The sequence below is a fragment of the Sphaerisporangium sp. NPDC004334 genome, assembly GCF_053602655.1.
Genome location: NZ_JBSGDZ010000001.1, coordinates 1 through 57,089, shown reverse-complemented (window position 1 = coordinate 57,089; position 57,089 = coordinate 1). Strand labels below are relative to the sequence as shown.

49 protein-coding genes and 3 tRNA genes (1 of these 52 running past the window's edge) are annotated in these 57,089 nt (G+C 72.2%); 12 read left to right on the top strand and 40 right to left on the bottom strand.

From position 1 onward, the window contains the following. Positions 1-337, top strand: partial view of a GlxA family transcriptional regulator gene (locus ACWEN6_RS00260; RefSeq protein WP_452568215.1) — the end only. It extends 647 nt beyond the left edge of the window; the window shows 337 of its 984 coding nt (coding positions 648-984); its start codon lies off the left edge, out of view; the stop codon is at positions 335-337. A gap of 109 nt (positions 338-446) precedes the next feature. Then, a complete protein-coding gene (locus ACWEN6_RS00255; protein WP_452568214.1) occupies positions 447-2,327 on the top strand; it encodes a propionyl-CoA synthetase in 1,881 nt (626 codons plus the stop codon). Between the two features lie 228 nt (positions 2,328-2,555). On the opposite strand, the gene ACWEN6_RS00250 is transcribed toward ACWEN6_RS00255, so the two are convergent. Continuing rightward, positions 2,556-2,628: transfer RNA gene (locus ACWEN6_RS00250), tRNA-Ala, on the bottom strand. 401 nt (positions 2,629-3,029) lie between these two features. Here ACWEN6_RS00250 and ACWEN6_RS00245 point away from each other — a divergent pair. Then, positions 3,030-3,578, top strand: a complete 549-nt coding sequence (locus ACWEN6_RS00245; protein WP_354849717.1) for an EF-hand domain-containing protein — start codon at positions 3,030-3,032, stop codon at positions 3,576-3,578. A gap of 108 nt (positions 3,579-3,686) precedes the next feature. Here ACWEN6_RS00245 and ACWEN6_RS00240 read toward each other — a convergent pair whose 3' ends face one another. Next, positions 3,687-5,231, bottom strand: a complete 1,545-nt coding sequence (locus tag ACWEN6_RS00240) for a YfbK domain-containing protein (protein WP_452568213.1) — start codon at positions 5,229-5,231, stop codon at positions 3,687-3,689. A 187-nt stretch (positions 5,232-5,418) separates the two neighbouring features. Then, positions 5,419-6,072, bottom strand: a complete 654-nt coding sequence (locus ACWEN6_RS00235; RefSeq protein WP_354849711.1) for a class I SAM-dependent DNA methyltransferase — start codon at positions 6,070-6,072, stop codon at positions 5,419-5,421. Between the two features lie 408 nt (positions 6,073-6,480). Here ACWEN6_RS00235 and ACWEN6_RS00230 point away from each other — a divergent pair, with 408 nt between their 5' ends. Next, positions 6,481-7,902 carry a cellulose binding domain-containing protein gene (locus ACWEN6_RS00230; protein WP_452568212.1) on the top strand — a complete coding sequence of 474 codons (1,422 nt, stop codon included), beginning with the start codon at positions 6,481-6,483 and terminating at the stop codon, positions 7,900-7,902. Positions 7,903-8,010: 108 nt separating this feature from the next. On the opposite strand, the gene ACWEN6_RS00225 is transcribed toward ACWEN6_RS00230, so the two are convergent. From ACWEN6_RS00225 to ACWEN6_RS00195, 7 genes are all read right to left on the bottom strand, one after another. Then, complete coding sequence (locus ACWEN6_RS00225) at positions 8,011-8,832, bottom strand: GNAT family N-acetyltransferase (RefSeq protein WP_452568211.1); 822 nt, start codon at positions 8,830-8,832, stop codon at positions 8,011-8,013. Between the two features lie 51 nt (positions 8,833-8,883). Next, positions 8,884-9,549: a GntR family transcriptional regulator gene (locus tag ACWEN6_RS00220; protein WP_452568210.1), complete on the bottom strand. Its 666-nt coding sequence runs from the start codon at positions 9,547-9,549 to the stop codon at positions 8,884-8,886. A 106-nt stretch (positions 9,550-9,655) separates the two neighbouring features. Continuing rightward, a tRNA-Ala gene (locus tag ACWEN6_RS00215) sits at positions 9,656-9,728 on the bottom strand. A 191-nt stretch (positions 9,729-9,919) separates the two neighbouring features. Beyond that, positions 9,920-11,146, bottom strand: a complete 1,227-nt coding sequence (locus ACWEN6_RS00210) for a CynX/NimT family MFS transporter (protein WP_452568209.1) — start codon at positions 11,144-11,146, stop codon at positions 9,920-9,922. A gap of 200 nt (positions 11,147-11,346) precedes the next feature. Next, positions 11,347-12,117, bottom strand: coding sequence for an SRPBCC family protein (locus ACWEN6_RS00205; RefSeq protein WP_452568208.1), 771 nt, complete (start codon positions 12,115-12,117; stop codon positions 11,347-11,349). Positions 12,118-12,297: 180 nt separating this feature from the next. Continuing rightward, positions 12,298-13,164, bottom strand: coding sequence for a hypothetical protein (locus ACWEN6_RS00200; RefSeq protein ID WP_452568207.1), 867 nt, complete (start codon positions 13,162-13,164; stop codon positions 12,298-12,300). A gap of 366 nt (positions 13,165-13,530) precedes the next feature. Beyond that, on the bottom strand, positions 13,531-14,817 hold the full coding sequence (locus ACWEN6_RS00195) for an MFS transporter (protein WP_452568206.1): 1,287 nt from the start codon (positions 14,815-14,817) through the stop codon (positions 13,531-13,533). A 99-nt stretch (positions 14,818-14,916) separates the two neighbouring features. On the opposite strand from ACWEN6_RS00195, the gene ACWEN6_RS00190 reads away from it, so the two are divergent. Beyond that, positions 14,917-16,002, top strand: coding sequence for a DUF5937 family protein (locus tag ACWEN6_RS00190; RefSeq protein WP_452568205.1), 1,086 nt, complete (start codon positions 14,917-14,919; stop codon positions 16,000-16,002). A gap of 54 nt (positions 16,003-16,056) precedes the next feature. Here the strand turns inward: ACWEN6_RS00190 and ACWEN6_RS00185 are convergent, their stop codons facing one another. Beyond that, positions 16,057-16,983, bottom strand: a complete 927-nt coding sequence (locus tag ACWEN6_RS00185) for an alpha/beta hydrolase (protein ID WP_452568204.1) — start codon at positions 16,981-16,983, stop codon at positions 16,057-16,059. A 152-nt stretch (positions 16,984-17,135) separates the two neighbouring features. On the opposite strand from ACWEN6_RS00185, the gene ACWEN6_RS00180 reads away from it, so the two are divergent. Beyond that, positions 17,136-18,011, top strand: coding sequence for a helix-turn-helix domain-containing protein (locus ACWEN6_RS00180; protein WP_452568203.1), 876 nt, complete (start codon positions 17,136-17,138; stop codon positions 18,009-18,011). A gap of 71 nt (positions 18,012-18,082) precedes the next feature. Here ACWEN6_RS00180 and ACWEN6_RS00175 read toward each other — a convergent pair whose 3' ends face one another. After that, a complete protein-coding gene (locus tag ACWEN6_RS00175) occupies positions 18,083-18,469 on the bottom strand; it encodes an NADAR domain-containing protein (RefSeq protein ID WP_452568202.1) in 387 nt (128 codons plus the stop codon). Positions 18,470-18,496: 27 nt separating this feature from the next. Here ACWEN6_RS00175 and ACWEN6_RS00170 point away from each other — a divergent pair, with 27 nt between their 5' ends. Then, entirely contained in the window at positions 18,497-18,757 is a 261-nt protein-coding gene (locus ACWEN6_RS00170) for an FCD domain-containing protein (protein ID WP_452568201.1), read from the top strand. A gap of 234 nt (positions 18,758-18,991) precedes the next feature. Here the strand turns inward: ACWEN6_RS00170 and ACWEN6_RS00165 are convergent, their stop codons facing one another. The 4 genes from ACWEN6_RS00165 to ACWEN6_RS00150 all read right to left on the bottom strand — a co-directional run bounded on the left by ACWEN6_RS00165 (position 18,992) and on the right by ACWEN6_RS00150 (position 23,029). Then, positions 18,992-19,804: a hypothetical protein gene (locus tag ACWEN6_RS00165; RefSeq protein ID WP_452568200.1), complete on the bottom strand. Its 813-nt coding sequence runs from the start codon at positions 19,802-19,804 to the stop codon at positions 18,992-18,994. 162 nt (positions 19,805-19,966) lie between these two features. Next, positions 19,967-21,238: an FAD-binding protein gene (locus tag ACWEN6_RS00160; protein ID WP_452568199.1), complete on the bottom strand. Its 1,272-nt coding sequence runs from the start codon at positions 21,236-21,238 to the stop codon at positions 19,967-19,969. Between the two features lie 195 nt (positions 21,239-21,433). Beyond that, positions 21,434-21,991 (bottom strand): GNAT family N-acetyltransferase, encoded by a 558-nt coding sequence (locus tag ACWEN6_RS00155; RefSeq protein WP_354849677.1) that lies wholly within the window; start codon positions 21,989-21,991, stop codon positions 21,434-21,436. A 120-nt stretch (positions 21,992-22,111) separates the two neighbouring features. Further along, the gene (locus ACWEN6_RS00150) at positions 22,112-23,029 is read right to left on the bottom strand and encodes a LysR substrate-binding domain-containing protein (protein ID WP_354917391.1); all 918 of its coding nucleotides are present in this window, start codon (positions 23,027-23,029) and stop codon (positions 22,112-22,114) included. A 100-nt stretch (positions 23,030-23,129) separates the two neighbouring features. Between ACWEN6_RS00150 and ACWEN6_RS00145 the strand changes: the two genes are divergently transcribed. Together ACWEN6_RS00145 and ACWEN6_RS00140 are read left to right on the top strand one after the other, a co-directional pair. Next, a complete protein-coding gene (locus tag ACWEN6_RS00145) occupies positions 23,130-23,495 on the top strand; it encodes a YybH family protein (protein ID WP_452568198.1) in 366 nt (121 codons plus the stop codon). Between the two features lie 35 nt (positions 23,496-23,530). Then, a complete protein-coding gene (locus ACWEN6_RS00140; RefSeq protein WP_452568197.1) occupies positions 23,531-25,060 on the top strand; it encodes an MFS transporter in 1,530 nt (509 codons plus the stop codon). Positions 25,061-25,144: 84 nt separating this feature from the next. Here the strand turns inward: ACWEN6_RS00140 and ACWEN6_RS00135 are convergent. The 4 genes from ACWEN6_RS00135 to nadD all read right to left on the bottom strand — a co-directional run bounded on the left by ACWEN6_RS00135 (position 25,145) and on the right by nadD (position 27,054). Then, positions 25,145-25,217, bottom strand: a tRNA-Ala gene (locus tag ACWEN6_RS00135). A gap of 124 nt (positions 25,218-25,341) precedes the next feature. Further along, positions 25,342-25,998: a histidine phosphatase family protein gene (locus ACWEN6_RS00130; protein WP_452568196.1), complete on the bottom strand. Its 657-nt coding sequence runs from the start codon at positions 25,996-25,998 to the stop codon at positions 25,342-25,344. After that, entirely contained in the window at positions 25,991-26,398 is a 408-nt protein-coding gene (gene rsfS / locus ACWEN6_RS00125) for a ribosome silencing factor (RefSeq protein ID WP_452568195.1), read from the bottom strand. The genes ACWEN6_RS00130 and rsfS overlap by 8 nt, the downstream gene beginning before the upstream one ends. A 50-nt stretch (positions 26,399-26,448) precedes the next feature. Next, entirely contained in the window at positions 26,449-27,054 is a 606-nt protein-coding gene (nadD, locus tag ACWEN6_RS00120) for a nicotinate-nucleotide adenylyltransferase (RefSeq protein ID WP_354849659.1), read from the bottom strand. A 141-nt stretch (positions 27,055-27,195) separates the two neighbouring features. Here nadD and ACWEN6_RS00115 point away from each other — a divergent pair, with 141 nt between their 5' ends. Then, positions 27,196-28,212: a M48 family metallopeptidase gene (locus tag ACWEN6_RS00115; protein WP_452568194.1), complete on the top strand. Its 1,017-nt coding sequence runs from the start codon at positions 27,196-27,198 to the stop codon at positions 28,210-28,212. A 182-nt stretch (positions 28,213-28,394) separates the two neighbouring features. Here the strand turns inward: ACWEN6_RS00115 and ACWEN6_RS00110 are convergent, their stop codons facing one another. The 19 genes from ACWEN6_RS00110 to ACWEN6_RS00020 all read right to left on the bottom strand — a co-directional run bounded on the left by ACWEN6_RS00110 (position 28,395) and on the right by ACWEN6_RS00020 (position 53,163). Next, on the bottom strand, positions 28,395-30,353 hold the full coding sequence (locus ACWEN6_RS00110; protein WP_452568193.1) for a protein kinase domain-containing protein: 1,959 nt from the start codon (positions 30,351-30,353) through the stop codon (positions 28,395-28,397). A 130-nt stretch (positions 30,354-30,483) separates the two neighbouring features. Further along, on the bottom strand, positions 30,484-30,663 hold the full coding sequence (locus ACWEN6_RS00105; protein ID WP_354849650.1) for a hypothetical protein: 180 nt from the start codon (positions 30,661-30,663) through the stop codon (positions 30,484-30,486). Between the two features lie 109 nt (positions 30,664-30,772). Then, on the bottom strand, positions 30,773-32,056 hold the full coding sequence (locus ACWEN6_RS00100) for a glutamate-5-semialdehyde dehydrogenase (protein WP_380832365.1): 1,284 nt from the start codon (positions 32,054-32,056) through the stop codon (positions 30,773-30,775). Then, complete coding sequence (gene proB / locus ACWEN6_RS00095) at positions 32,049-33,200, bottom strand: glutamate 5-kinase (protein ID WP_452568512.1); 1,152 nt, start codon at positions 33,198-33,200, stop codon at positions 32,049-32,051. The genes ACWEN6_RS00100 and proB overlap by 8 nt, the downstream gene beginning before the upstream one ends. A 98-nt stretch (positions 33,201-33,298) precedes the next feature. Further along, positions 33,299-34,687 (bottom strand): GTPase ObgE, encoded by a 1,389-nt coding sequence (obgE, locus tag ACWEN6_RS00090; protein WP_452568192.1) that lies wholly within the window; start codon positions 34,685-34,687, stop codon positions 33,299-33,301. Between the two features lie 184 nt (positions 34,688-34,871). Then, positions 34,872-35,129: a 50S ribosomal protein L27 gene (gene rpmA / locus ACWEN6_RS00085; protein WP_184979518.1), complete on the bottom strand. Its 258-nt coding sequence runs from the start codon at positions 35,127-35,129 to the stop codon at positions 34,872-34,874. 12 nt (positions 35,130-35,141) lie between these two features. Further along, on the bottom strand, positions 35,142-35,456 hold the full coding sequence (rplU, locus tag ACWEN6_RS00080) for a 50S ribosomal protein L21 (RefSeq protein WP_354853706.1): 315 nt from the start codon (positions 35,454-35,456) through the stop codon (positions 35,142-35,144). 188 nt (positions 35,457-35,644) lie between these two features. Continuing rightward, positions 35,645-38,617, bottom strand: coding sequence for an Rne/Rng family ribonuclease (locus tag ACWEN6_RS00075; protein WP_452568191.1), 2,973 nt, complete (start codon positions 38,615-38,617; stop codon positions 35,645-35,647). Between the two features lie 103 nt (positions 38,618-38,720). Next, on the bottom strand, positions 38,721-39,494 hold the full coding sequence (locus ACWEN6_RS00070; protein WP_452568190.1) for a TIGR03936 family radical SAM-associated protein: 774 nt from the start codon (positions 39,492-39,494) through the stop codon (positions 38,721-38,723). A gap of 152 nt (positions 39,495-39,646) precedes the next feature. Next, entirely contained in the window at positions 39,647-41,569 is a 1,923-nt protein-coding gene (locus tag ACWEN6_RS00065) for a TIGR03960 family B12-binding radical SAM protein (protein WP_452568189.1), read from the bottom strand. Positions 41,570-41,662: 93 nt separating this feature from the next. Then, a complete protein-coding gene (rodA, locus tag ACWEN6_RS00060) occupies positions 41,663-42,826 on the bottom strand; it encodes a rod shape-determining protein RodA (RefSeq protein ID WP_354853689.1) in 1,164 nt (387 codons plus the stop codon). Beyond that, positions 42,823-44,871 carry a penicillin-binding protein 2 gene (mrdA, locus tag ACWEN6_RS00055; RefSeq protein WP_452568188.1) on the bottom strand — a complete coding sequence of 683 codons (2,049 nt, stop codon included), beginning with the start codon at positions 44,869-44,871 and terminating at the stop codon, positions 42,823-42,825. The genes rodA and mrdA overlap by 4 nt, the downstream gene beginning before the upstream one ends. Continuing rightward, positions 44,868-45,395: a rod shape-determining protein MreD gene (gene mreD, locus ACWEN6_RS00050; RefSeq protein ID WP_452568511.1), complete on the bottom strand. Its 528-nt coding sequence runs from the start codon at positions 45,393-45,395 to the stop codon at positions 44,868-44,870. Before mreD ends, mrdA begins: the two co-directional genes overlap by 4 nt. Before the next feature lie 111 nt (positions 45,396-45,506). Then, positions 45,507-46,859 (bottom strand): rod shape-determining protein MreC, encoded by a 1,353-nt coding sequence (locus tag ACWEN6_RS00045; protein WP_452568187.1) that lies wholly within the window; start codon positions 46,857-46,859, stop codon positions 45,507-45,509. 34 nt (positions 46,860-46,893) lie between these two features. After that, the gene (locus ACWEN6_RS00040) at positions 46,894-47,925 is read right to left on the bottom strand and encodes a rod shape-determining protein (protein ID WP_354853681.1); all 1,032 of its coding nucleotides are present in this window, start codon (positions 47,923-47,925) and stop codon (positions 46,894-46,896) included. Between the two features lie 269 nt (positions 47,926-48,194). Continuing rightward, positions 48,195-48,605, bottom strand: a complete 411-nt coding sequence (gene ndk, locus ACWEN6_RS00035; protein WP_354853678.1) for a nucleoside-diphosphate kinase — start codon at positions 48,603-48,605, stop codon at positions 48,195-48,197. Positions 48,606-48,999: 394 nt separating this feature from the next. After that, positions 49,000-51,459, bottom strand: coding sequence for a hypothetical protein (locus tag ACWEN6_RS00030; protein WP_452568186.1), 2,460 nt, complete (start codon positions 51,457-51,459; stop codon positions 49,000-49,002). A gap of 17 nt (positions 51,460-51,476) precedes the next feature. Continuing rightward, on the bottom strand, positions 51,477-51,812 hold the full coding sequence (locus ACWEN6_RS00025) for a DUF4233 domain-containing protein (protein WP_354853673.1): 336 nt from the start codon (positions 51,810-51,812) through the stop codon (positions 51,477-51,479). Between the two features lie 28 nt (positions 51,813-51,840). Beyond that, entirely contained in the window at positions 51,841-53,163 is a 1,323-nt protein-coding gene (locus tag ACWEN6_RS00020) for a bifunctional folylpolyglutamate synthase/dihydrofolate synthase (protein WP_452568185.1), read from the bottom strand. A 193-nt stretch (positions 53,164-53,356) separates the two neighbouring features. Here ACWEN6_RS00020 and ACWEN6_RS00015 point away from each other — a divergent pair, with 193 nt between their 5' ends. Further along, a complete protein-coding gene (locus ACWEN6_RS00015) occupies positions 53,357-53,941 on the top strand; it encodes a cysteine hydrolase family protein (RefSeq protein WP_452568184.1) in 585 nt (194 codons plus the stop codon). Positions 53,942-54,547: 606 nt separating this feature from the next. Here ACWEN6_RS00015 and ACWEN6_RS00010 read toward each other — a convergent pair. Next, the gene (locus tag ACWEN6_RS00010; RefSeq protein ID WP_452568183.1) at positions 54,548-55,246 is read right to left on the bottom strand and encodes an SDR family NAD(P)-dependent oxidoreductase; all 699 of its coding nucleotides are present in this window, start codon (positions 55,244-55,246) and stop codon (positions 54,548-54,550) included. Between the two features lie 102 nt (positions 55,247-55,348). Between ACWEN6_RS00010 and ACWEN6_RS00005 the strand changes: the two genes are divergently transcribed. Continuing rightward, positions 55,349-56,227, top strand: a complete 879-nt coding sequence (locus ACWEN6_RS00005) for a helix-turn-helix domain-containing protein (RefSeq protein WP_452568182.1) — start codon at positions 55,349-55,351, stop codon at positions 56,225-56,227. Positions 56,228-57,089: the final 862 nt, after the last annotated feature.

Here is a 57,089-nt window from a genome sequence, read left to right as displayed (position 1 = left end):
CGCGCCCACCCGGGCGTGGATGCTGGACCGGCTCCAGGAGCCGCTGGACCTGGCCACCTTGGCCAGGCACGCCCGCATGAGCGTGCGCACCTTCACCCGCCGCTTCCGCGAGGAGACCGGGCTCAGCCCGGCACGATGGCTCATCAGGCAGCGGGTCGAGCGCGCCCGCCATCTGCTCGAGACGACCGAACTCCCGGTCGACCAGGTGGCGGTCCGGGCGGGCTTCGGCACGGCCGTCTCGCTGCGCCAGCACCTGCACGCGACGGTGGGCGTGGCCCCGCTGACCTACCGGCACACCTTCCGCGCGGAGGCCCCGGCGGCCTTCCGCTCCGCCTGACCCCACCCGGGCCACTCGCCCCGGCATGCCAACGGCCTCTGGCTCTGTCCTGAGACGGGGGGCTGAGTCATGATGGCGGTTCGAGCGATCGGTGAGGGAACGAGGAACCATGTCGTACGCGGACGCCTTCGCGATGAGCATCGACGATCCGGACGGGTTCTGGGGCCGGGCGGCCACGGCCGTGACCTGGGACCGCATCCCCGACATGACGCTGGACGCCGATGCGGCCCCGTTCTACCGGTGGTTCCCCGGCGGCGAGCTCAACACCTGCCACAACGCTCTGGACCGGCATGTGGCCGGCGGTCGCGGCGGGCAGGCGGCGCTGATCTACGACAGCCCGCTCACCGGGACCTCCCGCACCTACACCTACGCTGAACTGCTGGAGGAGGTGGCGCGGTTCGCCGGCGTGCTGCGCGGCCTCGGCGTCGGCAGAGGCGACCGGGTCGTCATCTACATGCCGATGGTGCCCGAGGCGGTCGTGGCCATGCTCGCCTGCGCCCGCCTCGGGGCCGTGCACTCGGTGGTGTTCGGCGGCTTCGCCCCGCGTGAGCTGGCCGTGCGCATCGACGACGCCCGGCCCGTGGTGGTCGTGTCCGCCTCCTGCGGCATCGAGCCGTCCCGCGTGGTGGAGTACAAGCCGATGCTCGACAGCGCGCTGGAGATGGCCTCGCACCGGCCCGCGCACTGCGTGATCCTCCAGCGCGAGCAGGCGCCCGCCACGCTGACGCCCGGCCGCGACATCGACTGGCGCGAGGCCATGGCCGCGGCCGAGCCGGCGGAGTGCGTGCCGGTGGCGGCGACCGACCCGCTCTACATCCTCTACACCAGCGGCACCACGGGGAAGCCGAAGGGCGTGGTGCGCGACAACGGCGGCCACGCGGTCGCGCTGCTGTGGAGCATGCGCAACGTGTACGCCATCGCGCCGGGCGAGGTCTTCTGGGCGGCCTCGGACGTGGGCTGGGTGGTCGGACACTCCTACATCGTGTACGCCCCGCTGCTGCTCGGCGCGACGACGGTGCTGTACGAGGGGAAGCCGGTGGGCACGCCGGACGCCGGGGCGTTCTGGCGGGTCATCTCCGACTACGGGGTGCGCGCCCTGTTCACCGCGCCGACGGCGTTCCGCGCCATCAAGAAGGTGGACCCGGAGGCGGCCTACCTGGCCAAGTACGACATCTCCTCGTTGCGGACGCTGTTCTTGGCGGGCGAGCGCCTGGACCCGGACACCTATCACTGGGCCACCGAGAAGCTCGGCGTGCCGGTGGTGGACCACTGGTGGCAGACCGAGACCGGCTGGGCCGTCGCCGCCAACCTGCGCGGCCTGGACCCGATGCCGATCAAGCCGGGGTCGCCCACGGTCGCGGTGCCCGGATACGACGTGCGCGTGCTCGACCCCGAGGGCCGGCCGTGCCCTCCGGGCGTGGACGGGGCGATCTGCGTGCGGCTGCCGCTTCCGCCGGGCACACTGCCCACGCTCTGGCGGGACGACGAGCGCTACGTCGCCTCCTACCTGTCGGCCTACCCCGGGCATTACCTGACCGGCGACGGCGGGCACGTCGACGAGGACGGCTACCTGTACGTCATGGGGCGCACCGACGACGTGATCAACGTGGCCGGGCACCGTCTGTCCACCGGTTCGATGGAGGCCGTGCTGGCCGGCCATCCCGCCGTCGCCGAGTGCGCGGTGATCGGCGTGGCCGACGAGCTGAAGGGCCAGGTGCCGCGCGGCCTGGTCGTGCTCAAGAGCGGCGTCGAGGCCGACCCCGAGCGGCTGTGCGAGGACCTGGTGCGGCTGGTGCGCGACCAGATCGGGGCCGTGGCGGCGCTGAGGCGGGTGGACATCGTCCCGGGGCTGCCCAAGACGCGGTCGGGCAAGATCCTGCGCAAGACCATGCGCGGCATCGCCGACGGCGCCGACGAGCCCGTCCCCTCCACCATCGAGGACGCCTCGGTGCTGGACACCCTGCGGCCGATCCTCCGCGCCCGCCCCTGATCGCGGGCGCCCGCCCCGGGCGCCGCACACCGGCCCTCCCCGCGCAGGAGAGGGGCGAGGGCCGTGCGTCGCACAGGACCGTCCGAAGGCCGTCCACCGCGCAGGGATCGGGCGAAGGCCGTGCGCTGGGCGGGGTCGGACAGGGGTCGCAAACGCGAGATCCCGGCTGGACGGTGTCCGGCCGGGATCTCATGGTGCTCTCGTGCCGCCCGCGAGGACGGCCCCAGGTGGAGCTATGGGGATTCGAACCCCAGACCTCCTCCATGCCATGGAGGCGCGCTACCAGCTGCGCCATAGCCCCTGGTCGCTCGGCGGACCTCCTTGCGGCGGCGCCGTGCCTCGCCAGTGTATCGGAATTCGCGACCCCGGCCGAACCGCCGGAGCGGACACCGGCGGCTCCTGAGCGGCGCGCCGCCGCACCGGCGGCCCGCCCAGCAGGCACGTAGACGGCCACACACTCTCTGGCCTGCGGTGATGCCCACGCGCAAGTGAGCGCCATCACGACTTGCGGCCAGTCGGTCACCTTATCGGAGGGGGCGGTTTCCCGGCAGGACGATCGTCATGATCGGCCACCGACGAGGGCCCCGCTCATCCCGGCACCCCGGGGCAGGGCTTCCGGCCGGCAAGCTCACTCGCCTTGACAGCGACTCTTACTTAGGGTGACCATTAGTCGCCCTGCGTAACCGTCTGCTAGGAGCCGACATGCATCGCAGCCCCCACGCGCTCAACGCCGGATCCGCCTTCGACACCAGCGATGTCGATCAGGACGGCTACATCGACAAGGAGGACATGCGCCTCATCGGCCTGCACCTGGCCGACCGGCTCGGCCTGCCCGCCGACTCCCCCGCCCGCGCCGGGCTGCTGGCCGCCTACGCCCACGTCTGGGCCAACGTCGTGGCCGCGGTCGGCACCGACGACAACGGCCGCATCAGCCGGCAGCGGTACATCGAGTACGCCGTCTCCCCCACGCTCGACCGCACGCGGTTCATCGTGGCCATCGTCTGGCCCATCACCGACGCGCTGTGGGACGCGCTGGACGCCGACGGCGACCAGAGGCTCAGCATGCACGAGTACCTCCGCCTCTGGTCGGCCTACGACGTCGAGACGGCCGAGGCGCGCGAGGCGTTCATCCTGCTGGACACCGACGGCGACGGCCACCTAGGCAAGGACGAGTTCGCCCAGGCCATGTACGACTTCTACTTCAGTGACGACCCGCGCAAGGCCGCCATCCCGATCCTCGGCCGCTCCTGACCCCGCTCACCCGCCCGAATCCCGCTCGACCCGGCCGCACCCCTCGCCCGCCGGAACCCGGCTCACCCCGGATTCCCGTCATCCCGGCCATCCCGGCCTGGCTCGTGCTCATCGCAGTGAGCCGGCCCTGCGGATCAGCCCGGCCAGCTCGGTGACCATGGGGTCCTCGGTCGCCGCCGAGAGCCGTTCGGCGTGGCCCGCCAGCGTGCCGAGGTCCTCGGTGAACATCTCGTCCTCGGCGTGCCTGAGCCGCTGGGCGAACGCCGCGACCACCGCGTCCACCTGCAGCCGCGGCGCCGCCGTCTCCCACAGGTGGTCCGACAGCCCGCCCACCTCCAGTGCGCGGCTGGTCTCGGCGGGCTCGCGAGTGTCGGGGTCCTGCCAGCGAACCGTTGCCACGGCGAGCTGCCCCGAGGTTCCCGGGCGCAGACGCACCGCGTACAGCGCGGTGACCGCGTGGCCGGGCCCGACCTCGCCGCCGTCCTTGGTGTCGTCGCGGAAGTCCTCCGCGGCCAGCGCCCGGTTGTCGTATCCGAGCAGCCGGTAGGACTCGACCGTGGCCGGGTTGAACGCCACCTGCGCCTTGGCGTCGCGGGCCCGCAGGTCGAGGTTCGCCGGCAGGCGCTCGACGAAGACCTCACGCGCCTCCTGCTGGGAGCCGACGTAGACGGCGGCGCCGTCGCCGTGGTCGGCGAGCTGCTCCATCAGCGTGTCGCCGTACTCGCGGCCGACGCCGACGCACAGCAGCGTGACGCGTCGCCCGGCGAACTCCTCGACCCGGTCGAGGATGCCCTGCCAGGTGGTGTCCCCGGTGTTGGCGAGGCCGTCGGACAGCAGGATGACCCGGTTGGTGGCGACCGGCCGGAAGGCGCGCGCCGCCTCCTCGTACCCGGTGACCAGCCCCGCCTGCAGGTCGGTCGATCCCTCGGTGGCGAGGGTGTCGATGGCGGCGTGCAGGTCGTGCCGCTCGCTCGCCGGGGTCATGGAGAGGCGCACCCTGGCCTGGTCGCTGAAGGAGACGATCGAGACCCGGTCGCCCGGGCCGAGCTGGTCCACCAGCGTGTGCAGGGCGTCGCGCACCAGGTCCAGCCGGCCGGGGTCGCCCATGGAGCCCGAGACGTCGACCACGAAGGTCAGGTTGGCGGGCCGGCGTGCGGCGGCGTCGGCGGTGCGGGTCTGCAGTCCGACCCGCAGCAGGGCGGTGCCTTCGGCGGCGCCCCTGGCCCCGTCGAGCCGGACCGCGAAGCCGTCCCCCGGCGGCTCGGGGTATCCCTGCCGGAAGGCGTTGACCCACTCCTCCGGCCGCACCTGCGCCGGGTCGGGCAGGCGTCCGGCGTTGATCGTGCCCCGCGCGTAGCCGTAGGAGGCGGTGTCGACGTCCAGCGCGAAGGTGGAGATCCTGTCCGGCGGCTCGGCCTGTCCGGTGGGCGCCGGCGGCGCGGTCGCGCCGGGCTCGTCGTTCGTGGCGGCGTTGCCCTGTCCGGACTGCCCGGACTGCCCGGACTGCCCGGACTCTCCGGCCCCTTGCCCGGAGGTGGCGCCGCCGGGGCGGGACGGTTCGCGCGCCCCGGAGGTGTCGTTGGAGGTGCCGCCGCATGCTGAGACGAGCAGCACGAGCGCGGCCAGGACGCAGATGAGGATTCGTGACTTCACAGGAGGCCCCCTCTCGGTGTCACCCCCTACGACGGTCCCGCGGACGCCCGCGCCGGAGCCGTCACCCAAGCGACGGCGAACCGTGCCCGCCGCGTGACCACCCGGCGGCGGCCGGGCACCCGCGATCCACACGGCGGACCACGAACGGACACCGAACGGACACCGAACGGACACCGCCGCCGGACGGTCAGAAGGTGTTCCTGCGGCAGTTCAGGAACAGCTGCATCTCCAGCGGCTCGTCCTCGGTCGCGGGGACGTAGGCCAGGTCCATCTGCTCGCGCACGCTGAACCCGGCCTCCTCGACGACGGCCCGCAGCGCGTAGCGGGCGTAGCCGGTCATCCGCAGCCAGGTGTCCAGGACGCGGATCGGGGCGTCGTCGATGTCCATCTCGACCATGCCGATGGCCAGCCAGCCGCCGGGGACGAGCAGGTGGTGCAGGCGCAGCAGGGTGGCCATGATCTCGTCGCGCCGCAGCATCGACAGGGAGAAGTAGGCCACGACGGCGTCGAACCGGCCGAGGCCGTCGTCGATGTCCACGACGTCCAGCCGGCGCAGGTCGGCCTCGGGCACGTTCCCGGCGGCGAGGGCCAGCATGACCGGCGAGATGTCGATGCCGGTCACCTCGCAGCCGGCGTCCACCAGTTGCCTCGCCGTGGGCAGACCGGTGCCGCAGCCGACGTCGAGCACCCGCGCGCCCGGGCGGAGCTTGCGGAGAATCCATTCGGCGGAGGCGATCTGGCCCCCCTTGTAGGGGAACGCCTCGTCGTACCGAGCGCCGATGCGGTCGAACGCGTCCGCCTGCGCGGCCCGGTGCGCCGGACGTGAGCGTCTCGCAGTCATCCATTCCACCCAACACTGAGCCGTCAACTTGTTTCTCATTAGATAGAGTGCCAACACTGTGTAAGTCAAGACCAGTCAGGACATGAGTTGATGCAGTTAATGTGACAATTACCGCTTACAGCGCATTCAATGACTGTGCGACGCCGGCGGCCGGTTTCCGGCCCGGTCGAAGCCTCAATTCGCGCACGCCCTTCCCGGCCCGCCAACGGGCGCGACGGGTACGCCCCCGGCTCGAGGGGTGGTGGAAGTTTCAGCTACGGCCGCCGGAGTCAGGGCGGGGACCTGCGAAACCCTCCGCCGCCGCCGACCGGCGTTGTCCCGCGTTTCCGCGCCGACTTAGGGTGACCCCGCCCCGCGTGGGAAGCCGGGCCGGCCGGTGTGGCCGGGCGACGGCGTGAGGAGGCGGCGATGAGGAATGTGTACCGCGCTCGACCGGCGGGAGCGGCACCCGGCGGCCGGAGGCGACCGTCCCGATCGCGCCTCGTCATCGCGGTGCTGCTGTCGGCCATGGCCGTGTTCCAGCTCTCCGCGCGGGCGCTCGCGCTCGCCGATCCGCCCGCGCCGGTGACCGGCAACGCCACCTACTTCGACGCGCTGGGCGCCCCCTACGGCGGATGCGGGCTGCCGCAGTCGGTGCTGGAGAGTCAGGACTTCGTCGCGCTCAATGTGTACAACACCCCGGGCGACTACGGCTTCTACGCCCGCCCGCTGCCGCCCTCGATGGCCGACAAGATCGGCATGTGGGACAACGGCCGCAACTGCGGGCGCTGGGTGCAGGTCTCGATCGCCGACTACTGCACCGGGGTGAACGACGGCGCGCAGAGCCAGGCGTTCTGCCGCAACGGCTCGTGGGTGAGCGACGCCTACAACGGGGCCACGCTCACCATGCTGGTGGCCGACAGCTGCGGCGACACCAACGCCTGGTGCCGTGACGACCGCTACCACCTCGACCTCGCCAAGGACTCGATCAACAGGTTCGCCAAGAACGGCGCCCCGGTCGGCGACCTGTACCCCAACCACTGGAACAACCGGCACGTCACCTGGTCGTTCGTCCCCGCACCCGGGTACACCGGTGACATCCAGATCGGGTTCATCCAGGGCGCGCAGCGCTACTGGCCGGCGATAGCGGTGTCCCGCCTGCCGAACGGGCTGCACGGGGTGGAGTACCAGGTGGGCGGCGCTTGGCAGCAGGCCCAGATGAACGGCGACATGGGGCAGTCGTACATCATCGGCCCGACCGAGACCGGCGGGACGCGGTACCGGATCAGAGCGCGCGACGCCTCGGACGCGCCGGTCAACGCGGGCCGGGTGTACGAGTTCTCGCTGCCCTCGGCGTGCTCGCCGTGCGGCGCGGCCTACACCAGGGTCACCTACACCACCGACACCTCGACGCCCACGCCCACGCCCTCGGCCACGCCGACGCCGACGCCCACCGCGACGCCGACGCGCACGCCCACCCCCACCCCCACCCCGTCGGCGACCCCGACGCCCACTCCTACGCCCACGCCCACGCCGACGTCCTGCACGGCCCGGTACGCCACGCAGAGCCAATGGCCGGGCGGGTTCACCGGCCAGATCTCGGTGACCAACGGCGGCCCGCCGCTGTCGAACTGGACGATCACCTTCACCGTGCCGGCCGGCGTCACGGTCGCCTCGGGCTGGAACGGCACCTGGACGCAGTCGGGCAGCACGGTGACCGTGAAGAACACCTCGTGGAACGGATCGGTCGGCACCGGAGGGATCATCACGCTGGGCTTCAACGGCACCACCACGGGTTCCGCCGCCCCGGGCGCGACGGCGTTCACCCTCAACGGCTCCCCCTGCGCCTGACCACGCCCGCCGTCACCCGGACGCGCCCGCCGCCACGTCGAACGGCGGGCGCGTCCGCGCGTCGCGTCCGGCGCCGCCCGCCGTCGCTCGCAGCGGCGGGCGGGCACGTCATGACCGGGCGGCCAGCGTGATGGCGGCGTAGTCGGCGACCGGCTCGTAACCGAGCGCCTGGTAGACGGAGTTCGACGTCGGATTGGCCAGGTCGGTGAACAGCAGCAGCAGGTCGGCCCCGGCCTCCTGGGCCACGCGGCTCGCGCCGTGGGTCACCACCGAGCCGTAGCCGCGCCTGCGGAACTCCGGCGGGGTGTACACCGGGCCGATACGCGACATTCCGATGATCGGTCGCGAGAAGCCCGCCATGGCGACCGGCCGGCCGGCCTCCTCGGCCAGGACGAACTCGCCCTGGCCGACGCGGTGTTTGACCTGCGCCGCCGGGTCGTCGTGGCCGATTTCGGGCTCGGCCTCGGCGAGGAACTCGCGCATCCACTGGGTGATCAGCTCGACGTCGCGCTCGCCGGCGACGCGGGCGGCGCCCTCGCGCGACGGCGGGCGCAGGGCGCCCAGCCGGTAGAGCCGCATCGACACGCGCGCGGTCTCGGCGCGGCCACAGGCGGCGGCGAACGCCTCGGTCTGGCGCAGCGGCCCGTTGACGCCGGTGGCCTCGCGCTCGCGCAGCTCGCGGGCGAGCGGGGCCACGGTGTCGAGCGGGATGTCGCCGAGCAGCAGGGGGCTCGGCGGGGTGTGGAGCATCGCCGCGCGCACCTCGCCGCCGGAGGTGAACCAGCCGAGCAGCGGATCGTCCTGCCACAGGCCGTGCCGCATGCGGCCGAGCACGGTCAGCGGGACCGTGTTGCGGACCGGATCGCGGCGCAGCCACGCCTCGGCCGCGCCCGGGAACTCGTCAAGGGACGCCGTGAACCTCCACACCATGCGGGACAGTGTGCCAACGAGCACCCCGATCGGGCGAGCCGTTTTCCCCGCTCAGAACTCGTCGGCGCCTGCGACCTGACGGACGGGGAACACATGGCGGGACGCGGCGCACACGGTCTCGAGGACGTGGACGGGAGTGCCGTCGGTGGAGTACCCGGCCCGCAGGATGCGCACGACCCACTCCCCCGGCGGCAGGAGCAGCGTCTCGCGCTCGAAGACGGTGGGCTCGCGGGCGATGAGCTCCTCCTCGGCGTGGCCGAAGCGGTGGCCGAGGGCCTCGATGCCCGCCTGCAGACTGGGCAGGACGAAGCCCGGCGCGGCGAGCGGCGTGCCGCCGAACAGGTCGAGGCGAAAGTAGCTGGTGGCGATGCGCACGGGAACCTCGTCGGCCAGCAGCAGCTTGCGCCGTGCCAGCACCTCGGCGCCGGGCCGCACGCGCAGCGCCTCGGCGACGCGCTCACCCGCGGGCTCGGGGCCGACGTGGAGCATGCGCCGGTCGGCGCGGACGCCCTGCCGCTCGGCCTCGGCCACGAACAGGGAGGCCGACCCGCGGTCGGTGGGCTCGCTCGGCAGCGCACGGCGCACGACCACCTGGGGGACGCCCGCTTCGCGGTGATCGCCGGCCATGCCCGGAGCGGCCGCCTCACGGGGGTCGCCGCTCTCGCCGGGGCCGCCGGACGCCTCGCGGCCCGCGCGCGCCGCCGCGTCGAGTTCCACGCGAATCGCCTTTCCGATGTCGGCCGTGGCCACAGGGCGCCGTCTCTGCGATCGACGGCCGCCCACCACGTCTCGGGCGGTGATGCCACGCCCGTGTAACGCCAGGTGGAGCTATGGGGATTCGAACCCCAGACCTCCTCCATGCCATGGAGGCGCGCTACCAGCTGCGCCATAGCCCCTTGCGATGCGCCGACAGTCTATCGGAACCCGGCGGGGCCCGTGTACCGATGACCGCCGCCTCCGGCCGCGCGAGAGGCGGCCGTGGAGCGCAGGTCACGACATGGGGATGCCGACGCGTCGGGTAAGACCGTTGAGATGTTCGAGCGGAGCCACCGCGTGCTTGCCGAGCGAGCCGGATTCGCCGGCTCGGTCAGGCGGGCTCGTCCTCCAGGTAGCGGTCGCCCGCGGCGTACCAGCCGGTGAGGATGTGCGCCGCGACCACGGCGAACAGCAGCGTGAAGGGCAGCGTCCACCCGCCGGTGGCCGAGTACAGCACGCCCACGGCGAGCGGCCCGGCGCCGGCGATGAGGTAACCGACGCTCTGCGCGAAGGCCGACAGCGCCTGGGTCGCCTCCGCGGTGCGGGTGCGCAGGGCGAACAGCGTAAGGGCCAGCGGGAACGAGCCCATCGCCACGCCGGTCAGCATCACGAAGACCCACAGCGCCGAGACCGGCGCCCACAGCATGCCGCTCAGGCCGACGAGGTACAGCAGGCCGAGGCCGGCGACCATGGGACGGCGGCCGGTCACCCGTGCGGCCAGGACGGGCACGGCCAGCGAGACCGGGATGCCGAGCGCGGTGAAGACCGCCATGCTGAGCCCGGCCTGACCATCGGTGTATCCGCGGTCCTGCAGGAGCTGCGGCAGCCAGCCGAACATCACGTACGCCACCAGCGACTGGGTGCCGAAGTACCCGGTCACCGCCCAGGCCAGCCGGTTGCGCACCAGCGCCCGCGTCCCGGCCCTCTCTCGCCCGCTGAACCGCTCCGGCTCACTGCGCGACAGCGCAAGCCACGGAATGGCGGCCACAGCGGCGAGTGCCGCCCACACACCGAGGGCGACGTGCCAGTCGCCGGCGGCCCGTTCGATGGGGACCGTCGCGGCGGCGGCGAGCATGGTGCCGACGGCCAGTGCCGTCGCGTACACAGTGGTCATGGTGGCGGCGCGCTGCGGGAAGTGCCGCTTGATCAGCGCCGGGATCAGCACGTTGCCGATCGCGCCCCCCGAGAGCGCCACCACGCTCGCCGCGAGGAACACGACGCTGGAACCGGTCATGACCCGCGCGAGCAACCCGGTGCCGAGGAGCAGCAGCGCCCCCAGCAGCAGGCGGTGCTCGCCGAGGCGCCGCGCCAGCCAGGGCGTCACCGAGCCGAACACGGCGAAGCAGAGCACCGGCAGGGTGGTCAGCAGGCCGGCGACGACCCCGGACATGCCGAGAGCGCCGCTGACCTGGTCCAGGACCGGCCCCAGGCTGGTGACCGCGGTGCGCAGGTTGAGCGCCGCGAGCACCAGGCCAAGACCCACCAGCCATGACAGCCGTACCCGCGGCCGGCGGTGCGACGCGGCGGTGGCGGACGGGGCGGTGGTGAGCACGCTCATGGCGGGGACTGGTCTCCGTTGGTCGATCAATACATCGAATCATGGGATGACTGGATGTCATTGATGTTAACAGACCCGCAGACTGTCCGCTTTGCCGGGGTGACACCCCCGCTATGGCCGCCCTTGGCATCAGGTCGACGTGCCCGTCCGGCGGCATGAAGAAGGGGGCGAGCCACCGCCCGCCCCCTCCTGCTCGCGCGTCAGCCCAGGCGCTCGGGACGCTCGGGCGCCAGCGGCGGCTCCTCGTCCCAGCGAGGCGTGCCCTGCGGCGAGACCGGGCCGGTGCCCGGCGCGGGAAGCGGGGTCTCCGGCGGGTAGTCACGCTGGACCGGCTGCGGCGGCATCGGCTCGCCGTACGCGGCGCCCGTCCCCGCCAGCGTGCCGGTGCCCGCCACCGGGTCGGCGCCCGTGGCCGTCCCGGCCGCCGGGGTCAGCCCGGGCCCGGCCGTGGTGCCGGTGCTCGGCATCACATCGGCGTCCGGCGCCGTGCGCGCCGCCGCCGCGGAGTCGCCGCCGATCGGCGAGGGCACCTCGCCGCGCCAGCCGCCGGTCTCGCGGCCCCGGGACTCGATGAACTGCTTGAAGCGCTCCAGGTCCCCGTGGACGCGCATGCGCACCAGCTGCAGCTTGTCTCCGACCGTCTCCACGACGCCCTCGGGCTCGAAGTCCATCCGGAGCATGACCCGGGTGCTCTCGGCGTCGAGCGGCTGGAAGGTCACCACGCCGCCCTGGCGAGGCTCCTCCATGGACCGCCAGGCGACCACCTCGTCGGGGCGCTGTTCGGTGATCTCCGCCTCGAACTCACGGTGGACGCCGGCGACCTGGACGCTCCAGGCCAGGCGCGTGTCGTCGATCTGCTTGACCGACTCCACCCCTTCCATGAACTCGGGGAAGCTCTCGAACTGGGTCCACTGGTTGTAGGCCGTCCGGACGGGCACGGCCACGTCGACCGAATGCTCGATGGTGCTCATCGGCTTCCTCCCTTTTTGTGGGTTCGGAAACCTGCTCTGCCCATCAATGAAAGCGCTATTCGGACTTCGGTCCAGCAATACCGGGCCATGGGACGATCAACCACTGCACCAGGGGTGCCGGGCCGAAATTCCCCGGTCACCTCCGCCCGGCCGGTCGCCGGGCGGAGGCGCCGCGGGGAATCAGTGGCAGTTCACCAGCACGATGGATACGACCGTGCAGCGCACCTGGGCGGTGTCGTTGGCGGCCACCGGGTCGGTGGGGCTGGAGCTCGTGCGGGCGGCCGTGAAGGTGTAGGGCACGCCGATGTTCAGCAGCCCGACCGGCACCGAGAACTTCCTGGTCTGCGTGGCGCCCGGCGCGAGCGGGCCCACCGTGCAGTTGACCGCTCCCGAGACGGCGGCGCAGTCGCCGGGCGTGGCGCTGAGCCCGGGCGGCAGCGTCGTGGTGACCGTGGCGGTCTGCACCGTTCCGGGACCGTTGCCGGTGACGCCGACGGTGAACTCGATCTTCGGGACCAGCAGGGCGAGCTTGGGCGTCGCGGTCAGGCGCACGGCGGCGTCGGCCTGGTTCACGATGGTCAGGACCGGTCCGGTGACGATCTCGGAGGCGTAGTTGGAGCCGCCGAGCTGGCCCTGGAAGGTCTGGTCGCCGGCCGGCGCGTCGTCGGCGATGTCCAGGGTGAAGGCGACGGTCGCCGAGGCCCCGCCGGACAGCGCCCCGACCGGGGCCTGCACGCCGATGGGCCCGCCGGGGCCGGGAATGGTCGAGCACGGCCCGGCCGCGCCGTCGCATCCGGTCAGCACGGCGTAGGAGGGGAGGACACCGGGGGTGGTGAACAGCCTGGCGGTGGCGTTGAGCACCGTGAAGGCGTGGATGTTGGTGACCTTGACGGTGACCGTGACCGCGTCGCCGGTGTTGACCTGGGACGCCGACAGGGCCAGTTGCACCTCCGGCTCCTCGGCGGAGGCGGGGGTGGCGAACAGCGGGGACAGGACCATCGCGATGACCGTGAACGCGAGGACCAGGGGGTGCCGGAGGGGTCTCATCGCAGCCTTTCCATCGAAGACCTGGACCATCCGACTATGGCCGTTCATAACCCCGTAGGAAGCGAATCGAGGTAATTATGTGACCACATATGGTGACCAATTGTGGACGCCTGCCACGGCCAACGCACCGCCGGTCCCAAGCGTCCAACACATTCGCCCTGAAGCGGCCGAGTCACGGCAGTGGCCCGTCCACCCATGCGGCAGTGGTGAGCCCGAAGGCGCGGACACGCCGCAGGAGACCTTGACGAGGCTCACCGCGTTCATCGCCGACGACAAGGGCGAGGCGGGTAGCCGACGCCATCACTAGGTCGATCGCCCAAGCGCCCCGACGTGAGGTGCGCAAGAGGGAGCCGTCTGGGCCACCGATCAGCTGAGACCTTCCTCGGGCCATGCTTCACCTTCTTCCACGTCGCCGCCTACACCGGAGCGCGGGACGGGGAGCCGAACTGTGGCTGGGGACCGATCGTTCTCGGTGGCGACGGCGGAAGCGGACAGGAGCGTCGCGGCGGCGAGGCCGCCCCAGAGTGCGGCCTCGCCGTGGGAGGCGAGAGCGGTGATGACCGCCGGGGAGACGGCGAGGCCGAACCCCGTGGAGAGCTGGAAGCGCGCGAGGGCACGTCCCAGGACAGGGGCCGGAGCAAGGGCGGTGACGAGCGCGGTGGCGCTACCGGCGTAGATGATCTCACCGATGGTGCAGACCACGGCCACCATGGCGACGGCCGGGGCGCCCCAGCCGCGTCCCAGCGAGGTGGCCGCGAGGAAGCCGAGGTAGGAAGCGGTGAGTACCACGCCTGCGAGGGCCAGCACGGTCCGCCGGGAGAAGCGGGACATCAGGACGGTGACCGGAACCTGCAGGGTGACCACCAGCACCGTGTTGGCCACGAAGACGGCTGACGACCACACGGGTGATGCGTGCAACCGGGTCACCAGGACCAGGGGGACCGCGACTTCGAAGATGTTGAGGCAGAAGACATAGACCACGTTGGCGGCCAGCAGCGCGCGCATGCGAGGAGCGGGCCCGTCGTCCCTGCCCCTGGGCGGGGTGGCAGCCGGATGAGCGTGCACGTGGACCGACCACGCCAAGGCCGCCGCAACGAGATAGGCGAGCCCGGTGACGGCTGCCAGCGCCTGCAACGCGGTGGTGCCGCCGGTCAGGCAGGCGGTGGCAAGGAGCGCCCCCGCCCCCAGGCCGGCGTTGCGCAGGGCACGGCCTCCCGCGAGAGCGGCGTCCCGCTCGCGGCCGTGGGCGACCGTGGCCACGAGGGCTGCGTGGGCGGCCGGCCATGCCTGGTTGCCGATGCCGAGGAAGAGCGCCGCCGCCGCGAACAGCCAGACGTGGCCCGCCGGGGCGGCCAGCAGCAGCGCCACACCCAGGACCCGCACCAACATCGACGCCGCCACGACCGTGCTGCGTGCGCCCCGGTCCAGCCATCGGCCGACCGCGGGCATGCACACCAGACCCATGACGGCGCCGACCGTCATGGCGATGCCGGTGGCCGATGCGGACAACCTCAGCACCGTCACCCCGTACAGCAGCAGAAAGGGCCGCAGCATGCCGGTGCCGAGCGCGTCCACGGCCAGGGCGACGGCATAGCGGGGGCCGCCGGAGGCACGGACGAGAGCGCGCGGCTGGATCTTGGTGGTGGTCGCCATGGCGCCAACGGTGCGTTCGGGCGCCGCGCTGGGCACGCCGGTTGACGGACACCGTCAATCGACGCGGCCGTCGGCCATCCGACCAGCGATGATGAGGGGATGACGTTGAGGATCGACATCAGCGGCCTGCCGTCCGGGCGACTGCGGTTCGCCGCCTCCCCGCTGGCCGAGCTGACCGCGATGCTCCACGTACTGGCCGAACCCGGGCATCACCCGCGGCTGGCCGCCTGGGCCGCGGACGTCTGGGCCGGGCTGCGGCCGGAGCTGGCCGAGCGGCTCAGGGAGGCGGAGTTCCTCTGGCGTTCCTCACGAGCCGACTTCCTGGTCCCCGCCCGGCCCCGGCCGAGCCTCGCCGAGGAGTTGGACGATGTGGACCGGATCGACGATGAGACCTACGTGACCGCCGCGCTCGTCACCACCTGCGGCAGCAACCGGGTCCGCTTCGGCGCGCCGTCGCCGCTCGCCGACGCGACGGCGCGCGAGCGGGCCCTGGACCTCGCCCAGGCCCGCGGCGCGCTCCAAGAGGCCTTCGCGGAACGGCTGCTCGCGGACCCGGCCGCCGTCCGGGCACGGGTGCGTCACACCCTCGAACAGTGCGCCGAGGCCTTCTTCGACGCCGCCTGGGCAGGCGTCGCCGTGCGACTGGCCACCGACCTGCGCCTGAAGCACGACCTGCTGAAGCGCCAGGGCATCGGGGCGGCACTCGCGTCGGTCTCCGGCGCGGTCACCCTGGCGCCGGACGGCGACCGCATCGTCGTGGACAAGTTGCAGGACAACGCGATCCCCGCCCACGGCACCGGGGTCACCTTCCTTCCCAGTGTCTTCGGCCATCCGCACCTGGTGGTGATCCACGCGCCCGGATGGCAGCCGGTGGTGCAGTACCCCGTGGCCGAGCCGATTCCATCGGAGCCGGTACCGCTGGAAACGGTCACGCTACGGCTGGAGGCACTCGCGCATCCGATACGGCTGCGGCTGCTGCGCACCCTGGCCCGCGGCCCGCACACCACCGGTGAGCTGGCCCACGCCTGGGAACTCACACCCCCGGAGGTCTCCCGCCACCTCGCCGTCCTGCGCCGCGCGGGCCTGCTCACGGCCCGGCGGCACGGTCGTTACGTCCGCTACACCGTTAATCTGCCCGACCTGACGGCGTTGGGCGCCGACCTGCTGGCGGCCGTACTGCGCTGAGCAGCCCGCCACATCACGCGCCTCCACCACAGCCAGGCGGACGGTGCTGATGCGCTACGCCACCTGTACCAGGTGCTCACCGAAGAACCCGGCGATCCTCTCGACGGCGAGGTCCACGTACTGCTTGTTGTCATAGAGGTCAACGTGACTGGCGCCGTCCATCCAGTGGATCTCCTTGGGGCCGGTGGCCCGCTGGAAGGCTTCGACGCTCATCCACGACGTGACGGCACGGGAGCCGACGATCATGAGCAGCGGGCGGCGCCCGATCAGTGGGATCGGCGCGAAGGCGTCGAACGCCGCCATCTTGTCGATGCTGTCCCAGGTGAGAAAGCCCGCCGAACGGGGATGCCGGGCACGCTCGGTGCGGTAGTACTCGAAGCCCTCGGCACCGTGCTCTCCACCCAGCGCATACGCCTGTTCGGCGGTGTCGGGAAAAAGGGTCAGCACCGGCGGCTTCCCGCCCCGGGCCTCGACGGTGCGGGCGTGGGCCGCGGCGTCCAGCATGCCGAGGAACACCGCCGGGTCCTGGGAACCGTCGGCCCCCAAGCGGAACTGGCGCGCCACGTCCACGGCGCTGACGGTGGCGAGGGCCTTGACCCGGCGGTCACCCGCGGTGGCCGAGAGGGCGTACCCGCCGGAGGCGCAGATGCCGAGCAGGCCGATGCGGTCCGGATCGACGTCGCCCCGGCCGGTGAGGAAGGAGACGGCGGCCTTGAGGTCCTCGACGCGCTGCGCGGGGTCCTCCAGGCCGCGAGGTTCGCCGCCGCTCTCGCCTTGGTAGGCCGCGTCGTAGGCGAGCGCGGTGAACCCCCTTTCGGCCAGGAGCCGGGCGTAGAGGCCGGCAGCCTGCTCCTTCACACCGGTGCCGGGGTGGCCGACGACGATCGCCAGACGCGGCCCCTCGGGAGGGGTGTCGGGCATGTAGAGATGACCGGCGAGCGGGATGCCGGCGCTGTGGAAGGTGACGTCGATCTTCGCCATGGAACTCTCCGTTGAACGGTCAGCCGGCCCGGCACGGTGCCGGGCTCGTGTCCACGGTCGTCACAGTCCCGAGCAGGCGTAAGCGGCGAGTTCTTGCCTGGGAAAAACCCTGCCCCCTCACCCACACCGCTACAGGCTCGACAATGGAGGACATGAGCACCGTGTCCGGACCCGGCGAGCTGGGCGCCTTCCTCAAGGCTCGCCGGGCGCAGCTGGCCCCGCAGGACCTCGGCCTGCCCGAACAGGACTCCCGCCGCAAGGTCGCGGGGCTCCGCCGCGAGGAGGTCGCCCAACTCGCCGCGATCAGCGTCGACTACTACACGCGGCTGGAGCAGGGGCGGGTCAGAGCCTCCGCGTCGGTGCTCGCCACGCTGGCTCGGGCACTGCGCCTCGACGACGACCAGCAGCGATACCTGTATCAACTGGCCGGCAAATCCGACACGCGGCCCAGGAGGCGCCGGCCCCCGCAGCGCGTACGCCCCGCCATGCGACGCCTGCTCGATCAGCTCACCAGAACCCCCGCCGTCGTCCTGGGCAAACGGCTGGACATCCTGGAATGGAACGCGGGCGCCGCAGCCCTGTACACGGACTTCTCACAGATCCCCGCGGGCCGGCGCAACTATCTGTACCTGCTGTTCACCGACCCGATCATGCGAGGCATGCACCTGGAGTGGGAGCACGATGCGCGCGACGCCGTCGCCGCTCTGCGCATGGAGTCCGCGGCCGATCCCGACGACCCCCAGCTCGCCCTGCTCGTCGGCGAGCTGTCCGTGCGGGACGCCGACTTCCGTACCTGGTGGGCGGAGCATCGCGTCAACAATGCCACGTATGGCACCAAGCGTTACCGGCATCCGCTGGTCGGTGATCTCACCCTCGACTGCGACACCTGGAGCAGCCCCGACGGCTCAGGACAGCGCCTGATGGTCCTCACCGCCGAGCCTGGTTCCCCATCCCATGACGCGCTGCTCATCCTCACCGCATGGGCGTCGAGGCAGCCGAGCGAGAACCTTCCTTCCACGCCACGATGATGTCCCGCCCAGCGGCGACGCCGCCGATCGGGCGCGAACAGGCCGAGCCGCGCCGCCGGGTCCGTAACACTTCATGTTGGCTCCGGGGATCTTCTCGGTTGGCCTGTCGGGTTAGAGTCCCAGGTTGAGGAGTTGAGCGCAGAGGTCGTCCGCTTGCTGCTGTGATTCGGCATAGAGGGCGGTGAGCTTTTCCGGTCGGGAACAGATTGCCTCACCGTTGTGGACGGCAAGGAGTGTGCCGTCACCTTGCCACCAGTTGTCCGCGAGTCCTTCGACTCCCGCTCACCTGTGCTCAGCAGGAACTCCCGCAAGTCGGCGTGCTGCCCGAACTTGGCGAGATTGCCGCGCACCACCAGATCGAAGCGGGCCGCCGCCCACCTTTCCTCATCGAACCAGCTCCTGGCCGTCCGGACGCTCCTCGAAGCCGAGGCCGCGCGGCTCGCGGCCCGCGACCACACCGACGAGGGCCTGGCCGGCTGCGCGCGTTGTGCGCGCGCGGCCAGGCCGCCGTCGAGGCCGGCGACATCGACGGCGCCATGGCGGCCAACTCCGAGCTGCACGCGACCATCACGGAGATGTCGGGCAACGCCGTCCTCGGTGACCTGGCCGGCCAGGTGTCCCGCAGGGTCCGCTGGCACCACACTCCGGTGGCCCGCCGGCGTGGCCGGGCCTCCTGGCAGGAGCCCGCCCAGCCCCCGCCGAGCCGGCGCCGCAGGCGGCGGGCGCCCGCGTCGTTCGGAAGTTGACACAGATGTCACCCGCGGCTCGCTAAGAGGAAACATCCCCCGAGGAGATTGATCACGAGGGCGAAGTCGCTTGTCTCCACGGGAAAGCCGTGTGGCGGCGCGTCCGCCTCCGAGGCCGGGGACGCCTCGGGAGGGCGGCCGCGTCGCCACACGCCGATACCTCGCACAGTTGGTCTCCCAGGATTCAGCCGCCTGGCCCTCCCCGCCCCCGGGCCGGTGAAGGACCCTCGCGGGCTAGCGCGCCAGTGACAGCAGCAGCGCGCCGCCGATGGCGAACCCGTAGCCGGCGGCGGCCAGTGCGACGACCCGGGTGCGGCGCGGCTCGTCCCATCGGGTGCGCCCCAGCAGCCAGGCCAGCGCCGGGAGCACCAGCACTCCGTGCAGGCTCACCCCGTGCACGGGCTTGAGGAAGCCGCCGACCTGGTAGGCGAGCTCGGGCCGGCCGGCGGCGACCAGGGTCATGCCACGGGCGATCATCGCGGCGCCCGAGGCCAGCCCGACGAGCAGGGTGAGGAACCCCGCGCGCAGCGCCAGTCGCATGCTCGCCGGCAGACCGGGGTCGCCGCGCAGGGCCTGGACCGAGAAGACGACCAGGACCGCCACCAGGATGACGCCCCCGGCCGCCAGCATCGTCGACACCAGGCCGTCCACGGTGGTCTCGCGGTTGAAGTGCGAGGGGACGTGCCGCCACGCCTGCAGGGTGATGCCGCCCACCTCGGCCGCACAGTCGGCGGCGAAGACCCCGAGCAGCACGGCACGAAGGTGCGGTCGCAGGCGCACGTACGAGGTCACCCAGGCGATCGTTATCAGGGTCAGCCCGAAGGACACGCCGAACGTCGCAGGCTTGCGCCAGGACACAGGCCCCTCCCAGGGACCGCCGAGGACGGCGAACACCCCGAGATGGAACACCCCCGCCGCCACCAGCACCACGCCCACGACGTGACAGACGCGCTCGGCGGCAGGGGCGTCGTCCCAGTGGGCCGCCAGGACGGCGAGGCCCCGGCGGAGCGGCGAGGCCGGGCGGGCGCCCGCGGTGGCCGTGGTCATCACCGTTCCACCCTCCCGGCTGCCGCCGAGCCCCGCATCGTACGGCGGGCGGCGTTCGCCGTACGACCACGGGAGTACCCGGCCGACCGTCTGGGCGCACGACGCCCGCCGCGAAAGCGGGTGACGGGGACCCGCCGCCACGGCGCCCGTGGAGCGTGGCCGTCAGGAGGCGTCGAGAAGGTGGCGGGCGACGAAGTCGTTGGCGAACCTGCCGGTGGGGTCGTAGCGGCGGGCGAGCGCCTGGAAGTCGCCGAGGCGGGGGTAGCGCGACCGGAGCGTCTCAGGGTCGACGGTGAAGAGCTTGCCCCAGTGGGGACGCGGGGCGTAGGGGGCCAGGCGGTCCTCGATGAGGCCCAGGACGGGCGTGACCGCGTCGGCGTCCTTGATCCAGGTGAAGTGGAAGGCCACGCTGTCGCGCTCGTGGAAGGGGCTGAGCCACTGCCGGTCGGCGGCGATGGTGCGGATCTCGGAGATCTGCAGCACGGGGGCGATGCGGTCGCTGATCGACTCCAGGGCGTGCAGCGCGGCCACAGCGTCCCGGCGGGCGACCATGTACTCCGACTGCAGTTCCTCGCCGCTGCTCGGGGTGAAGTCGGGGCGGAAGTGCGGCAGCCGCTCGAACCACGGTCCGGGGACGCCCATCTGCTCGGTGCAGTGGACGGCCGGCATGCCGGGCACCGGGTGCCGGGGCCCGTCGGCCGGGATGGCGCCGAACAGATCGGGGACGGGCGCGGGACCGGTGGCCTGGTCCAGGCGCTCCTTGACCCACACCTGGCCGATGCGCGAGGTGCGCCAGTCGGTGAACATGCTGACGCTGTAGGCGCGCGAGACCAGGTCCTCGAAGTGGTCGTCCAGCGCCTCGACGGGCAGCCCCTCGTAGACGTACTGCCGCACCTCGAAGGCGGGGACGATGTCGAGGGTCAGGCCGACGACGGCCCCGAGGGCGCCGAGCGCCACGACGGCGCCGTCGAACTCCTCCCCGTCCCGGTCGCGGCTCAGCGTCACCAGGTCGCCGTCGGCGGTGACCATCTTCACCGCCGACACGGCCGTCGCGAGGCTGCCGTTTCCGACGCCGGACCCGTGGGTCGCCGTGGCGCAGGAGCCGGCGACCGAGATGTGCGGCAGCGACGCCATGTTGGGGACGGCGTACCCCTTGTCGTGCAGGCGCCGCCCGAGCTCGGCGTACCGCACGCCGCCGGAGACGTGCACGGCCGCCGAGGCGGTGTCGATCTCCACGACCTGCGGCAGCCCGTCCAGCGAGACCAGGGCGCCCGGCGAGTCGGCGATGCGGTTGAACGAGTGCCCGCTTCCGAGCACCCGCACCTTGGCGCTTCCCGCGATCAGGCCGCGCAGCTCGTCCAGCGACGAGGGGGCGTCGAGGCGCTTCGCCGCGAAAGTGATATTACGTGCCCAATTAGTCAGCTTCTGCGTCAACTGCGGCTTCCCTCGGCTTTCACGGCAAGTGCTCCATTTGACCGCTGAATGGCACTCTAGACGTAAGGGATCCATCCGGGGAGGCCGCCTGCCCGGCACGGCGTCGGCGCGCCCGACGCGGCGGGAGCCCGACGACCCCGGCCACGGCGGACGCGGCAGAGGCCGCCGGCCGGGCAGGAGTGCGGGAGCCGGGCGTCACGCGCCGCGGCGGGCGGCCCAGTCGGGAGCCAGGACGGACATCACGATCGCGTCGTGCCAGGCTCCGTCCCAGCGCAGCGCGTCGCGCAGCACGCCCTCCTCCACGAAGCCCGCCTTGCGGTACACGTGCCGGGCCCGCTCGTTGAAGTCGAAGACCTCGAGCGAGACCCGGTGCAGCCCCACCGTGGCGAAGACGTGCGCGAGGACCAGCTCTATCGCCTCGGAGCCGTAGCCGCGGCCGAAGACCCGCGGCCCGGCCAGGGCGATGCGCATGCCGCAGGACAGGTTGTCGGCGTCCAGGTCGTTCAACACGATCTCACCGACGTAATCGCCCTCCTTGACGTCGCAGATGGCGAGGTCGAGCCGATTGTCCTGCTCACCCCGGGTGGAGTACCACTTCTCGATCGCCGCACGGGTGGGCTTCCCGTGCGAGCCCGTCAGGCGCACGGTCTCGGGATCGTTGACGAGTTCCCACAGGCCCTCGACATGCTCGGGACCGGCCGGGCGAAGCACGACGCGCTCACCGGTCAACGTGGGCTTGCTGGCGAATGTCACCCGCCAGTGCTACCAGCCGCGCACCGGCCGGGACAACCGCTTTCGCGCCCGGCACGCCGCCCGGGCCGACTCGCGCCCGGCCCACCGCCGGGGCGGCCCCGCGGCCGGCCGCCCCCTGTCTCAGCCGGCCCCGCCCGGCTCGCGGCCGGGCGCCCGCCCCCGGCCGGTCCCGAACGCTCGGTGGGCGTGCACCAGCAGCTCACGCGCCGCGGGACCGTGGGTGTCCTTCCACACCAGGGCGAGCAGGGCCGGTGTCTCGACGTCGTCGATGGGCAGCGCGGTGAGGTCCCGGTGACCGCCCACCATCGAGTCGCACAGGACGGCGACCCCCAGCCCGCGCCCGGCGAGGTCGGCGATGGCGTCGGCGGCGCTGGCCTGCAAGGCGATCAGCGGCCGGAGGTTCCGCGCCGCGCAGGCCTGGTCGAAGACCGTGCGCAGGCCGGTGCCGGGCGGCATGCAGATGATCGGCAGGTCCACCAGGTCGCGCAGCGTGACCCGGGGCAGGGACGTCAGGGGGTGGCCGGCCTGGACCACCGCGACGAGGCGCTCGCTGATGATCGTGAGCGCGCCCAGCCCTTCGGGGGTGGCGGTCGCGGTGCCGATCAGGGCCAGGTCGACAGTGCCGGCGCGCACGCCCTCGACGAGCCGGTCGGAGTTGTCCTCCAGCAGCGAGATCTCCACGCCGGGATGCGCCCGGTGGAAGGCGGCGAGGGCGTCGAACAGGGGCGTGATGGTGCAGCCGATGACCATGCCGACCGTCAGCCGCCCCCGGATCAGGTCGGTCACCTCGCCGACCGCCTGGCCGAGCGCCCCGGCGGCGGCGAGCGCCGCCCGGGCGTGCTCCAGCGCGGCCTTCCCCGCGACCGTGAGGGTGGCCGACCGCGCGGACCGGTCGAACAGCTCGGCGCCGAGCTCCCGTTCGAGCTGCCGGATCTGGGCGCTGACGCCGGACTGGCTGATGTGCACCCGCTCGGCGGCGCGGGTGAAGTTGCGCTCCTCGGCGACGGCGACGAAGTATTCCAGCTGCCGGAGTTCCATGACTGTTGATTCTAGCTTCTAGCAGATCCATCTGTTGGACTTCTGGCCGCGGTGCCCGCAATCTGGGACACGTCAGAGCCCGATGCCAGGAGGAAGATCCATGACGGAGTACGAGAAGGCCATGCGGCCGGAGGACATCACCCGCTTGTTCGTCGAGCGCTCCAACGCCGGCGACGCGGCCGGGGTCGCCGCCCTGTACGAGCAGGAGGCGGTACTGGCGTACCCGCCCGGCGGCCGGACGGCCGGCCGGGAGGCGATCCGCGCGCTGTGGGAGCAGGTGCTGGCGGGTCGCCCCCACTTCGAACCGGAGGAGCCGCTGCCCACGCTGATCAGCGGCGACATCGCCCTCACCTCCACCGCGCCGAGGGACGGCGCCGGCGCCCGCGCCCAGGTCCTGCGCCGCCAGCCCGACGGCAGCTGGCTCCGCCTCCTCGACCAGCCCGAATTCGTTCCCCTCTCCCGCTGAACCACCCTCGACACCACGAAGGAACAGGTATCGACATGCGCAAGTGGCTGCCGCTGATCACGGTCTGCCTGGGCACGTTCATGCTCCTGATCGACGTCACGATCGTGAACGTGGCCTTGCCGGACATGGTGGGCGACCTCGGCGCGTCGTTCGGGGCGCTGCAATGGGTCGTGGACGCCTACGCCCTCGCGCTGGCCGCGCTCCTGCTCGGCGCGGGGTCGATCGCCGATCTCGCCGGGCACCGCCGCGCCTACATCGCCGGGCTCGCCCTCTTCGCGATCTCGTCGGCCGCGTGCGGCCTGTCCCCCGGCACCGGCGTGCTGATCGCCGCCCGCGCCGTGCAGGGCATCGGCGCGGCCGCCATGTTCGCCACCACGTTCGCGCTGCTCAACAGCGCCTACACCGGACGGGACCGCGGCAGCGCGTACGGCGTGTGGGGCGCGGTGGCGGGGGCCTCGGCCGCGGTGGGCCCGATACTCGGCGGCCTGCTCACCGAGGGCGTCTCCTGGCGCTGGATCTTCTTCGTCAACCTGCCGGTCTGTGCCGTCGCGATCGTGCTCTGCGTCAGAGTGCTCGCCGGCGCGAACGCGCCTGCCCGAGGCCGGGTCGACGTCCTGGGCATCGCGAGCTTCAGCGCCGCGGCGGCCTGCGGCACCTACGCGCTGATCCGCGCGAACGAGGAGGGCTGGTTCGACGCCGCGGTCTGGTGGCTCCTGGTCCTGGCGGCGGCGTTGCTGGCCGTGTTCGCCGTCTTCGAGGCGCGCTCACGCCACCCGATGTTCGACCTGAGGCTGCTGCGCGACCGCTCGTTCGCGGGCGTCCTGCTCGCCGGAGCGCTGATGACGTTCGCGGCCTTCGCCCCCTTCACCTACACCTCGATCTGGTTGCAGTCGGTGCTCGGACTGACCCCCATCGGCGCGGGGCTCACCGGACTGCCGATGTCGGTCATGTCGTTCATCGTCTCGGCGCTGCTGGGACGGGCGCTGCACGGCCGGCGGCCGGACCTGGTGATCGGCGCGGGACTGCTGTTCGTCGGCCTCGGCTGCCTGCTCGCCGCCGCGCTCGTGCACGGTGCGGCCGGCTGGACGGCGCTGCTGCCCGGCTTCGCCGTGATCGGCGTCGGGGTCGGCCTGGCGACGCCGATCCTCGGCTCGGTGTCCATGTCGCTCGTCCCGCCCGAGCGGGGCGGAATGGCCGCCGGCGCGGTCAACACCACCCGCCAGCTCGGCTTCGCCCTGGGCATCGCCGCCCTCGGCAGCGTCTTCGCCGCCCGCGCCCAGACCGGCCTCTCTGAGAACGGCCTCCCGCAGGCCGCCCGACTCGCCCGGGGCATCGCCGGCGGGCAGACGCCCGCGCTGCTGGCCGCCGTGCCGCCCGCCGCGCGCCAGGCGCTGGACGGCGCGGCGCACGCCGCGGCCGTGTCGGGAGTCCAGGCCACCTACGCCGTAGGCGGGGCCGCCGGTGTCCTCGCCGGCCTGCTGGTGGTCGTGCTCATGCGGCCGGCCCGGCCGCCCGCCGCGCGTCAGGACGACCGGCCGCCCGTCGCGGAGCCGGCCCGCCGATAGGGCCCGGACGCGAAGATCCCGCCCGATCGTTGATCGGGCGGGATCTCGTCGCTTCCCTGGGACCGTCCTGAGGACGGACCCCGGTGGAGCTATGGGGATTCGAACCCCAGACCTCCTCCATGCCATGGAGGCGCGCTACCAGCTGCGCCATAGCCCCTGGTCACCGCTCGGGGTGTTCCCCTTGCGGCGCTCGGAGAGCATATAGCGACAACCCCCCGTTGACCTAATCGACACCTTCCCGCCGCCCGGACGCCGCGCGCCGCCGCGACCGGGCCGCGCGGTCAGATGGCGGCCGCAGCCGAGTCGGGACGGTCGTCGCTGCTGATCGGCTCGGGGAGCGTGCCGGCGTTGTGCTCCAGCAGGCGCCAGCCCTTGCGGCCCTCCTGCAGGACGGACCAGGAACAGTTGCTCAGACCGCCCAGAACGGACCACAGCTCCTCCGGCAGGCCGAGCAGCCGCGCCAGCCCCAGGCGGATCGCCGCGCCGTGGGAGGCGACGACGAGCAGGCCGCCCTCCTCCAGCCGGGCCACCCAGCGCCGGGTGGCGGCGGCCACGCGGTCGGCGACGTCGGTGACGGCCTCGCCGCCCGGCGCCTCCCACTCGGCGTACTGCACCGGCCAGCCCGCCGCGATCTCGGCGCGGGTGAGCCCCTCCCACTCGCCGCCGCCGCGCTCACGCAGGTCCTTGTCCACCAGGACGTCCAGCCCGGCGACCGCCCCGAGTGCGGCGGCGGTGTCCTGAGCCCGTCGCAGGTGCGAGGAGACGATCAGCGACGGGCGCAGCGACGCGAGCAGCGAGGCCGCCCGCTCGGCCTGCGCCACACCGGTCTCGTCGAGCGGGATGTCGGTGTGCCCCTGGAAGCGCTGCTCGACGTTCCACAGCGTCTGGCCGTGGCGCCAGAACACGACGCGCCGGCCACCGCGCTTCCCCTCAGTCACCTGCCGTCCCGCGGGCCCGCTGGGCCTGCACCCGCCGCACGCTCTCGGGCAGGGCGATGGACGGGCAGTCCTTCCACAGCCGCTCCAGGGCGTAGAAGGTGCGGTCCTCCTCGTGCTGCACGTGCACGACGATGTCCAGATAGTCCAGGAGCACCCAGCGTCCCTCCCGCTCGCCCTCGCGGCGGACGGGCTTGGCGTGGGCCTCGATGCGCAGCCGCTCCTCGATCTCGTCGACGATCGCGCGGACCTGGCGGTCGTTGGAGGCGGAGCAGAGTACGAAGGCGTCGGTGATGACCAGTTGGTCGCTCACGTCATAGGCGATGATGTCGTCCGCCAGCTTCTCGGCCGCCGCCTCGGCGGCGAGCAGGACGAGCTGGCGGGATCTCTCGGATGCTGTCACGATGCGGCTTGTTCCTCCTGTGAAGGTTACGAGGTCCAGCATTCCCATTATCAGGATGCCCGGTAAAGCCCCCGCTTGTTGATGTACTGAACAATCCCGTCGGGGACCAGGTACCAGATCGGCTCCCCGGCGGCCACCCGCTGCCGGCACTCCGAGGAAGAGATCGCGAGCGCCGGGATCTCGACGAGGCTGACCTTCCCCTCCGGGAGGCCCGGGTCCTGCAGGAGATGGCCCGGACGAGTACAGCCTACGAAATGCGCCATCGTGAAGAGCTCATCGACGTCGCGCCAGCTCAGAATCTGCGCCAGCGCGTCGGCGCCGGTGATGAAGTACAGCTCGGCGCCCGGCTCGTACATGGCCGCGATGTCGCGCAGAGTGTCGATCGTGAAGGTCGGCCCCGGACGGTCGACGTCGATGCGGCTCACCGAGAAGCGAGGGTTGGACGCGGTCGCGATGACCGTCATCAGATAGCGGTCCTCCGCCGCCGACACCGTCTGCTCGGCCTTCTGCCACGGCCGGCCGGTCGGGACGAACACCACCTCGTCCAGGTTGAAGTGATGGGCGACCTCGCTGGCCGCGACGAGGTGGCCATGGTGGATCGGGTCGAACGTCCCGCCCATGATGCCAAGCCGCCTGGTAGGGGCCCCATTTCTCATGCGAGGGACCCTAACGTGCCGCTCGGCCCCGCGGGGCTCCGGCCCCCCGGCGTCGCGGCGGCACGCCCGGGCGCCCCGCCGGGGCAGGAAGCATCTTCCTGGGCCGCGCGCGGGCATCCGCCCCGACGTAGCATGCCGACCATGACCACCTCCACCCCGGATCGCAACCGTGTCCAGCTGCCCGGCATCAGTTCCCGGGCCTACGAGCATCCAGCCGACCGGTCGGCTCTCGTGGCGATGCGCTCCCTGTCGGGCTTCGACTCGGTGCTCAAGCGCATGTCCGGCCTGTTCAGCGAGCGCCGTCTGCGGCTGATGTTCCTCGGCTCCTCGGTGCGGGCCAGCGAGACCCAGTTCCGCGCCCTGTACGACATGGGCCGCGACAGCGCCTACATCCTCGACCTGCACCGCATCCCCGAGGTCTACGTCCAGCAGGACCCGCGGCCGAACGCCATGGCGATCGGCTTCGACGACCCGTTCATCGTGGTCAACACCGGCCTGCTCGACCTGATGGACGAGGAGGAGCTGCGGTTCGTCATCGGGCACGAGACCTCGCACATCCTGTCCGGCCACGCCGTCTACGGCACGATGCTGGCGATCCTGACCCGCCTGGCCACCCGCGTGGCGTGGATCCCGCTCGGGTACATCGGGTTGCGCATCATCGTCACCGCCCTGGAGGAGTGGCACCGCAAGGCCGAGCTGTCGGCCGACCGCGGCGGCATACTCTGCGGGCAGGACCCCGAGGCCGCCATGCGCGCCCTGATGAAGCTCGCCGGCGGCTCCCGCCTGCACGAGATGAACATCGAGGCCTTCCTGGACCAGGCCCGCGAGTACGACACCGCCGGGGACGTGCGTGACGGCCTGCTGAAGGTGCTCAACCTGCTGGGCTCCACCCACCCGTTCGCGGTGATGCGCGTGGCCGAGCTCGACCGGTGGCGGCGGGAAGGCGAGTACGAGGCCATCCTGTCCGGCGACTACCCCCGCCGCGAGGACGACGCCAACGCCAAGGTCTCCGAGGAGGTCAAGGCGGCCGCCCGCTCCTACCGCGAGTCGTGGGCGCAGTCCCAGGACCCGTTCATCGGCGTCCTGCGCGACGTCGCCGAGGGCGCGGTCAACGCCGGCGAGCGCATCTTCAACCGGTTCGCCCGCCGGGACAACTGACCGGCGCCCGCGGTCCACGGCCGGCGGGCGAGCCGGCCGCGACCGGTCCGCGGCATCGGCCGGCACGCCGTCGAGCTGCGCACGGGGGCGGACGCGGTGCGCGCCGCCGCAGCTCACGGCCTTTCGTCCCGCCCGGCGGCCCATCCTGACGGGCCCCGGCCCGCCGGGTGGCCCGGTGTCCCTCAGAAGGCGTGCGGCAGCACCCAGGCCAGGACGCGGACGGCGGCGGCGCACACCGCGACGAAGCCGCCGAGGACGGCGAGCGCCCGCAGCCCTTCCCTGCGCAGGTCGGGCACGCGGACGCCGGCCCGCTCGACCTCGCTGCCGACGATGCCGCCGCACACGACGCCGAAGACCACCCCGGCCACGGTCATCGGGCCCGGCTGCGTCCACCACTCGCCCTCGATGCTCCCTCCGGCGGCCACCCAGAACGCCGAGGCGGCGATCGCGGAGGCGGGCACTCCCGGCCACACCGCCGCGCTGAGGACCGACCCGGTCAGGGTCACCGGGAAGCACACCACGCGCAGCGCTCCCCGCACTCTGGCCGACCTTCGGTTCCTGACCAGCCAGTGCCCGGTCCACCAGGCGCGGGCCAGCACGCACAGGGACGCCGTGACGATGAACGTGGCCGGCGGCCAGATCACCGACACCACCACGCAGGGCACGGCCAGCATGGCCAGGACGATGAGCACGGCGCTGCCGGGCGGGGAGGAGATCGACGCGGCCGGCGCGGCGTCGGTCGCGAGCGCCGACTCCCTGACGTCCGCGGCGGCCCGCCGGACCCTGGCCATCGCCGTGGCACCACCGGCCCTGGTGCGGCGCTCGGCGGCCTCACCCCGCACCCGTCGCGCGGAAGCCTCGGCCTTCGCCCCGCGCTCCTGGCCGTCGGCCTTGGCCCGCCGACCGGCGTCGGCTTTACCCCGGCGCTCTACGGCGTCGGGCTTGGCCCGGCGGTCGGCGGCGTCCGCCGCGGAGGGGCGAATCCGGGCGCGCTCCCCCGGCGTCTCCTCCTGAGCCCGGCCTGTGGCGGCGTCCTCGGGCCTGCTCCGGCCGCCCGCGGGACCATCGGCCTTCCCTCGGCCGGCGGCGGCGTCGGGCTTCGCCCGCCCGGCGGCCGGGCCGTCGGCCTTGGCGCGCACCACCGGCGGGCCGTCCGCCTTCGCGCGGACGGTCGCGGGCCCCTCCGGCCGCGCGCGTGCGGCCGTGGCGCCCTCGGGCTTCGGCCGGGCGACCGGCGGCGCGTCGGCGGCCTTGGCCCGGGCGTTCGCCGCGCCGTCGGACCGGACGCGGCCCGCCGCAGGGTCGTCGTGCGCACCGCCCGCCGCGGGCGCCGTCGCGCGGGCCAGGCGAGCCAGCCGGTCCGACAGCAACGCGGCGGTCGGCCGCTTGGCCGGCTCGCGGTTCAGCGCGGCGCGCACCAGCGGCAGCAGGGAGCCGGGCACGCCCGCCAGGTCGGCCCGCCCGTTCAGGACGGCGTACATCTGCGCCTCGACCGTGCCGCGGCCGAACGTCGGGCGCCCGGTGGCCGCGAACGCCACCGTCGCCGCCCAGGAGTGGACGTCAGCGGGCTCGCCGACGGACTCCTCGGCGAACACCTCGGGGGCCGAGTATCCCGGCGTGCCGAGGAAGGTGCCGGTCATGGTGACCCGGGTGGCGTCCGACACCTGCGCGATGCCGAAGTCGATCAGCACCGGGCCGTCGGGGCCGAGCACCACGTTGGCCGGCTTGACATCGCGGTGGACGACCCCCGCGGCGTGGATGATCGCGATCGCCGTGGCCAGCCCTCGGGCGAGGTCGACGAGCTGCGGACCCGACAGGGGGCCGCCCCGCCGCACCGCGTCGAGGAGGGTCTCCCCCTCGATGTGCTCCATGACCAGGTAGGGCCGGTCCCCGGACAGATCGGCGTCCAGCACGCGGGCGACGTAGGGGCTCTCGACCCGGCGCAGCGCGCGCACCTCGCGGTCGAGCCTTAATCGGGAGTCGGGATCGTCTCCGATGGGGTCACGCAGGATCTTGACGGCGACCTTCGCCCCGCGTCGGCCGATGGCGAGGTAGACCTCGCCCATGCCACCACGTCCGAGGCGCTCCACCATGGTGTACGGGCCGACTCTCCCGGGCCCGCCCACTCGCCGTCCACCCATAGGGAACGCCACCATAGCGCCCAACGACCCGCGCGCGTCGGCGACGCGCCGGAAGCGGTAGTTGAAATTTGCCCGAATTCGCCGCGAGCCACAGATCACCATGGAGCCGTGGACCGCCATGAACCGGAGATCACCGGGAGGGCGAGGAGTCCTCCAGCAGGGTGTCCAGCCGGACGCGCGGCACCGTGGACAGCGCCTTCCTGCCGGTGCGCCGCCAGTTGACGTGACCGCGGCGCTCCAGCCACAGCATGATCTGGTCGGCGGCCGCCATGACCAGGGCGGCGTACCCGAGCGCGAAGACGAGACCCATGGCCACAGTCAACCGCCACCCAGGCGCTCACCCACGGCGACACGCCGAACACGCGAAGTCACCACAACATCGGGCGCCCGCTGAGACGCCCCGTGCCGTCTGCGCCGGGTCAGGAGCCGGCGATCACGGTGCCCGCGGAGGTGCGCAGGTGGCCGTCGCCGGTGTAGACCCACTTGGTGGAGGTCAGCTCGGGCAGCCCCATCGGCCCCCGGGCGTGCAGCTTCTGCGTCGAGATGCCGATCTCGGCGCCGAAGCCGAACTCGCCGCCGTCGGTGAACCGCGTGGAGGCGTTCACCGCCACCGCCGCCGAGTCGACCAGCGCCACGAACCGCCGCGCGGCCTTCTGCGAGCGGGTGACGATCGCATCGGTGTGCGCCGAGCCGTACCGCCGGATGTGCGCGACGGCGTCCTCGAGCGTGTCCACCACCGCGGCGGCGATGTCGAGCGAGAGGTACTCCTGCCCGAAGTCGTCCTCGTTGGCGGGCACGACGGCCTCGCCGTATGCGGCGACCCGCTCGTCCCCGTGCACGGTGACGCCCTCCTGCGCCAGCCGCGCCAGGGCCGCCGGGACGAAGGCGTCGGCCACGGCCGCGTGCACCAGCAGCGTCTCGGCGGCGTTGCACACCGAGGGGCGCTGCACCTTGGCGTTGACCAGGATCTCCATGGCCAGGTCGAGGTCGGCGTCGGCGTCCACGTACACGTGGCAGTTGCCGACGCCGGTCTCGATCACCGGCACCGTGGACTCCTCCACCACCGAGTTGATCAGCGAGGCGCCGCCGCGCGGGATCAGGACGTCGACCAGCCCGCGGGCCCGCATCAGGTGCTTGACCGACTCGCGGGTGGTGCCCGGCACGAGCTGCACCGCCCCCGCCGGGACCTCGGTGCCCTTCAAAGCGTCCTGCATGACGCGCACCAGGGCGGTGTTGGAGTGGTAGGCGCTGGACGAGCCGCGCAGCAGCACGGCGTTGCCGCTCTTGAGGCACAGCGCCGCCGCGTCGACGGTCACGTTGGGCCGGCCCTCGTAGATGATGCCGACGACGCCGAGCGGGACGCGGAGCTGCCGCAGCTCCAGGCCGTTCGGCAGCGTGTTGCCCCGGACCACCTCGCCCACCGGGTCGGGCAGGTCGGCCACCTCGCGCACCGCGCCGGCGATGTCCGCGACCCGCGCGGCGTTCAGCCGCAGGCGGTCGATCATGGTCTCGGTCGTGCCGCCCTCGCGCGCGGCGGCGACGTCCAGGGCGTTGGCCTCGACGATCTCACCGACCCTGTCCACCAGCGCGTCGGCGACGGCATGCAGAGCGGCGTCCTTCGCGGCACGCGGAAGGGGCGCGAGCTCGGCGGCGGCCTCTCGGGCGGCGTGGGCGACCTTCAGGAAGTCATCGGCCTCAGACATGCCTCGCGCTCCTGCTCTCGGTGGTGGGGTCCAGTATGACGATGTCGTCGCGGTGGATCAGCTCTCGCTCGTACTCGGGGCCGAGAGTCGCGGCCAGCTCGCGCGTGGAACGCCCGAGCAGCTCGGGGATCTCCGCGGCGTCGAAGTTCACCAGCCCACGCGCCACCGGCGTGCCGTGCGGGCTGTAGAGATCGACCGGGTCGCCGGCGCTGAAGTCGCCCTCGACGCGGGTTACCCCCGCGGGCAGCAGCGACTTGCGCCGGCCCACCACGGCCTCCACCGCGCCGGGGTCCAGGTACAGGCGTCCGCGCCCGGTCGTGGCGTGCGCCAGCCAGAGCAGACGGGTGCCGGGGTAGCGGCCATCGGGCTGGAAGAAGGTGCCGACGTCCGCTCCGGCCAGGGCCTGGGCGGCGTGGGCGGCGGCGGTGAGCACGACCGGCACCCCCGCCCCGGTGGCGATGCGCGCGGCCTCGACCTTGGTGATCATGCCGCCGGTGCCGACCCGGCCCGACCTGCCGAGCTCGACCCCTTCCAGGTCCGCCGCCCCTCGGACGTGCGGGATGCGGCGCGAACCCGGCTGGCGGGGGTCCCCGTCGTACAGGGCGTCCACGTCGGACAGCAGCACCAGCGCGTCGGCGTGGATGAGGTGGGCCACCAGGGCGGCGAGACGGTCGTTGTCGCCGAAGCGGATCTCGTCGGTGGCGACGGTGTCGTTCTCGTTGACCACCGGGACGATGCCGAGCTCCAGCAGCCGCAGCAGCGTGCGCTGCGCGTTGCGGTGGTGGGAGCGGCGCATCATGTCGTCGGCGGTGAGCAGCACCTGCCCGACGCGGCGGCCGTACCGGGCGAAGGAGGAGGTGTAGCGAGCGACCAGCACGCCCTGCCCGACCGAGGCGGCGGCCTGCTGGGTGGCCAGGTCGCGCGGGCGGGCGGACAGGCCGAGCGGGCCGAGGCCGGCCGCGATGGCGCCGGAGGACACCAGCACGATGTGGGCGCCGCCCGCGCCGCGCGCGGCGAGCACATCGACCAGCGCGTCCACCCGGTCGACGTCGATGGTGCCCTGCGGGGTCGTCAGCGAGGACGATCCCACCTTCACGACCAGGCGGGAGGCGTGCGCCACCCGCTCCCGGCCGGTGCTGTCCATCACGGTCGCTCCCCTTCGCTCGTGCGGGCACGGCCCGCTCCACTGGCGCCGGCCAGGCCCGCCGCCGGTCGTGCCCCTAGGGCGCCGCGGCGGCGCCGCTAGTCCTGCGAGCGGCGCTCGCTTCTGGCCGCCTCGGCGATCCCGACGCGGTCGTCGGACCCGCGCGGACCCTGGGCGGCGTCGGCGTCGAGGGTGGGCTGCCAGTCGAACAGGTAGCCGCCCTCCATCGGGCCGATGACGACCTCCGCCCCCTCCTTGGCGCCGGCCTCGCTCAGAGCCTTCTCGATGCCGAGCCGCTCGAGCCGGTCGGACAGGTAGCCGACCGCCTCGTCGTTGCTGAAGTCGGTCTGGCGGATCCACCGCTCGGGCTTCTCGCCGGTGACCTGGAAGGTGTTGGCGTCGACGCGCTTGACGGCGAACCCGGCGTCGCCGTACTGCTTGGGCCGGATGACCAGGCGCGTCGGCTCCTCGACCGGCTTGGCGGCCCGGGCGGCCGCCACCATCTCGGCCATGGCGAACGACAGCTCGCGCAGGCCCTCGTGTGAGGCCGCGGAGATCTCGAAGACCTTGAGGTCCTTGCCCTCGAGCATCGGCCGCACCATGTCGGCCAGCTCGCGCGCCTCGGGCACGTCGACCTTGTTCAGCACGGCCAGCCGCGGCCGGTCGTCCAGCTCACCGTAGGCCGCCAGCTCGGCCTCGATCACCGAGAAGTCGGTCAGCGGGTCGCGGCCGGGCTCCAGGGTGGCGCAGTCGAGCACGTGGACGATCGTCGAGCAGCGCTCCACGTGGCGCAGGAACTCGTGCCCGAGGCCGCGCCCCTCGGAGGCGCCGGGGATCAGCCCGGGGACGTCGGCGACGGTGAAGACCGTCTCGCCCGCCGTGACGACGCCGAGGTTGGGCACCAGCGTCGTGAACGGATAGTCGGCGATCTTGGGACGGGCGGCGCTGAGGGCCGCGATGAGCGAGGACTTGCCCGCGTTGGGGAACCCGACGAGCGCCACGTCGGCGACCGTCTTCAGCTCAAGGACGACCTCGCGCTCGTCGCCGTTCTCGCCGAGCAGCGCGAACCCGGGGGCCTTGCGCCTGGCCGAGGCCAGCGCGGCGTTGCCGAGCCCTCCGTGCCCGCCCTGGGCCACGACGTACCGCGTGCCGGCGCCGACCAGGTCGATCAGCGCCTCGCCGGTCTTGGCGTCCTTGACGACGGTGCCGTTGGGCACCTTGAGCACCACGTCCTCGCCGGTGGCGCCGTCGCGGTTGGCGCCCATGCCCTGCTTGCCGTTGGCGGCCTTGCGGTGCGGCCGGTGGTGGTAGTCGAGCAGGGTGGAGGTGTTGGGATCGACCTCCAGGATCACATCGCCCCCGCGGCCGCCGTTGCCGCCGTCGGGACCGCCGAGCGGCTTGAACTTCTCGCGGTGGATCGAGGCGCAGCCGTTTCCCCCGTCACCGGCCTTGATGTAGAGGACCACCTGGTCCACGAACTCCGCCACCGTCACTCCTTCTCACCGGCGCGGCCGTTCGGCCCGCGCCGTTCACCGCCGCGCCGGGCGCCGATGCAGCCCCCCTCACGACGATGAGGCGGATCGAGAAGTCGATCCGCCTCATCAACGTTCTGTCTCGGCCGCCGCCGCGCTCACGCGCGGCCCGGCGGCCCGTGTCTCGCTGCCGGCGGATCTACTCCGCGGCCGGGACGATGCTCACGGCGCGACGGCCGCGCTTGTTGCCGAACTGCACGTGGCCTGCGACCAGCGCGAACAGCGTGTCGTCGCCGCCACGGCCGACGTTGTCGCCCGGGTGGAAGTGGGTGCCGCGCTGGCGGACGATGATCTCGCCGGCGTTGACGAGCTGCCCGCCGAAACGCTTGACCCCGAGCCGCTGGGCGTTGGAGTCACGGCCGTTCCGGGTGGACGATGCGCCCTTCTTGTGTGCCATGGTTCGCTACCACTACTTCCCGGGGTTGATGCCGGTGACCTTCACCTGGGTGTACCGCTGACGGTGACCCTGGCGCTTCTTGTAACCGGTCTTGTTCTTGTACTTGAGGATGTGGATCTTGGGGCCCTTGGTCTCGCCGAGAATCTCGGCGGTCACCTCGAACTTGCCAAGCGTGGCAGCGTCGGTGGTGACATCGCCGTCGTTGACGACGAGCACCGGCGCCAGCGACACCGTGGAGCCGACCTCACCGGCGACCTTGTCTACCTCGAGGACGTCACCGACGGAGACCTTCTGCTGCCTGCCGCCGCAACGAACGATCGCGTACACCGCGGAACCCTTCTTCTGGCTAATTGCTCGCTGAACGCTGCGCCTCTGCATCCAGCTCCCGTCGAATACACACGACCGGCGAACCGGGTAGGCGCGCGAAGCTAGGCGCGCCACCGGACGCACCGATTGACTAGGATACCGGATTGCTGGTGCCCTGGTCGAACCGGACGGTACGCCGGGTTGCCGGCCTATTCGGCCGGCCCTGCCGGTCTGGTCGCCTTTCGGGAGCGTCGCCGCCCCCGGGCGGAAGGCTGTGCCGCTTGCCCGTCCTCGCCCGCGGAGCCGTCAAGGGCATCGGTCACACTATCACGACCGCCCTCACCGCTCGCGGCGACCGCGATGCCGCCCTCCTTGACCAGCTTGTCGGAGGAGGCCCTCTCGAGCTTCTCGGCGACGGCCTTCTCCACCGCCATCTTGCCCTGGGTGGCCCTGGGCTCGATGGCCTTGGACTCCACCGGCTCGGTGGAGACGATCAGCCCGCGGCCGTGGCAGCAGTCGCAGGGCGTCGAGAAGGCCTCCAGCAGGCCCTGGCCGACCCGCTTGCGGGTCATCTGCACCAGACCGAGCGAGGTGACCTCGGCCACCTGGTGCTTGGTGCGGTCGCGGGCCAGGCACTCGAGCATGCGCCGCAGCACCAGGTCGCGGTTGCTCTCGAGCACCATGTCGATGAAGTCGACGACGATGATGCCGCCGATGTCGCGCAGCCGCAGCTGGCGGACGATCTCCTCAGCGGCCTCCAGGTTGTTCCTGGTGACCGTCTCCTCCAGGTTGCCGCCCTGGCCGGTGAACTTGCCGGTGTTGACGTCCACCACGGTCATCGCCTCGGTGCGGTCGATGACCAGCGAGCCGCCGCTCGGCAGCCACACCTTGCGCTCCATCGCCTTGGCGATCTGCTCGTCGATGCGGTAGGCCGCGAAGACGTCGCCGTCCTCCCACTTGGTGAGGCGGTCGGCCAGGTGCGGCGCGACGTAGCGGACGTACTCGTCCACCGTGCCCCACACCTCGTCGCCGGCCACGACCAGCGAGGAGAAGTCCTCGTTGAACACATCGCGCACCACGCGCACGGTCAGGTCGGGCTCGGAGGACAGCAGTTCCGGCGGGCTGGCCGACTTGGCCTTGCGCTGGATGTTCTCCCACTGCGCCGAAAGGCGGGCGACGTCGCGGCTGAGCTCGTCCTCCGAGGCGCCCTCGGCGGCGGTCCGCACGATCACGCCGGCGTTCTCGGGCATGACCTTCTTCAAAATGGCCTTGAGCCTGCTGCGCTCCTTGTCGGGGAGCTTGCGGCTGATGCCGGTCATCGAACCGTCGGGCACGTAGACCAGGTAGCGGCCCGGAAGGCTGATCTGGCTGGTCAGGCGGGCGCCCTTGTGCCCCATCGGGTCCTTGGTGACCTGGACCAGCACCGACTGGCCGGACTTCAGGGCCGCCTCGATGCGCTTGGGCTGGCCCTCCAGGCCCGCGGTGTCGAAGTTGACCTCACCGGCGTACAGGACGGCGTTGCGGCCCTTGCCGACGTCGATGAAGGCGGCCTCCATCGACGGCAGGACGTTCTGCACCTTGCCCAGGTAGACGTTGCCGACGTAGGACTGGCTGGCCTCACGGTTCACGTAGTGCTCGACGAGGACGCCGTCCTCCAGCACCGCGATCTGGGTGCGGTCGCCCTGGCGGCGCACGACCATGACCCGCTCGACGCTCTCGCGGCGGGCCAGGAACTCCGACTCGGTGATCACCGGCGGGCGGCGGCGGCCCTGCTCGCGGCCCTCGCGGCGGCGCTGCTTCTTCGCCTCCAGGCGGGTGGAGCCGCGGAAGCCCTGGACCTCGTCCACCGACACCGGACGGCCGGCCCTGGGCGCGCGGATGCGCACCACGGTGTTCGGCGGGTCGTCGACGGTGGCCTCGCCCTCGTCCCCGCCCCTGCGGCGGCGACGACGGCGGCGGCGGGAGGTGCCGGATTCGTCGTCCTCGTCCTGGTCACCGGCGGCCTCGGCGGCCGGCTGCGCCTGCTCGGCGGAGGCGTCCTGCCCGTCCTCGCCCGCGTCCTCGGAGTCGTCGGCCTCGTCGTGCTCGCGCACCTTGCGGCCGCGACCTCCCCTGCGGCGGCGACGGCGGCGACCGGCCGCGTCGTCCTCCTGCTCGTCGTCCTCGTCGGAGTCGGCCTCGGCGAGCTCCGCGGCCTCGGCGGCGTCCTCGACCTCGGCGGGCTCGGGCTCGGGCTCGGGCTTCGCGTGGGGCCGGGGCTCGGGCACGTGCGGCACGGCCGCGCGCGGCTCGGGCGCCTGGAAGATCGGCTGGAACACGGCGGCGGGGGCCTGGAAGGTGACGGCCGGAGCGATGCGCGCCTCGGAGACGGCGCTCAGGCCGAACGGGTCGGCGAACACCGCGCCCTGCGGACGGGCCTCCTCGGCGACGTCCTCACCGGCGGGCTCGTCGTCCAGCGGCTCCTCGGCGGGAAGCGCCTCGATGATCTCGGGCGTGACCTGCTCGGACACCGCGGGCGGCGCCTCGGCCGCGGCGGCCGGCGGCTCGGCGGCGACGGCACGCTCCGCCGGAGCCTCGGCGGCCTCGGCGGCCTTCCTGGTGCGCCTGCGGCGCGCCGGGGCGGCCGGGGCGGCCTCCTCCGGGGCGGCGGGCGCGGCGGGCTCCTGCGCCGCGGCGGGGGCCTCGGCCACGGGGGCCGGTGCCTCCTGCGCGCTCACGGCGGTCTCGTCGATCTCGGCCGGCGCGGCGGCCTTCCTGGTCGTGCGCGTGCGCCGCGTGGCCGCCGGCGCGTCCGGGTCCTTGGCGGTGACGCGGCGCGACCTGGTGGCGCGCTTGGCCGGCGCCTGCGCCGGCTCGGCCCCTTCCTCGGCCCGCGCCGCGGGCACGACCTGCTCGTCGCTCCTCGCGGCCGGCACGATCTCCTCGGCGGACCGCGCCGCAGGCGCCATCTCGGGGTCGGCCTCCGCGCGCGGCGCGGGAACCCCCCCGACGGGCTGGGCCGCCGTGTCGGCGGGGGCCTGCTGCGGAGCCGTCACCCGACCCGAAGCGCGCTCGGGTTCCTCGGGCGGCGGACCGGCCGGGCGGCTCGCCGCCCGGCGCCGGCGGACCGGCTTCGCCTCTTGCTGTGCTGTTGTATCCCCGTCAGGGCCGTAGGCCCCGACAATGGGCTCGTTGTCGAGCATGCGGGCGTTCTCCCGTCAGGCTCCCGGGCGCGTCTCCGCGCCGCGCGGGAGCTCTCGTCTCTCGCTGTGCGCCAGGCCGCCTCGCGGGGCCCGGCACCAAGTCCTATTTGTGGTCAGCGACGTGCCGCACAGCCGGTCCCGACTCGCCGCCGCGCACGTCGCGGTCCAGGTCGAGCGGGTCGGCGGTCCCACCGGTGCGCGCGTCGAGCGGCCCCTGCGCCAGCCGGGTCACCGCGGGGGGTGACGGCGGCGCGAAGTCGGCCACAAGTCGCAGACCCGTGAGCACGTCGTCGGGTCGAACGGCAGGTGTCACGTGCCGTACAACCATACGAAGTATCGCACATGGCGGGCTGGGCTCCCGGCCCGCCGTTTGTTCCGTTCCATCATGGGCCGTCAATGTGACGACGGCCGCTCTGGCGTCGAAGCGGCGCAGGCCCTTCTTGGTCATGCGCTCGACCTCGACACGCTCGGCGGCCAGGAAGAGATCGGCCGCGGCCAGCGCGGCCCGCGGGTCGGCCCCGGACAGGCGGACCTCCCACACCGAGCACTCGAGCCGGTCGGCCAGGCTGCCGGCGCGCGCCTCGACGACGTCGAGCACGTCCAGCCCCGGCGGCAGCGACGCGTCGAGGTCGCCGCGCAGCCGCTCGGGCTCGCAGGGCGTCACGACGCCGATCTCGAGGTATTCGGCCTCGCTCGCCACCCCCGTGGGGGCGGCTCCCGCATAGGAGATCTTCGGATGGGGGGTGAATCCCGCGCTGAAGCCGACCGGGATGCCGGACCGGCGCACCGCTCGTTCGATGGCGCGCGAGATGTCTCGATGGCTGGTGAACCGCAGCCGGCCGCGCTTGGCGTAGCGCACGCGAAGGCGTTGCACCACGGGCGCGGGCGGAGGCCCATCAGGAACGGGGTTTCTCAGTTAAGTAATCCTTTCTCAGATGATGACCGGGTTTCTCTCCTAGTCAACGGCCACGGGCGGTGTTCGCTTCCATCGGGCGCGGCCGGCCGCCCCCGGCGGGGCCGCGGACGAACTCACACCACCGAGAGCGGAAGCAGCTTCCTGCCGGTCGGGCCGATCTGGATCTCGGTCCCCATGGTGGGACAGACACCGCAGTCGTAACAGGGGGTCCAGCGGCAGTCCTCGACCTCGGTCTCGTCGACGGCCTCCTGCCAGTCCTGCCACAGCCACTCGCGGTCGAGGCCGGCGTCCAGGTGATCCCAGGGGAGCACCTCGACCTCCTCGCGCTCGCGGGTGGTGTACCAGTCGACGTCCACCGGCCCGCCGGCCAGCACCCGCTCGGCGCAGGACATCCAGCGCGCGTAGGAGAAGTGCTCGCTCCAGCCGTCGAACCGGCCGCCGTCCTCCCACACGGCCCTGATCACCGCGCCGACCCGGCGGTCTCCCCGCGACAGCAGGCCCTCGACGATGGAGGGCTGGCCGTCGTGGTAGCGGTAGCCGATGGCCTTGCCGTACTCCTTGTCGGAGCGCAGGGCGTCCCTGAGCTGCTTGAGCCGGCTGTCGACGGTCTCGTGGTCGCACTGGGCGGCCCACTGGAACGGGGTGTGCGGCTTGGGCACGAACCCACCGATGGACACCGTGCAGCGGATGTCACGCGAACCGGTGGCCTCGCGCCCCGCCTTGATGACCTTCTTGGCCAGGTCGGCGATGCCGAGCACGTCCTGGTCGGTCTCGGTGGGCAGCCCGCACATGAAGTAGAGCTTCACCTGCCGCCACCCCTGGCTGTAGGCCGTGGTGACGGTGCGGATCAGGTCTTCCTCGGTGACCATCTTGTTGATGACCTTGCGCATGCGCTCGGACCCGCCCTCGGGCGCGAACGTCAGGCCCGAGCGGCGGCCGCCCCGCGAGAACTCGTTGGCCAGGTCGATGTTGAAGGCGTCGACGCGCGTGGAGGGTAGCGACAGGCTGGTGTTGGTGCCCTCGTAGCGGTCGGCCAGGCCCTTGGCGACCTCGGCGATCTCGGAGTGGTCGGCGCTGGACAGCGAGAGCAGGCCGACCTCGTTGAAGCCGGACTCCTTGACGCCGGCCTCGACCATGTCGCCGATCGTGGTGATCGATCGCTCGCGCACCGGACGAGTGATCATGCCGGCCTGGCAGAACCGGCAGCCGCGCGTGCAGCCGCGGAAGATCTCGACGCTGAACCGCTCGTGCACGGTCTCGGCCAGCGGGACCAGCGGCTTCTTCGGGTACGGCCACTCGTCGAGATCCATCACGGTGTGCTTCTGCACCCGCCACGGCACCCCGGACCTGTTCGGCGCGACCCGCTTGATGCGCCCGTCGGGGTGGTACTCGACGTCGTAGAACTTCGGGACGTACACCCCGCCGGTCGAGGCCAGCCGCATGAGCAGCTCGTCGCGGCCGCCCGGCCGGCCCTCGCCCTTCCACTCGCGGATCACCTCGGAGATGGCGATGGCGATCTGCTCGCCGTCGCCGAGCACCGCGGCGTCCAGGAAGTCGGCGATCGGCTCGGGGTTGAACGCGGCGTGCCCGCCGGCCAGCACGATCGGGTCGTCGTCGCCGCGGTCGACCGCGGCGAACGGGATGCCGGCCAGATCGAGCGCGGTGAGCATGTTGGTGTAGCCGAGCTCGGTGGAGAACGACACGCCGAGCACGTCGAAGGCCCGCACCGGGCGGTGGGCGTCGACCGTGAACTGCGGCACGCCGTGCTCGCGCATGAGCGCCTCGAGGTCGGGCCACACCGCGTAGGTGCGCTCGGCCAGCGTGCCGGGCAACTCGTTGAGGATCTCGTAAAGGATCTGGACACCCTGGTTGGGCAGGCCGACCTCGTAGGCGTCCGGATACATCAGCGCCCAGCGGACAGATGCCTCGTCCCACTCCTTGACGGTCGAATTAAGTTCACCACCGACATACTGGATCGGCTTCTGCACGCTGGGCAGGAGCGCTTCCAGGCGGGGAAACAGCGACTCGACAGACATGCGATTAAGGTTAGTTGCTGCCCGCCTCCTCTCGCGCCAGCACACCCGCCCGAAGGCGTGCGCCATGCCCTCCTCCGGGCGTCATCGGGCGCCTCAGAAGGGGCGTTCGCGGATGTGCACGGCCTGCAGCACGCCGAGGGCGATCATGTTGGCGAACGTGGCCGTGCCCCCGTACGACACGAACGGCAGCGGCACCCCGGTGATCGGCATGATGCCGATGGTCATGCCGACGTTGACGAAGGTCTGGAAGGCGAACCAGCACACCACGCCCCCCACCGCCATCGCGCTGAAGCGGTCCTCCGAGCGGCGGGCGATGCGCAGGCCCCGCAGCAGCACCACGCCGAGCAGCGCGACCACGGTGACCGCGCCGAGGAACCCGAACTCCTCCCCCACCACGGTGAAGATGAAGTCGGTGTGCTGCTCGGGGACGAACCGGCCGGTCGTCTGGCCGCCGTGGAACAGCCCCTTGCCGAACAGCTCCCCCGAGCCGATCGCGATCAGCGACTGCGTGCTGTTGTACCCGGCGCCGCGCGGATCGTTGGCCGGATTGATGAACGCGGTGAACCGGGCGATCTGGTACGGCTTGAGCAGGCCGAAGAGCCACACCGCGGCCGCGCCCGCCAGCGCCAGCACGGCCAGCCCGGCGATGTAGCGCTTGCGCAGCCCGGCGAAGATCATGGCCGCCGCCGTGATGACGGCCAGCACCATCGTGGTGCCGAAGTCGGGCTGCAACATGACCAGCCCCATCGCGATGGCCGCCGCGGCGGCGCACAGCAGGAGGTCCAGCGGGCGGGGCCGGTCGGTGCCGGGCACGGGCTCGGCGAGCAGCGCGCTCAGCATGAGGATCAGCGCGGGCTTGGCCAGCTCCGACGGCTGCACCGCGAACCCGCCGCCCAGCAGGATCCACGAATGGGAGCCGTTGATCGTCGACCCGAGCGGCGTGATCACCGCCAGCAGCCCGAGCAGCGACACCCCGTAGACCGCCGGCGCGTAGATGCGCAGCGTCCGCTGGTCGGCCAGCGCCGTGATGCCGCACAGCACCCAGCCGATGGCCAGGTTCAAAACGTGCTTCTTGACCATGCCGGTCGGCGCGCCGGCCGCCCACGTGCGCGTGGACGACCACACCAGCAGCGTGCCGATCACCGACAGCGCCAGGACCGCCACCAGCAGGACGCCGTCCACCCGCCACACCGCCGAGTGCGCCCCCATGGCCCGCCGCACCAGCGACCGGCTCCGCGGGACCAGGGCCTGGCTCACTGCACCACCGTCCCGTCCCTGGTGATCTTCGGCAGCCGGTCGACGGGTCTGCCCCCGGGCAGGGCGGCCTGGCCCTTGATGCCGTAGATGCCCTCCCAGATCTCGCGCGCCGCCGGGGCCGCGGCCATGGCCCCCTGGCCGCCCTGCGAGACCGTGACGACGACCACGAACCGCGGGTCGTTCGCCGGAGCGAAGGAGGCGAACCAGGAGGTGTCCTCCTTGCCGTACACCTCAGCCGTGCCGGTCTTACCGCCGATCTTCACCACGTTCATCGGGAAGCCGCTGAAGGCCCCGGCGGCCGTGCCGTCCGAGGTCACCTCGCTCAGGGCGGCGCGGATGTAGTCGCGGGTCTCCTTGTCCACCGGCAGCCGGCCGGTCACCGGCGCCTTGATCTCCTGCACATGGGTGCCGTCCGGCCGGACGATCGCCTTGCCGATGCGCGGGCTGCGCAGCCGCCCGTCGCCGACCAGCGCGGCGTAGGCGGTGGCCAGCTGCAGCGGCGTGACCAGCACGTCACCCTGGCCGATGGACAGGTTGGCGGCCTCGGCGGCCTTCCACTGCATCCCTTCCAGGCAGTTCTCGTTGGCCAGCCTCTTGAGGTAGGCGGCGCGGCCGGGATCCTTCTTCTCCACCTCGGGATAACCGTTCTTGGCCCGCAGGCAGCTCAGGTGGTGGGTGGCGTCCCACATCGCCTTCTTCCACGCCCGGCCGGGGATGCGCCCCGGGACCTCGCCGGGCAGGTCGATGCCGGTCGCCCTGCCGAACCCGAACAGCTTGGCGGTGGTGGTCATCGGCTCCTTGGGATGCTTCACCGGGGTCAGGCCGCCGTCCCGCTTCCACATCTCGTAGGCCGCCTTGTAGAAGATGGTGTCGCAGGACTTCACCAGCGCCATGTGGAGGTCCAGCGTGCCCAGGCCGATGCCGTGGAAGTTGTGGAACGCCGTGCCGGCGACGTCGTAGACGCCCGGGCAGTCGTACTTGCCCTTCAGCGGATAGCCGTCCCTGATCATCGCCGACACCGAGGACACCTTGAACGTCGAGCCCGGCGCGTACTGCCCGTGGGTGGCGCGGGAGATCAGCGGCAGCCCTGCCTTCTCCGACAGCAGGTGCTGGTAGTCCTTCTCGGAGATGCCGCCCGCCCAGACGGCCGGATCGTAGGTCGGCACGCTGCCGATCGCGATCACCCCGCCGGTCTTGACGTCCAGGACGACGGCCGCGGCGCCGTCGGCTTTGGGGGCGTTCTTCATGGCGTGCGCCAGCGCCTCGTCCACGACCTTCTGCACGTTGGCGTCCATGTTGGTGATCAGGATGTCGCCGGGCACCGGGGAGGTCTGGCGCTCGACCCCGAGCACCTTGCCCATGCGGTCGACCTGCATCCGGCGCAGGCCCGGCGACCCGCGCAGCGCCTCGTCGTACACGAACTCCAGGCCGTCGCGGCCGACCAGGTCGACACCGGAGAAGTTCGCCTTGAGCTTCGAGCGCTTCTTCAGCTCCTCCTCGGTGACCGGCTGGAGGTAGCCGAGCGTCTGGGACGCCCCCGTGCCGAGGGGGTACTCGCGCACGGCCTGCACCTCGGCCATCACGCCGGGGAAGTCCTCCTGCCGCTCCAGGATCTGCAGCGCCTGCCGCGGGCTGACCTTGTCGTCGATCGGGATGGGCGAGTACAGCGAGCCTGGCCAGCACGGGCGCCGCACGTGCGGCCCGCACGGGCGGATGCGCTCGCGCAGCTCCTTGACGGGCCGGCCCAGCACCGCGCCGAGCCGCTCGAGCACCGCCGCGCCGCCGTCGGGCATGCGCTCCACCTCGGCGCGGTCCACCGAGACGACCAGCGCGGTGCGGTTGCGCACCAGAGGCCGGCCGGAGGCGTCCAGAATCGGGCCCCGCACCGCCGGGACGATGACGTCGCGGGTACGCGTCTCGGTGGCCGCCACCACGAACTTCGGGCCGCGCACGACCTGCACCTGCCACAGCCGCACGGTCAGCACCGCCAGCAGGGTCAGCACCAGCAGTTGCAGCACCACAAGGCGGGCGCGGACGCGGTTCACGCGCGCCTCCGCACCGGGTAGGCGCCCGTGGGCACGGCCTCGCGCCTGCCCCGCTCACCGTTGGCGCGGGCGACCACCCAGAACAGCACCACGGCCACCGCCAGGTTGTACATCACCAGCGACGGCCACAGGCCGAGCAGCGCCGTCCAGTCGACGCGGGGATCGCCGAGCAGGCCGCCGATGCCGGCCGCCAGCAACGGGGCGAGCATCACCACGATGATCACCATGACCGCCCCGAAGCCGGGCGCCCGCTCGGCCGCCCGGCCCACCAGGTACCCGGCCAGGCAGAACACCAGCGCGTACTGGCCGATGACGTGAGCGGCCGGCGGCAGCACATCGGCGATCAGGCCGGCGGCGAACCCGACGCCCGCGCCCGCCGCCGCGCCACGGGCCAGGGCGAGCACGACCACCCCCATGAGGATCAGGTCGGGGCCGGTGCCGCCGGGCAGCGGCAGGCGGTTCACGACGGTCACCTGCACGATCATGATGAGGCCGGCGAGCAGCACCATCGCCATCCCTCGCATCACGCCTTCATGTCCTCTCGCCCGCCGCTCCGGCCCCGCCTCACACACGGGGGCTGCTCACACACGCTCTCTCGGCCTCTTGGTCCCGCCCGCCTCACGTGCAGGGGCCGCTCAGCCATTCCCCTTCGCCGCCCGTTTCGCCGCGTCCGGCCGTCCGGACGTCTTCGCCCGCCCGGACGCGACGGACCGGTCCGGCGTCGCGGACCGGCCTGGTGTGCGGGACCGGGGGCCGCGGTGGCCGGACGCGTGAGCGGACCGGCCCGACCGGTCTGACCGGTCTATCCGGTGGGCGGACCGGGGCGGTGCGTGGGCCGGGCTTCCCGGCAGGCCGCGGAGCTTCTCGCGTTCGGCCTCCTGGCCGCCCTGATCACTCCCCGCGCCCTGTTCCCCCCTGTCACCTCTCGCGCCCTGTTCCCCCCTGTCACCTCTCGCGCCCTGTTCGCCGCTGTCGCGTCCGGCGTCCTGCTCGCCCTCCTCGCGCCGGGCGCGGGCCGACGGCGAGGACGACGGCCCCGGCGCGAGCGTCGGAGCTGTGGAGGGCGGCGCCGCCTGCGCGGGGGCCGGAGTCGCGGGAGCCCGCACGGCCTTGCGGGGCGCCGGCGGCAGCATCGCGTCCCGGGGGTCGCGCTGCGGCGCCCGCACCACGACCCCGACCACGTCCAGGGCCCCGAAGTCGACGAACGGCCGGGCGTAGGCCACGCGGGTGAGCTCGCCGGGCGTGGGCTCCACGCGTTCGATGGTGCCGACCGGCAGCCCCGGCGCGTACGGCGTGCCGTTCTGGGAGCCGAAGCTGACGATGCGCCGGCCGACGGTCAGCGTCGCCGTGGAATCCAGCACCCGGAATCGGACCAGCCGTCCCTCGGCCGCGGGTCCGAGCCCGGTCACGACGCCGATCTGGTTGCCGCCCTCCAGCCGCGCCCCCGCCGCCGAGGCCGGGTCGGTGAGCAGCACCACCGTGGAGGTCGACGGGCCGGTGTGCACCACCCGGCCGACCAGGCCGTCGCCGTTCAGCACGGTCATCTCGGTGCGCACGCCGTCACCCCGGCCCGCGTCGATCTCGACGGCGTCCTCGAACCCCGGCACGCCCCGCCTGGCGATGACCTGGGCGGCGACCACGCGGTAGCCGCCGAGCCCGGACAGGCCGAGCATGCCGGACAGCTCGGCCGACCGGCGGCGGTCGAGGTTGTTGGCGGTCACCTCGCGCCTCAGCCGGGCGTTCTCGGCGCGCAACGCCGCCAGGCGCCGCTTGTACTCCGGAGCGGAGGAGAAGGTGTCGATGAACTCGCCGACGGGCCGCACGACGCCCGTGCCGGCCTCCTCGGCGACGCCGAACATCGACGCCGCCACCGAGCGGACGGGCTCGAACAAGGAGTCCTCGCGCTGCCGGTGGTCGATGGTGATCAGGACGAGCGCCGCCGCCAGCAGCAGGCCGAGGATCAACCGCGCGCGGCGGGTATCCCTCATCAGAGTCTCGGCTCCATCAATGTCTCGGTGTCGGTCAGTGTCTCGGCTCCGGCACCAGCACTTGCTGCAGGACCTCGAATTCCTCGACGCACTTGCCCGAGCCGAGCGCGACGGAGTCCAGGGCGTTCTCCACGAGGTGGATGGGCATGCCGGTCTCGTCCCGCAGGCGGTCGTCCATCCCCTTGAGCAGGGCGCCGCCGCCGGTGAGCGCGACACCGCGGTCCATCAGGTCGCCCGAGAGCTCCGGAGGGCACTTGTCCAGGGTCGACTTGACCGCGTCCACGATGATCTTGAGGGGTTCCTCGGTGGCCTTGCGGATCTCGTCGGCCGACACCACGATCGTCTTGGGCAGCCCGGTGACCAGGTCGCGCCCCCGGATCTCGGCGTGGCAGTCGTCGCCGGTCGGGCACGCCGAGCCGATGGCGATCTTGATCTCCTCGGCGGTGCGCTCCCCGAGCATCAGGGAGTACTCCTTCTTGGCGAACGACATGATCGCCTGGTCGAGCTCGTCACCCCCGACGCGGATGGACTGGCTGGTCACGATGCCGCCCATCGAGATGATCGCCACCTCGGTGGTGCCGCCGCCGATGTCGACCACCATGTTCCCGGTGGGCTCGTGAACGGGCAGCCGGGCCCCGATGGCGGCCGCCATCGGCTCTTCGATGATGTAGACGCGCCGCGCCCCCGCCTGGTAACCGGCCTCTTTCACCGCGCGCTGCTCGACGCCGGTGATGCCGCTGGGCACAGCCACGATAATGCGCGGTTTGGCGAAATGGCTGCGTTTGTGCACCCGCTGGATGAAATAGCGCAGCATACGCTCGGTGACGTCGAAGTCGGCGATGACGCCGTCCTTCAGCGGGCGTATCGCCACGATGTTGCCGGGCGTCCGGCCAATCATTCTCTTGGCCTCGATGCCCACAGCCACGATCTTGCCGGTGGTCGTGTTGATCGCGACCACCGACGGCTCGTTGAGCACGATGCCGCGCCCGCGCACGTAGACCAACGTGTTGGCGGTGCCCAGGTCGACGGCCATGTCACGGCCGAGGAATGCCAGCTTGCTGCCCATGGGGAAGGAAACCTTCCTTCAGGTCGTTCGCGAGAGATTACGATTCGCATTCGAATCGTAACGTGACGTACCCACCTGTGAGGGCAACGAGCCGTGCGAGCCGAGAAAAATTGGCGTCCTTTACCGGGCGTCATTGCCGCGACCTGCGCTGACACTCCCACGAGACGCGAAAGGGCCCCGGCGCGCCGCGCCGGGGCCCTTGGGGATCACCCCCGCGTCGAGACCGGGCCTCTGGAGAGCGGCCGTTCTCGACGACGCGGGGCCGGACCTCAGAAGCGGTCCGGGAAGAAGATCTTGACCTCGCGGGCGGCCGACTCGGGCGAGTCGGACCCGTGGACGATGTTCTCGCCGATCTCCAGGGCGTGGTCGCCGCGGATGGTGCCCGGGGCCGACTTCACCGGGTCGGTGGCACCGGCCAGGGCGCGGAACGCCTCGACGGCGCGCGGGCCCTCCAGGACCAGCGCCACCAGCGGGCCGGAGGTGATGAAGTCGACGAGCTCCCCGAAGAACGGCTTCTCGGAGTGCTCGGCGTAGTGGGCCTTGGCCGTCTCGACGTCGAGCGTGCGGAGGTCCATGGCCACGACCTTGAGGCCCTTGCGCTCCACGCGGGCGATCACGTCACCGATGAGGCCACGGCGGACGCCGTCGGGCTTGATCAGGACAAGCGTGCGCTCGGACACAGGTATCTCCTTTGTTGTGTTCACCGGCCGGCGCGCATGGCCGCCGGCGAATTAGGGGAAGCGTGTGCGCAGCTTACCGGCCGACGCCCCCCTCGCCGTCCTTCCCCACCGCCTCCTCCTGGAGGCCGGAACGCCACGAGGGCGGAGATGCGAGTCGACCTCAGCGCAACAGTGGTAGGTGAGCGACCTCAGCGCGAGGGTGAGCTCGGCACGAGGGCGGTGAGGTCAGCGCGAGGGGGGGTGAGGTCAGCGCGAGGGGGGGTGAGGTCAGCGCGAGGAGGGTGAGGTCAGCGCGAGGAGGGTGAGGTCAGCGCGAGGAGGGTGAGGTCAGCGCGAGGAGGGTGAGGTCAGTGGGAGGGTGATGTCAGCGGGCGAATGGGGAGATGAACCGACCTCAGCGGGCGTGGCCGTCAGGACCGTTCGGCCTCGGGGTCTCCTCCGGACAGGAGACCGGCGGTGGGACGGCCGGTAGTTCTGCGGTGTCACCGCCCGAGCCCGGCGGCGGAACGACCGGAAGCACCGCGGTGTCACCACCTGTCGGCCCCTCAGACCCGGCATCCGCCTCGGCGTGCGGCGGACCCGCCGCGGCGTCGGCCGCGCCCCGGCCGGCCCCGGTCGCCGGGTCGCCCGGTGGAGTCACGGGCGGAGCGGAAGAACCCGCCGCCGAAGGCGACCACCCTGGCCGCGGAACGGTGGAACCCGTTGCCGAAGGCGCTCGCCCCGGCGGTGGAACCGAGACACCCGCCGAGGGGACATCCGGGCCCCGTGAATCGGCATCCGGGCGGCCCCGCGAGGCGGCATCAGAGCCTCGTGAGGGGACATCCGAGCCTCGTGAGGGGGCATCCGGGCCCCCTGAGGGGACATCCGTCGAGGGGGAGTCGGCCGCCGGGAAGGGCGCCGTGCGGGACTGCCGACGTGGCGCCACTTTGACGTCGGACGCCTTCGAGGCGGATCTGCGCGGCGACGGCGGCACACCGACGGTCCCCCCGGAATCAGGGGGACGCGTCCCAACCCCCCGACCGGACTCCGGAGAACGCGTCTCACTCGCTCGGCCGGACTGCGGAGAACGCGCCTCACCCCCTCGGCCGGACTCCGGGGAACGCGCCTCAAGCGCCCCGCCGGAGCCCGGGGAACGCGGGCGGGCGAGTGCCGCGCCCAGGACCAGAACGATCACGACGGTGAACCCCGCCACCAGCGCCCAGATGTGCAGCGCCCCGACGAACCCATCGACCATGGCCTCCGAGGTGACCTTCCCCGACGTGCTGACCGCGCGCAGCCGGCCGACCTGGATGCCCGTACCGAGCAGGAAGCCGCACAGGACGGCCGGGAAGCAGAGCGACAGGCCGAAAAGCGACGCGCGGTGCCCGGCGGCCCGGATCGCCGAGGTGACGGCCACGGCCGCGCCCGCCGACAGCAGCGAGAAGGGCACGACCAGCGGCATGCCCGAGGCGGACGGGACGAACAGCCGCACGGCGCACAGCCCGACCACCATGGCGACCAGGCCGCCTCCGACGAGCTTCGGCACCGCCCCGAGCCCGGCCCGCCCGGCCAGCGACGCGGCCACGAGCGTCACCACGGCGGCGAGCCCGAAGCCCGCCCACAGCCCTGAAAGCCCCGGGCCGCCCAGCCCACCCAACTCCACGTACGTCACCTGCGCGGCAGTGGGCAGCACGACCAGGCCGACGGCGACCATCACGAAGGCGACCAGACGGCCGCCGGGGCCTTCCACCCGGCTGAGGCCGGCCACCGCCAGCAGCATCACCACCGCGATGGTCGCGGCGACCAGGATGAGCCCGGACGGCCAGTCGAAGGTCGTGCCGAAGGCCAGCACCGCGATGCCCGCCGACAGCCCCGCGGCCGGCCCGAGATGCGCCCGGCCGCCCGCCCCCGAACGCGCCCGGCCCTCGGGACCGACACGGCCCTCCAAATCGAGACGCGCCCGGCTCTCCGGAGCGACACGACCCTCTGGACCGAGACGCGTCCGACCTCTCGGCCCCGAACGCGCCCGGCCCTCCGAAGCGAGATCGGCCGGGTCGGCGACGGGCACGGCGATGTCGCCACCAACGGCGCCCGTGCCGTCCGCCGCGTCCACCCCGCGGGCCACCTCGGGATGGACCCCGCCGCGGCGCTTGCCCGGGCGGGAACGCAGGCCGCCGCTGTCGCCGCGGTCCCGCTCAGCGCCCCCGTCCGCCCTTCCACGAGCAGAGGGCCGCGCGGACGGGGCGGTGTCGCCCGTCGCGCGCCAGAGCACCGAATGGACGGCCGCCAAGGCGAGCGCCACCCCGGTCAGCAGCGGATACGGCTGAAGGGTCACCCGCCACGACGTCACCGCGTCGAGCGGCCAGAGCGCGAGCGCCTGAGCGGCCAGCAGGCTGACGGCCAGCATGCCGACCCACAGCGGCATCAGCACGTCGCGAGACGCCCCCCGGCGCTCGCTGCTCGCCGCGAACGTCGCCGGGAGCAGGATGCCCGCGCCGATGCCGTGCAGGACGCGCAGCGCCCCGACGGCGAAGGTGGAGTCGGCGAAACCGCCGGCCACGTCGGCCACCGCGAGGCAGGCGAAGCCCACGAGGAGCATGGTCGCCGCGTTGACCCGTCTCAGCGCCGAACCGGCGAGCGGCACCGCGCAGAGCATGACGGGAAGGGCGAGACCGTGGGCCCTGAGGATCCACACCCCGGCGAGGCCGGGCGGGAGCAGCGAGGAGACCACGGAGATGGTGTTGGGCACGGCGACGATCGCCAGCGGAAGCGCGACCGCGATCAGGAGCCCGACGAGGACGTCGAGCGCCAGCGGCAGACGATTGACCCGGCCAACTGTCGCGAGGCCAGCGGCCTGGATGGGGGGTACGGCCATACTGGCCGACTTTAGCGCTAAGTCACTCCCTCGACACGACGAGCGACGAAGATTGCCGTCACCCAAAGTGCCGCGAAGATCACGCCGAGGAAGAACATGATCGGCACCAGGAACCCCGTGGCGATGGCGAGCAGCTGCAGCACGCTCCCGGCGACGTAGGCGAAAGGCCGTTTGAGCAGGCCCGTCACCACGACGCACGCCACCGCCAGCCCTAGGCCGACGGTCACGGCGACGGCCGGGGTCACACCGTTGACCATGATGGCGACAGGTGTGATCAGCCCGAGCACGATGGCCTCCATGCCGAGCACACTGGCGCACAGCCGTCGCATGCCCGGCGTGACGGTGATGCTCACGCCCTCGTCCCTCCCACGACTCCGCGGCTCACTGCTCGGCGCCGGCCTTCAGCAGCAGGCGGGCATCTCCCACGGTGACCACGGAACCGGTGATGAGCACCCCCGCGCCGGCGAACTCGCCGGTCTCCTCCGCCAGGCCGATGGCGATGTCGATGGCGTCGTCGAGCCTCGCCGCCTGGTGGACGCGCTCGCCGCCGTAGATGTCCTCCGCCAGCGCCGCCAGCTCCTCGGGATCCATGGACCGCGTCGAGGAGTTGCGGGTGACGACGATCTCCTCGGTGATGGGTTCGAGCAGCTCCAGCACACCCGCCACGTCCTTGTCGGCCATCACCGCGACCACGGCGATCAGGCGGGAGAAGCCGAACGACTCCTCCATGGCCTCGACGACCGACTCCATGGCACCCGGGTTGTGCGCCGCGTCCACGATCACCGTCGGTCCGCGCCGTACGACCTCCAGGCGCCCGGGCGAGGTGACCGCGGCGAACGCCCTCCGCACCAGGTCGCCGTCGAGCGGGTCGTCGCCGCCGGTCAGCGCCTCGACCGCCGCGAGGGCACAGACGGCGTTCCCGGCCTGGTGCTCGCCGTACAGCGGCAGGAAGACCTCCTCGTACACGCCTTTAAGCCCCTGCAGACGGAGCATCTGACCGCCCATCGCCACCTCGCGGTGCACGACCCCGAACTCCAGCCCCTCGCGGGCGACCGTCGCCCCGATCTCGGCGGCCCGGCGCACCAGCACCTCGGCCGCCGCCAGCGGCTGCTGTGACAGCACGGCGGTCGCGCCGGGCTTGATGATGCCCGCCTTCTCCCGGGCGATGGCCTCGATGTCCGGCCCGAGGTACTCGACATGATCAAGGGAGATGGGAGTGATGACGGCGACGGTGCCCTGCGCCACGCTGGTGGAGTCCCAGGTGCCGCCCATGCCCACCTCGATGACGGCCACGTCGACCGGCGCGTCCGCGAAGGCCGCGTACGCCATGGCCGTGAGCGTCTCGAAGAACGACAGCCGTCCCTGCTGCTGGTCGACGAGCTGAAGGTAGGGCAGGACGTCCTCGTAGACCTCGGTGAAGCGTTCTTCGCTGAGCGGCTCGCCGTCGATGGTGATGCGCTCGCGCATGGAGACCAGGTGAGGGCTGGTGAACCGGCCGACCCTGAGGTTGCGCTCACGCAGCAGGGTGTCGATCATGCGGGCCGTGCTCGACTTGCCGTTGGTGCCGGTGATGTGCACGACCGGATAGGCCCGCTGGGGCTGGCCCAGCATGTCCATCAGGATGTTGATCCGATCAAGGGTGGGATCGATGTCCCACTCCACACCCCGCTGCAAGATCGCCTTTTCGACCGCCTGGTATTCCACACCAGAAGCCTACTGACCGCCTCCGGCCCTCCGGACAACCCACCACCCCACCCGGCCCCGCCCTACCGGCCCCCACGTCCTCACGCCGTCATGGACGAACGCTCGCGCACCTGTCATGCGTGCCCGCCGGACTGTCGGTGGGCCGTCCTACTGTGAGGGAGACACAGGACCCAAGATCAGACAAGAGGCTCCCATGACTACCCTGCCCGATCGGCCGAACACCGCGCTGCTCGTCATCGACGTCCAGAACGGGGTGGTGGCCGGCGCCCACAACCGCGACGGCGTGATCGCCAACATCAACGCCCTGGTCGGCAAGGCTCGCGCCGAGCGCGTGCCCGTGGTGTGGGTGCAGCACTCCGACGACAACATCAAGCAGGGCAGCGAGAACTGGCAGTACGTGCCGGAGCTCGTCCGCGCCGAGTCCGAGCCTCTCGTCCACAAGCACTACGGCGACTCCTTCGAGGACACCGACCTCGCGTCCCGGCTCGCCGAACTCGGCGTGGGCCGTCTCGTCGTGACCGGCGCCCAGACCGACGAGTGCATCCGCTCCACCATCCACGGGGCCTTCGTCCGCGGATACGACGTGACGCTCGTCGGCGACGCGCACACCACCGAAGACCTCAGCGAGTACGGCGCGCCAACCCCGGACAAGGTGATCGCGCACACCAATCTCTACTGGCAGGGGCACCGCGCCCCGGGCCGCCGAGCGGGCACCGTCGACACGGCCGACGTGACCTTCACGACACCCGACGCAACCGACACAACCGACGCAAACTGAGCGGATCTCCACCCCAAGATGAGCCGCACGGCCCCACCCGCCGCCATCTCAGGCTGAGCTCGTGCGCCTTGAGCGAGGCATGAGCCATCCGACGCCACCCTGTGCGCAGGGTGAGCCGCGCGGCCCCACCCGCCGCCAGCCCCGTCCCAAGCTGAGCTCGCACGACGCCACCTTGAACGCGGGGGTGAGCCATCTAACGCCACCCTGTGCGCAGGGTGAGCCGCACGGCCCCACCCGGCGCCGTCCCAAGCTGAGCTCGCGCGGAGCCATTTGCCGTCACCCTGAAGGCAGGGTGATCGGGCGCAGCCGCCATCCGGAGCGCACGGTGAGCCCGCCGAGGGCGACCAGACCACTGATCCTCTTGCCGGTCGCCCTGTGCTCACCAAATCCCTAGGTCCCCTGCCGCTCACCAGGTCGCCCTGTCTCTCGCCACGTCGCCCTGTCTCTCGCCACGTCACTCTGTCTCTTGCCACGTCACGCTGTCTGCCGGTTAACCCCGCTTGTGAGGTGGCCCCCTGCGGCCAGACACGGTCCGTCTCCTCGGGCGGGCAGGTCCACCAGCCGATCCTCGTCCATCGCCGGGTAGGCGCCGAGCTCAGAGGTGGATCACCAGGCCATCGCGCCCTGACGGTCGCGGAAGGTCCCGGTCGGTCCGTCCGTCCCGATGGTGGCGAGTTCGACGATCGCGTCGGTCCCCTCGGCCACTGTCTGCGGGCCGCTGTGACCGTTGAAGTCGGTCGCGGTATAGCCGGGGTCGGCCGCGTTGACCTTCACCTCCGGCCAGGCCTTCGCGTACTGCGTCGTCAGCATGGTCACGGCGGCCTTCGACGACGTGTAAAGCGGCGTGACGACCTGCGACTCGACGCGCTCTGCGTCGTGGGTCACGGCGAACGACCCCATGCCACTCGACACGTTGACGACGACGGGGTTCGCGGACCTGCGAAGTAGTGGCAGGAACGCATGCGTCACCCGGACGATCCCCAGGACGTTGACCTCGAACACCTCGGCGGCGTCAGCGGCCGTGATCTGGTCGGCGGGTTTGCTCGTTCCGTGGATGCCCGCGTTGTTGATCAGAACGTCGATGAACCCCTCGTGGGCTTCGATGTCGGCGGCGGCCGCGGCCACCGACGCGTCGTCGGTAACGTCGATCTGGACGAAACGGGCACCGCCGAGTGCGTCGGCGGCCGCCTGGCCGCGCTCTCGGTCACGGGCTCCGACCAGGACGGTGTGGCCCGCCTCGATCAGCCGGCGGGCGGTCTCGTACCCGAGGGATCTGTTGGCTCCTGTGATGAAGGTCGTGGTCATGCCTTCACTCTCGTGCGGCGACGAGAGGGCAACCAGTGCCCTCCACGACGGTGGGACGGCCAGTACCAGGCACGACGACAATCAAGCGGGCAGGATGGCCGCATGGACGAAACCCTGGGGACGGCGTTGCGCCGCTGGCGCGACCGGCTCTCTCCCATCGACGTCGGGCGCACCGCACGGCGCGGGCGACGTGCTGCAGGGTTGCGACGCGAGGAACTGGCCGAGCTCGCGGGGCTGTCGGTCGACTATGTGGTGCGGCTTGAGCAGGGGCGCGCCACCAACCCTTCGGCGCAGGTCGTTGCGAGCCTGGCCAGGGCGCTGCAGTTGCAACCCATAGAGCGCGACCACGCCTACAAGCTGGCCGGCCTCCTCCCGCCCCGGGAGGGAACGATCTCCACGCACGTCCCGGCGGGGATCCAGCGGATGCTGGCCCGCCTCGGGGAGTTCCCCGTCGGCGTGTTCAGCGCCGACTGGACCTTGCTGTCCTGGACTCCGGCATGGGCGGTGCTGCTGGGTGACCCCAGCGCACGGACGCAGATAGAGCGGAACCTGGTGCGGTCAGTCTTCGCCACAGGGCCGCGAGGACTCGCGGCCTGGCCCGTGCTCCACGACGGTGACGACCTGAAGCGCGCCCTCCTGGCAGATCTGCGCACGGCTCTCGTCGCCCATCCCCATGACCATGGACTGATCGACTTTGTCACGGAAATGCGCTCCAGCAGTACGGAGTTCGCCCGGCTGTGGGACGAGGGCGCGGTCGGCCTCCACGTCTCGGCCCGCAAGACCATCGTGCACCCCCAGGTCGGCGAAGTGACGTGCGACTGCGACGTGCTCACCGTCCCCGGCTGCGACGTCCGGCTCGTCGTCTACACGGTCGCCGCAGGTTCCGCCGACGCGGAGAAGCTGGAGTTCCTGCGCGTCACCAACGGAGTCCCCACCCACGGCTCCGTACCTCCAGTACCCGGCCCGTTCTCCACGCCGTAACACCCCGGCTGGACCACCCCAGCAATGCCGCGGAAGAGGATCACCTGCGGACTCGTTAGACGTGCGCCCGTGACATGCTCGCATCAGTACCAGGAAATAAGACAGCCACAGCTGACCAGACCGCCGCCACCGTAATAACGAATGGGGCCACCCATTGACCAAGCCGGGCGCCCCAAGGTGACAACAGGAATAGCACGCCATCCGATTGGGCTGAGCCGACACCGGAGAATTGGATGCCCACGCCCGGCATGCAAATCGGCCGGCCCGGCAGGTCTGCCCGCGGCGCCGTAAGACGGCGCCCGTACCGACGACCATCCTCCCGCCGTCCCACCCCCACTACCGCTCCGTGTGGCGGACTGACGACCGGGGTAGGCAGCAACGCTCAGACCACCCACACGCATGCCGGGCGGGCCCCATGCGACTTCTCCGGCGGGCCTATCCAATCCTTCGCTTGACGGCACGGCCAGGCCGGTTCCTCTAGTCACGCTTCAGGTGGGGCCTGGGGATGGGTGTGCCGGCGTGAGCGCGTGTCCAGTGTGACGTCGCAGGACGTGACCCAAGACGGTGTCGACTCCACCGACCACCATCCCGCCTCCACTACCGCCGCATCTGACGGACCGACGACCGGGGTGGGCAGCACCCCTCAGACCACCCACCCGTATGCCGGGCGGGCCCATTCGCGTGCCCCCGGGCCGGAACGGATGGGCCCGTTCTCCTGGTCCTGGGTCTTGGGCGGCCTGGGGGATGGGGCTGCCGAGGCGGGCGCCAGGTGTCCGTAACAGCCGGCCGGGGGTCGGTGGCGGAATCACCCCTGAAATGCAGGTAGGCCATCCACACCGTGGATGGCCTACCTTGCACTACA

Excerpts from the sequence above, each read along its gene's own strand:
- ACWEN6_RS00045 (WP_452568187.1), bottom strand. The coding sequence starts at position 46,859 with ATGAGGGATACCCGCCGCGCGCGGTTGATCCTCGGCCTGCTGCTGGCG.
- ACWEN6_RS00165 (WP_452568200.1), bottom strand. The coding sequence starts at position 19,804 with ATGACCACGGCCACCGCGGGCGCCCGCCCGGCCTCGCCGCTCCGCCGG.
- ACWEN6_RS00185 (WP_452568204.1), bottom strand. The coding sequence starts at position 16,983 with ATGGCGAAGATCGACGTCACCTTCCACAGCGCCGGCATCCCGCTCGCC.
- ACWEN6_RS00180 (WP_452568203.1), top strand. The coding sequence starts at position 17,136 with ATGAGCACCGTGTCCGGACCCGGCGAGCTGGGCGCCTTCCTCAAGGCT.
- ACWEN6_RS00075 (WP_452568191.1), bottom strand. The coding sequence starts at position 38,617 with ATGCTCGACAACGAGCCCATTGTCGGGGCCTACGGCCCTGACGGGGAT.
- ACWEN6_RS00100 (WP_380832365.1), bottom strand. The coding sequence starts at position 32,056 with ATGTCTGAGGCCGATGACTTCCTGAAGGTCGCCCACGCCGCCCGAGAG.
- nadD (WP_354849659.1), bottom strand. The coding sequence starts at position 27,054 with ATGAGAAATGGGGCCCCTACCAGGCGGCTTGGCATCATGGGCGGGACG.
- ACWEN6_RS00200 (WP_452568207.1), bottom strand. The coding sequence starts at position 13,164 with ATGAGACCCCTCCGGCACCCCCTGGTCCTCGCGTTCACGGTCATCGCG.
- ACWEN6_RS00005 (WP_452568182.1), top strand. The coding sequence starts at position 55,349 with ATGGACGAAACCCTGGGGACGGCGTTGCGCCGCTGGCGCGACCGGCTC.
- rpmA (WP_184979518.1), bottom strand. The coding sequence starts at position 35,129 with ATGGCACACAAGAAGGGCGCATCGTCCACCCGGAACGGCCGTGACTCC.
- ACWEN6_RS00230 (WP_452568212.1), top strand. The coding sequence starts at position 6,481 with ATGAGGAATGTGTACCGCGCTCGACCGGCGGGAGCGGCACCCGGCGGC.
- ACWEN6_RS00145 (WP_452568198.1), top strand. The coding sequence starts at position 23,130 with ATGACGGAGTACGAGAAGGCCATGCGGCCGGAGGACATCACCCGCTTG.
- ACWEN6_RS00245 (WP_354849717.1), top strand. The coding sequence starts at position 3,030 with ATGCATCGCAGCCCCCACGCGCTCAACGCCGGATCCGCCTTCGACACC.
- ACWEN6_RS00150 (WP_354917391.1), bottom strand. The coding sequence starts at position 23,029 with ATGGAACTCCGGCAGCTGGAATACTTCGTCGCCGTCGCCGAGGAGCGC.
- ACWEN6_RS00105 (WP_354849650.1), bottom strand. The coding sequence starts at position 30,663 with ATGGGTCTCGTCTTCGCGCTCGGGTACGCCGCCCTGGTCATGGCGGCC.
- ACWEN6_RS00255 (WP_452568214.1), top strand. The coding sequence starts at position 447 with ATGTCGTACGCGGACGCCTTCGCGATGAGCATCGACGATCCGGACGGG.
- ACWEN6_RS00235 (WP_354849711.1), bottom strand. The coding sequence starts at position 6,072 with ATGACTGCGAGACGCTCACGTCCGGCGCACCGGGCCGCGCAGGCGGAC.
- ACWEN6_RS00195 (WP_452568206.1), bottom strand. The coding sequence starts at position 14,817 with ATGGCGACCACCACCAAGATCCAGCCGCGCGCTCTCGTCCGTGCCTCC.
- proB (WP_452568512.1), bottom strand. The coding sequence starts at position 33,200 with ATGGACAGCACCGGCCGGGAGCGGGTGGCGCACGCCTCCCGCCTGGTC.
- ACWEN6_RS00115 (WP_452568194.1), top strand. The coding sequence starts at position 27,196 with ATGACCACCTCCACCCCGGATCGCAACCGTGTCCAGCTGCCCGGCATC.
- ACWEN6_RS00065 (WP_452568189.1), bottom strand. The coding sequence starts at position 41,569 with ATGTCTGTCGAGTCGCTGTTTCCCCGCCTGGAAGCGCTCCTGCCCAGC.
- ACWEN6_RS00225 (WP_452568211.1), bottom strand. The coding sequence starts at position 8,832 with ATGGTGTGGAGGTTCACGGCGTCCCTTGACGAGTTCCCGGGCGCGGCC.
- ACWEN6_RS00190 (WP_452568205.1), top strand. The coding sequence starts at position 14,917 with ATGACGTTGAGGATCGACATCAGCGGCCTGCCGTCCGGGCGACTGCGG.
- ACWEN6_RS00030 (WP_452568186.1), bottom strand. The coding sequence starts at position 51,459 with ATGGCCGTACCCCCCATCCAGGCCGCTGGCCTCGCGACAGTTGGCCGG.
- ACWEN6_RS00140 (WP_452568197.1), top strand. The coding sequence starts at position 23,531 with ATGCGCAAGTGGCTGCCGCTGATCACGGTCTGCCTGGGCACGTTCATG.
- mreD (WP_452568511.1), bottom strand. The coding sequence starts at position 45,395 with ATGCGAGGGATGGCGATGGTGCTGCTCGCCGGCCTCATCATGATCGTG.
- ACWEN6_RS00040 (WP_354853681.1), bottom strand. The coding sequence starts at position 47,925 with ATGGGCAGCAAGCTGGCATTCCTCGGCCGTGACATGGCCGTCGACCTG.
- ACWEN6_RS00210 (WP_452568209.1), bottom strand. The coding sequence starts at position 11,146 with ATGAGCGTGCTCACCACCGCCCCGTCCGCCACCGCCGCGTCGCACCGC.
- ACWEN6_RS00010 (WP_452568183.1), bottom strand. The coding sequence starts at position 55,246 with ATGACCACGACCTTCATCACAGGAGCCAACAGATCCCTCGGGTACGAG.
- ACWEN6_RS00110 (WP_452568193.1), bottom strand. The coding sequence starts at position 30,353 with ATGGGTGGACGGCGAGTGGGCGGGCCCGGGAGAGTCGGCCCGTACACC.
- ACWEN6_RS00015 (WP_452568184.1), top strand. The coding sequence starts at position 53,357 with ATGACTACCCTGCCCGATCGGCCGAACACCGCGCTGCTCGTCATCGAC.
- ACWEN6_RS00205 (WP_452568208.1), bottom strand. The coding sequence starts at position 12,117 with ATGAGCACCATCGAGCATTCGGTCGACGTGGCCGTGCCCGTCCGGACG.